The organism is Saccharothrix sp. ST-888 (assembly GCF_000955975.1).
GTDB lineage: Bacteria > Actinomycetota > Actinomycetes > Streptomycetales > Streptomycetaceae > Kitasatospora.
In genome coordinates this window covers 1-55,852 of record NZ_JYJF01000040.1, presented here as the reverse complement: position 1 = coordinate 55,852, position 55,852 = coordinate 1, and the positions used below count along the sequence as shown (strand labels likewise).

The following is a 55,852-nucleotide window of genomic DNA, read 5'->3' as shown; positions in this document are numbered from 1 at the left end:
CGATGGTACTGCAGGGGGGACCCTGTGGGAGAGTAGGACGCCGCCGAACAATCATTCAAGCCGTGGCCCCCAGCGTTTCGCTGGGGGCCACGGCTTTTTTGTTTTCTGGGGCCCGTTTTCAGAGAAACGCAGGCGGGCGAGGCCGGGTAGTCGAGAGGACCGGACGGGCGGCGGTTGACCGGCTCGTTGTCGCGGACGGTCGTGGAGTAGGTGAGGAACATGCGGTCGCCGTCGCGCAGGGAACAGACGATCTGCTCCACTTCTACGCCGACCGGCGCTGCCATGCCCCGCACCGAGTACCAGGGCTGGGTGTAACCCATGAGCTCGACGTAGGGAGCCACCTCGTCCCACCGGCCCGTCGTCAGGATGGCGAACGAGACGCCGCGGGCGTTGAGATAGACGGCGTCCTCCACGTGCCAGGCCGTGGTGGTGCAGCCCTCGCACTGCCCCTGGTGCGGCGGCGCGCCGCCGCATCACGTCGGGCTGACAGTTCACGGACGCGCTCTTCAGCGGTTGGCCGTGGTTTGGCCGTGGTGATGACCGTTGGGACCGCCCTGGCTAAGGCCGCTGTCGATATGGAACGCGTCGGGGCGGGCAGCAGCGCGTGGCGCCGGCGCCGGGCACCCGTACAAGGCACGGCTGCGGGAGGCGGCCGGGAGGTGGTTCAGAGCCGTCCGGCGGCCTTGAGCGCCAGGTAGGCGTCGGCGAGTGCCGGGGGCAGGGCGGCTGGTGGTGCGTCCAGGACGGTGACGCCGTGGCGGGTGAGGCGTTCTGCGGTGCGGCGGCGGTCGGCACGGGTCTGCTCGGCGGCGGCGGCGCCGTACACGTCCTGGACGGTGCCCCGGGCGGTGGCGAGCTCGTCCAGGCGCGGGTCGGCGACGGACGCCAGGACGACCTCGTGGCGCCGGGTCAGCAGGGGGAGCTGGGGGAGCAGGCCCTCCTCGACCGGGCGGGCGTCGAGGCCGGTGATCAGCACGATCAGCGAGCGGCGCGGGGCCATCCGCAGGGCGCATGCGGTGAGTGCGCGCATGTCGGTTTCGAGCAGTGCGGGTTCGAGGCTGGCCATCGCGTCGGTGAAGGCGGGCAGGATCTCGTTCGGCGAGCGGCCGATGACGCTGCCGCGCCGGTGCAGGTCGTGGGCGAGCAGGTCGACCCGGTCGCCGGCCCGGGTGGCGAGGGCGGTGAGCAGCAGCGCGGCGTCGAGGGCGGCGTCCAGGCGCGGGGCGTCGCCGACGCGTCCGGCGCTGGTGCGGCCGGTGTCGAGGACGACGAGGATGTGCCGGTCGCGTTCGGGTCGCCAGGTGCGGACGGCGACGGTGTTGCGGCGGGCGCTGGCCCGCCAGTCGATCGAGCGGACGTCGTCGCCGGGCAGGTACTCCCGCAGTGAGTCGAACTCGGTGCCCTGACCGCGTGCCAGCACCGAGGTGCGGCCGTCGAGTTCACGCAGGCGGGCGAGCCGGGAGGGCAGGTGCTTGCGGCTGGTGAAGGGGGGCAGGGCGCGCAGGGTCCAGGGGACGTGGTGGGAGCCCTGGCGTCCGGCCAGGCCGAGCGGACCGAGGGAGCGTACGGTCACCCGGTGGGCGTGGTGGTCGCCGCGCCGGGTGGGGGCGAGCAGGGTGGTGAGCCGGCGGCGTTCACCGGCGGGGACGGTGAGGGCGTGTCGGGAGCCCGCGAAGGCGGTGCCGGGGCGCCAGGCGGACGGCGGCCAGGCGTCGCGGAGTCGGGCCCGGAGCGGCCGTCCGGACGGGTTGGTGACGGTGAGTTCGACGGTGGCGGCCTCGCCGAGCCGGACGGTGGTGTCGCCGCTCCGCTCGAAGCGCAGGGTGCGGACCGGCGCGGCGAGCACCAGGTCGGCGAGGACGCCGAGGAGTACGGGCAGGGTGACCGTGCCGATTCCCGCCCAGGAGGGCAGCAGGAGGCCCACGACGAGCGCGCCGAGCGCGACGAGCAGGGCGGTGCGGCCGGTCAGGGCCATGGGGTGTACTCCCTTGGTGGTGCTGTGGGTTGAGCAGCTGTCAGCGCGGCGCGGGGGTCTGGGCGAGGACGGCCTGGATGACGGAGTCGGCGGTGACGCCCTCCATCTCGGCCTCGGCGCGAAGCTGGATGCGGTGCCGCAGGGTGGGCAGGGCGAGGGCCTTGACGTCGTCGGGGGTGACGTAGTCGCGGCCGGCCAGCCAGGCCCAGGCGCGGGAGGTGTTCAGCAGAGCGGTGGCTCCGCGCGGGGAGACGCCGATGGAGAGCGAGGGCGACTGCCGGGTGGCCCGGCAGATGTCCACGATGTAGGCGAGCACCTCGGGGGAGACGGTCAGCTTGGCGATCAGGGCCTGGGCGGCGGCGATGTCGGCGGGTCCGGCGACCGGGCGGACGCCTGCGGCGGCGAGGTCGCGCGGGTCGAAGCCGGCCGCGTGCCGGGTGAGGACCTGGAACTCCTGGTCGCGGTCGGGCAGCGGGAGGACCAGCTTGAGCAGGAAGCGGTCCAGCTGGGCCTCGGGCAGGGGGTAGGTGCCCTCGTACTCGACCGGGTTCTGGGTGGCGGCGACCAGGAAGGGGACGGGCAGTCGGCGGGGTTCGCCGTCGACGGTGACCTGGCGCTCCTCCATGGCCTCCAGCAGGGAGGACTGGGTCTTCGGCGGGGTGCGGTTGATCTCGTCCGCGAGCAGCAGGTTGGTGAAGACCGGTCCCGGCTGGAAGGAGAACTCGGCGGTGCGGGCGTCGTAGACGAGCGAGCCGGTGACGTCGCCGGGCATCAGGTCGGGGGTGAACTGGATCCGCTTGGTCTCCAGGCTGAGCGCTGTGGACAGGGTGCGGACCAGCAGCGTCTTGGCCACGCCCGGGACGCCTTCGAGCAGGACGTGGCCGCCGCAGAGCAGGGCGACGACCAACCCGGTGACGGCGGCGTCCTGGCCGACCACGGCCTTGGCGATCTCGGCGCGCAGGGCGGTGAGGGCGGCGCGCGGGTCGTCGGAGGCCGCCGGGGCCGTCGCGGGTGCCGGGGTGGAGACCTGTTCGGTCACGGCTGTCGTACCTGCCTTTCCAGGGCATCGAGGTCGTCGGTGAACCGCACCAGGGCGGCGTCGTCGGTGGGTGGGGTGCCGTACAGCAGCGCGTGGACCTCGGCGGCGGGCCGTCCGAGTCGGTCGGCGACGGCGGCGCAGAGCGCGGTGGGGTCCGGTTCGCCCGCGGTGAGCGCTACGCCCAGGGCGGGGGCGAGCCGGTGCCGGGCGGCCTGGCGGAGCGCGTCGGCGGCGCGGCCGCGGGCCTTGGCGCGCTGGTAGAGGCGGGCCCGGCCCTCGGTGGTCTCGGTGGCGCGGACCACGACGGGGAGGTTCTCGGTGACCACGGGCCCGAGGCGGCGGCCGCGCCAGAAGGCTGCGAGCAGCGCGGCGAGGACGAGTTGGAGGCCGGCCCAGGTCCAGCCCTCGGGGATGTAGTCGGTGAGGGTGCGCTGCGGCCCCGCGGCGCTGCCGTCGCCGGACCGGGCCGCGGCGGCGTAGTCGGGGAGGTACCAGATGAGCTGGTGGCGGGAGCCGAGCAGGCTCAGGCCGAGGGCGGCGTTGCCGTCCTTGGCGAGCCGCTCGTTGGTCAGCAGGCGGCCGGAGCCGAGGACGACCAGCTCGCGCGAGCCGGGGTCGGTGTGCCGGACCAGCGGGTAGGCGCCGAACCTCGGGTAGCACCCGGTGTCGTCGGCGCCGGGCCGGTAGAGCAGGCCGCCGAGTTCGGCGTGGCCGGCCAGGGTGGCCTCGGGGAGGGGGCAGTCCGCGGGGACGCCGGTGGAGCCGGCGCTCTTCGGTATGCCGTTGGCGGTGGTCGCCAGGGTGATGCCGGGGGTGAAGGCGGCGAGTGCGGCGGCCTCGGGCGAGATCAGTACCAGGCGGCTGTCGCTGCCCCGCCGGACCTGTGCCAGCCGCCGGAGTTGAGTGGTCGTCATCAGGTCGGGTTCGGGGAGGACCACGGTGCTGCCGGGTTCGGCGAGCGCGTCGGCCAGGGTGTCCTCGGTGTCGACCGTACGGGTCGTCAGGCCCTGCTTCTCCAACAGGTGGACCACCGCGCGGGCGCCGTCGCGGTCGGGGGAGCGCGGGTCCAGCGGTGGGTACTGCCCGTGGCTGCCGAGGCCGGCGACCAGCAGGCCGACGAGCAGCAGCAGGACCGCGAAGAGCAGGAACCAGCGGGAGCGCAGCCAGAGTTGACGGCCGGTCGGGGAGGTGCTGCCGGCCGTCCCGGTGCGGGTGGCGGTGAGCGTCATGCGGTGCCTCCGCCGGTCGGGACGGGGACCGGTGCGGTCGGTGCGGGCGTCCCGGTGAGCACGGGCGTGGCCCGCTGGAGGGCCCGGTCGAGGTCGAGCAGGGACTGGTAGGCGGTCCGGTCGGCGGTCCGGTCCCCGTAGGCGATGCCGTCGAAGGTGCGGGCGGCGTCGGCCAGCGCGGTGGTGTGCGCGGGCAGGGCGCGGCCGGCCTCGGCGGCGGCCTCGTCGGCGGTGCGCCCGGGGCGTACGTCGAGGACGGTGCGCTCCTCCAGGGCCCTGACCAGGGCGCGCATCTGCTCCCGGACGGCGGCGGACCACTCGCCCGCGGCGGCGTGCGCGGCTGCGGCGCTGCGGTGCTGGGCGGCGGTGCGCGGCCCTTCGGCGGCGAACAGGGCTGCGGCGCTCTGGACCCGGCGGCGGGGGGCGCCCAGGCGCCACCACAGGGCGGCGCCGATCAGCACCGCCACCACCAGGAAGAACAGCAGGCCGGTGACACCGCTGCTGCCCACGGAGCCGACCTGCGACAGCGCGTGGCCGAGCTGGTCCTGGATCCAGGTCATCAGCTGTTGCAGCAGGCTCGGGTCGTGCTGGTGGTAGACGGGGTTGAGGAGCTCCCGGCGGGCGTCGTCACGGGCCGGGTCGCGTGGGACGGTGACCGGGGCGCCGCTCGCGAGCAGCAGCGTCCCTTCCCCCCAGATGGCCATCTCTGTCAGATCCTCTGCGGTCCGCCCGGCACGGTCGGGCCCTGCGGGCCGGTGGGACCGGACCAGCCGGTGCCGCCGAACTCCGGCAGACCGGCGGCGCGGGCCAGTTCGATGTCGAGGGCCTCGCGGCGGATCCGCTGGTCGACGTAGAGCAGGACGTTCACGCCGGCCAGCACCGGAATGGTGATGGTGGCGACCAGGGTGCCGCCGATGGCGAGGCTGGCCAGCATCGCGGGCGGGGCGCCGGCCAACGCGCCGAACGGGCTGCCGGTCGTGCCGGCGTCGTCCGGGGCCAGCAGCATGCCGATCACGAGGAACGGCAGCGCGACGATCGAACCGACGATGCCGATCACGAGCCGGCTGATCAGGGTGACGCCGAAGACCCGCCACCACGAGCCCTTGACGAGCCGCCGGGAGCGCGCGAGCGCGGTCAGCACGCCCTGCCGCTCCAGCATCAGGGCGGGCGCGGCCAGGCTGAGCTGGATGCCGAGCCAGAGCGCGACCGGGACGGCCGCCAGGATCGGCAGGAACAGCAGCGCGATCAGCCCGGGGTCGGGGTGGCCGCCGATCAGCACGGCTATCAGCGGCACGGCGGCCAGCAGGATGACCCCGGCGATGATCAGGCTGGTCAGGAGGGTGACCCCGGCCAGCTTCAGCAGCTGCGGCCGGGCGTCCCGCCACACCTCACCCAGGGTGGTCGAGCGGCCCAGGATGGCCTTGCTGACCACCATGGTCAGCAGGCCGGCCGCGAGGATGCCCAGCACGAAGTTGACCGGGTAGGTGGCGAACAGCGCGACGGCCGGGCCGGCGGTGTGGGGCGACTCGTACGCCCACCACTGGGCGAGCGCGGAGAGCGTCTGCTCCAGGGCGGCCACGCCGAAGGACAGGCCGACGGCGGTCCGCCAGTGGCGGCGCACGGTGGACATGGCGCCGTCCAGGATCTCGCCGATCCCGAGCGGGCGCAGCGGGATGACGCCGGGCTTGGGGCTCGGCGGCGCACCCCAGCCGGGGTGGTAGCCGCCGGGGCCGGGCGGTGGGCCCCACCCGGGCTGTGCGCCCGGTGCGGCGCCGTAGCCGGCGTACGGACCGGGGGCGCTCCAGCCCTGCGGTGGTGCGGCCTGCGGCGGGATCTGCGGGGTGGCCGGCTGTGCGGCGTCCGGCTGTGGGGTGCCCTGCTCCGGTGCGGGGGTGGAAGGTGGTGCCGACGGCCCGGCGGCCTCATGCGGTGGCTCGGGCGAGCCGGGCGACGCCCAGCTCGGGGTGTCGGTCATCACTGCTCCTCGTAGCGGCTCTGCGGAAGATCACGGGTGCTCGTGCGACCACCGAGCGGTACCCTGTGGCGCCCATCGTGCCATGGTGGTGCCATCGGCCCCAGAGGTGTTCCCCTTGCTGATCGACAAGAGCCCGTGCGACCTGCACGGCCTGCGAACTTTGCGACGATATGACCGAGTTGGCGGGGTGCTCCGCGCCGAAATGGCACGGCTGTGCGGCACGTCACAATCCCGTAATGAGAGGATGGACGCATGAAGGGACGCGTCCTCGTCGTTGATGACGACACCGCACTGGCCGAGATGCTCGGCATCGTGCTGCGTGGTGAAGGTTTTGAACCGTTTTTCGTCGCGGATGGGGACAAGGCGCTAGCCGTGTTCCGGGAGACCAAGCCCGACCTGGTGCTCCTCGACCTGATGCTGCCCGGCCGGGACGGCATCGATGTCTGCCGGCAGATCCGCTCTGAGTCCGGCGTGCCGATCGTCATGCTCACGGCCAAGACCGACACGGTGGACATCGTGGTCGGCCTGGAGTCCGGTGCCGACGACTACGTCACCAAGCCGTTCAAGCCCAAGGAGCTGGTGGCCCGGGTACGTGCCCGGCTCCGCCGCGCCGAGGAGCCCACTCCGGAGCAGCTGACCATCGGCGACCTGGTCATCGACGTGGCCGGGCACTCGGTCAAGCGGGACGGCCGGGGCATTCCGCTGACCCCGCTGGAGTTCGACCTGCTGGTCGCGCTCGCCCGCAAGCCGTGGCAGGTGTTCACCCGCGAGGTGCTGCTGGAGCAGGTCTGGGGCTACCGGCACGCCGCCGACACCCGGCTGGTGAACGTCCATGTGCAGCGCCTCCGGTCCAAGATCGAGAAGGACCCCGAGCGGCCCGAGATCGTGGTGACCGTCCGCGGTGTCGGCTACAAGGCCGGGCCCAGCTGACGTGACGTACGACGCTGACGACACCCCGTCGGGCTCCGCCGCCGACGGGGAAGCCGCTGTGCCCGGGGCCGTGCTGAGCTCGACCGTCCAGGGCCGCGGGCCCCGGCGCGGTCCGGCCGCCCTGCTGGCCATGGTGGCGCGTCAGCTCCGGCGCCCGGTGCACCGGGTGCTCGCGCTGTACCGCCGTTCCATCCAGGTGCGGGTGGTCGCCGCGACCCTGCTGCTCTCGCTGGCCGTGGTGCTTGTGCTCGGCGTGGTGGTGGTCGCGCAGGTCCGCACCGGGCTGCTGGACGCGAAGAAGCACTCCGCGCAGGGCCAGGCCATCGGCGGCTTCCAGATCGAGCAGGAGAAGATCAACGAAGCCATCAACCTGCAGGCCAAGGCCGGGACCAGCGGCGGCGAGTCGACCGCCGACGAGCTCAGCACCTGGCTGATCAAGCAGGTCTCGGACCTCGCCAGCGGCGGCACGGGCGTCTACTCGGTGATCGCCCTGGTCCCGACCACCGACCAGGAGGAGGCCGCCCCCAGCGCCGGACTGCGCGGGGCCTGGTACTCCGGCAACATCCTGCCCAGCAGCATCCCGGCCCAGCTGCGCCGGGACGTGGCCGCCGACCCCTCGGTCGCGCACGAGAAGGTCACCGACATCCAGCGCGGCGACGGCGGCCCGTCCTACAGCGAGCCCGGCCTGGTCATCGGCAAGCAGTTCACCGGACCGGACAGCCGGCCGTACCAGCTCTACTACGTCTTCTCCTTCGGCCAGGAGACCAAGACCCTCGGCCTGGTCACCGGCACCCTGGCGACCGCCGGGGTCTTCGTGGTGATCCTGCTCGGCGGGATCGCCTGGCTGGTGGTCCGTCAGGTCGTCACCCCCGTACGGATGGCCGCCGGGATCTCCGAGCGGGTCGCCGCCGGGCACCTGGAGGAGCGGATGAAGGTGACCGGGACGGACGACATCGCCCGCCTCGGCGACTCCTTCAACCGGATGGCCAACGGTCTGCAGGCGCAGATCCGCCAGCTGGAGGAGCTCTCCCGGGTGCAGCGGCGCTTCGTCTCGGACGTCTCGCACGAGCTGCGCACCCCGCTCACCACCGTCCGGATGGCCGCCGACCTGATCTACGACAGCCGCGAGGACCTCGATCCGATGGCGGCCCGCTCCGCCGAGCTGCTCCAGGACCAGCTGGACCGCTTCGAGTCGCTGCTCGCCGACCTGCTGGAGATCAGCCGGTTCGACGCGGGCGCCGCGCTCCTGGACGCCGAGCCGGTGGACCTGCGCGACATCGTGACCCGGGTGGTGGAGGCCGCCGACCCGCTGGCCCAGGCCAAGGGCAGCGCGGTGGTCATCCGGGGTGCCGAGGACCCGGTGGTCGCCGAGGTGGACTCCCGGCGGATCGAGCGCATCCTGCGCAACCTGGTGGTCAACGCGCTGGAGCACGGCGAGGGCCGGGACGTGGTGGTCCGGCTCGGTTCGGCCGAGGGCGCGGTCGCGATCGGTGTCCGGGACTACGGCATCGGACTCAAGCCGGGCGAGGCGTCCCGGGTCTTCCACCGCTTCTGGCGCGCGGACCCGTCCCGGGTGCGGACCACCGGCGGCACCGGCCTGGGCCTGTCGATCGCGGTCGAGGACGCCCATCTGCACGGCGGCTGGCTCCAGGCCTGGGGCGAGCCGGGCGGCGGCTCGCACTTCCGGCTCACCCTGCCCCGCACCAGGGGCGGCGAGGTCGGCCGGGCGCCGTTCCGCCTCGAACCCGAGGACTCCCGGCACAACCTCGGCCTGGGCGCCCGGGGCACCCCGTACCGGCGGACCGCGCGTCCGTCGGGGGCGACCGCGCTGAGCGCCTCGGACGAGAGCACCGGCGCCGCTCCGGCGGTACCGGAGACGCCCGAGACCCCGGAGGGCGGCCTGAGCAGCTTCGGCAGCGGCCTGGGCGGGGTGCTGAGCATCGGCCCGGGGCTGGGCAAGCTGCCGTCGGCGCCGGTCTCGGACCCTTCCGACGTCCGTGCCGCCTCGGCGGGATACGGTGCCACCGGCGCCCACGTGGTGGTGGACCGGCCGCTGGTCCGTCCGGCGGCGCAGGAGCCCGAGGCGGACGACGAGGCTGCGAACGGCGCGGCCGTGGACGACGAAGCAGCGGACGACTCGGCTGCGGGTCGTGGCACTGCGGGTCGTGGCGCTGCGGAGAGCAGCGGTTCAGCTGGGCACGGTGCCGACAGGAACGGTGCTGCGGACGGCGATACGGAGGGGGCGCGGCATGCCAGGGACGGACGGCAGGACGACTGAGGCGCGCCTCGGTGCCACCGCTTCGCAGACCGACGCCGCCGGGCCGGGAGTCGGCACAGCAGCCGGACCGACCGGTGCACGAGGTCGGATACCCGGTCTCCCCGGCCCCCGGGCCGCCCGCAGGATCGGCTGGTCGGCGACGGCCGGGCTGGCCGCGCTGCTGGTCAGCGGCTGTGTCGCGATGCCCGCCGACGGCCCGTCCGAGCGGGTGGAGGTGCTGCAGGCGGCCGGAGCGGAGAACCTCCAGGTCCGGGTCTTCCCGGTGGCGCCGCACCCGGGCGAGGACCTGGCCGGTCTGCTGACCGGCTTCCTGGACGCCTCGAACGCGGACGAGCCCGACTACGCCACCGCGTCCAAGTACCTGACCGCGTCCGCGCGCAGCCAGCACCGCTGGCGGCCGGAGGCGGGCGTGACGGTGCTGGCCAAGAGCCCCAGCCGGACGATCAGCGCGCCCAAGCCAGAGGACGTGAGCATCGACATCCCGGTCACCGGGGTGAAGGTCGGGCAGATCGACGCGGCGCACACCTACCGGGTGGTGGCGAACGAGCCCTACCAGGAGAAGTTCACCTTCGTGAAGGAGAAGGAGGGGCCGGACAAGGGGGAGTGGCGGATCGATCAGCTGCCGGACGGGCTGATCGTCGACCAGACCAACTTCCGGAACGGCTACCGGGCCACCCACCGCTACTTCTACGCCGCCTCCGACCCGTCGGTGGCCGCCCAGCAGCAGCCGGTCCTGGTGCCTGACCCGATCTATCTGCGGCGTCGGACCGACCCGCTGACCGCCGCCGCCCGAGCGCTGGCCGACGGCCCCTCGGCCTGGCTGGGCAAGGCGGTGTACTCGGCCTTCGACGGTGCGAAGCTGGTCGGCGACGTCTCGGTGAGCGACAGCCGGGTGATCTCGGTCAAGGTGAACGTCCCCGACTTCGGCGCTCAGCCGAAGCTCTGCCAGCAGATGGCCGATCAGCTCTACTTCACCCTGCTCGACCAGCAGGGCAAGGGGCAGATCGAGCGGCTCGACCTGAACGGGGTCAAGGGCGGCTGCTCGCAGAACGCCTCGCAGGCCCAGGCCGTCGCCCCCGGCAGCCTGGCAGCCGGCGCGCAGGGCCTGCCGCAGGCGTACTACCTTTCGGACACCGGCAAGTTGATGCAGACCCAGGGCAGCGGCGAGGGCACGCCGGTGCTCGGCGACCTCGGGCAGCCGAAGGCCGGTCAGACACCGGTCGGTTCGGTCGCGGTGCGGCGGGACGGCAACATGGCGGCGGCCGTCAGCAGTGACCAGCGGCAGCTCTTCGTGGCCGGACTCGGCACGAACGAGCGGCTGGGCACTCCGGTCGCCACCAGCGCCGCCACCTCGCCGAACCAGGGCCTGACCTCGCTCAGTTGGGACGGCCGCCAGGACCTGTGGCTGGTCGACCGCGACCCGGCGGCCGCCAGGGTGCTGATGGTGCGCGGCCGTTCGGTGGTCCCCGTCGAGGTCGGCGAGCTCGGCGGACGTACCGTGCAGTCGCTCAAGGTCGCCTCGGACGGGGTGCGGGCGGCACTCGTCCTGGCGGACAGCTCCGGTGCGCGGACGCTGATGGTGGGGCTGGTGGTGCACTCGGGCACACCGGCCAAGCCGGAGGCGCAGATCACCGGTCTGCGGCCGGTGGCGCCGCTGCTCAGCGAGATCGCCTCGGTCTCCTGGGCGGACACCGACCAGCTGCTGGTGCTCGGCAAGGAGCCGGGCAAGCTTCAGCAGCTGCACTACGTGGGCACGGACGGTTCGCAGAACACCGACTCCCCGCTGCAGGGTGGCGAGTCGATGATCTCGGTCTCGGCCTCGGAAGCCCGCTCGGGCGACCAGGCGCTGCCGGTGCTGGCGGTCTCGAAGGACAACGAGATCTACCGGCTCCAGGGCAGCCAGTGGCGCGAGGCCGCGCCGCAGCACCACGGCACCTCCTTCACCTACCCGGGCTGAGTAGCCGCCCCTCGGCTGCCGGAGCCGGGGCCGCGCGGCCGGTCGAGCCGGGCGCAGCGCCCTGCGGAGCGCGCCGGACGGTGGCGGCCACGGTCGCGGCGGCCGACGGCGGGTGGCCGACCGCGCCCAGTGCGCGGGCGGCCTCGGCGAGACTCGCCCCGGTGGTGACCAGGTCGTCCACCAGGATCGGCCGACCGCCCGTCAGCCGGGCGGCCAGGTGCGCCGGCACCGTGAGCGCGCCGTGCAGGTTCCGCCGCCGCTCGACGGCGGTCAGCCCGGACTGGTCGGCGACGGCCCGCCCGTGCCGCAGGACGGGAGCGACCGCGGCCCGCAGACCGCCCCGGCGCAGCTCCCGGGCCGCCGCGCGGGCCAGCCGCAGGGTCGGGTCGTGCCCGCGGGCCCGGACGGCCCGCCGGGTGGAGGGCACCGGCACCAGTAGGACGGGCCCGGCGTCCGCCCCCGGGACGAGCTCCGCGGCGGCGTGGCCGAGCGCGGCGCGGACCGCGACCGCGAGTGCCCCGCCGAGCGGCCCGGCCAGGGAGAGCGCGCCGCGCTCCTTGTGGGCGAGCAGCAACTGCCGTACCGGGTCGGCGTAGGGCGCGGCGGCGTACAGCGGGGGCAGCCCGGCCGGTGGCGGCCGCGGGCCCGCGGGCTCGGCGTGGGCGGCTCGCAGCACGGCCCGGCAGGACGGGCAGAGGGGGCTGTGCCCGGTGCGGCAGCCCGCGCAGCGGGCCGGGAGCAGCAGGTCCAGCAGGTCGCGGAACAGGGAGCCGGACAGACCGCCGGACGGAGAGCCGACGGCGGAGGCGGCATCGGCGGCGGGCCAGGCGACCGGGATGCCGACTGGGACGCCGACTGGGACGGTTGCGGGAACGGCGGCGTGATGGGGAACGAGATCCGGCACGACTCCTCCCTAGGGCTTCCGGGAGCGGAGACTGGGCCTTACGGTGGACGCCCCCGGCGTCGTTGTCCAGCCGTTTACCGCCGTTTCACCCGCAAGAGGGTAAACAAGGTAAAACAGCCGGACCGGCGACATCACGCCGCTACCTTGTTCGACTGGGGAGGCGAAATCCCCTTCGCGGGTGTTCGATAAGGCTCCAAGGGGTTTCAAGCGTTCCTGGTGGGGAGGAAGTGAGGTGAGGGCCAGTCGCGATGGCCGCCCTCGGTGACGGGGGCACCTCCCGGCGAGAGCCGGCAGAGGAGGGGCGGCAGGCACGGGCTGGTCCGGCTGGGTCTCAGCCCGATCCGGTGAGCACTCCGGATCGGCGTCAGCACGAGGGATCGGAGTTCTGCGTGGACATCGTCGTCAAGGGCCGCAAGACCGAGGTGCCCAAGAGGTTCCGCGAGCACGTGGCCGAGAAGCTGGAGAAGGTCCAGAGGTTCGACGGCAAGGTGATCAGCCTCGACGTCGAGGTGTCCAAGGAGCACAACCCGCGTCAGGCCGACCGGTCCGAGCGGGTGGAGATCACCCTCCGTACCCGTGGCCCGGTGATCAGGGCCGAAGCCGCCGCTGGTGACCCGTACGCGGCGCTCGACCTGGCCTCGGCCAAACTGGACGCGCAGCTGCGCAAGTCCGCCGACCGCCGCCGGGTGCACAAGGGTGGCACCGGCGGCCGCACTCCGATCAGTGTCGCGGAGGCGACGGCCGCACTGGCGGCACTCCCCGAGACGGCACCGGCCGGCGGGGCGGCCAACGGCGCGGTCCGCAAGACCATGATGGGATCCCTGGAGGTGGAGGGCGACGGACCGCTCGTCGTCCGCGAGAAGACGCACCCCGCCGCGCCCATGTCGCTGGATCAGGCGCTGTACGAGATGGAGCTCGTCGGCCACGACTTCTACCTGTTCGTGGACAAGGACAGCGGGCTGCCGAGCGTGGTCTACCGCCGGCACGGCTACCACTACGGTGTCATCCACCTGGAGCCGAACGGCGCGGCCGTCGGAGAGATCGGCGGCGTCGGCGGGGCCGGCGGCGCGATCGGTGAACCGGACGAGGACTGACCCCGGCCGGTAGCGGCGACCACGGCCGACGACCACGGCACACACGCCGGCAGCGGCAGGCAGCCGCCGTCGGCACAACGGAACAGATCGACGGTCCGGGTGACCCCGGTGGCCACGGCCACCGGGGTCACCCGGCTGGGCGGTCCGACGTCGGAGGGTGACCGGGCGGTGGCTACGCCGTGGAATGATTGCCCGGACACTGACCGACGAGGGGGGAGGAGCGGATGGGGGATCACTTCAGGCCCGGTGCGGGGGGAGGCATCGGCGCCGGGCAGGGCCGGGAGCGGCTGGGGGAGTTCGCGGAACCGGAGTGCCCGGCGGAGCAGGCGGAGCCGATCCGGGTCCTGGTGGTCGACGACCACGCACTGTTCCGCCGCGGCCTGGAGATCGTGCTGGCCGAGGAGGAGGACATCACGGTCATCGGCGAGGCCGGGGACGGCGCCGAGGCCGTGCTCAAGGCTGCCGACCTGTTGCCCGACATCATCCTGATGGATGTCCGGATGCCGCGGCGCAGCGGTATCGAGGCCTGCACCGCGATCAAGGACGTGGTGCCCAGCGCCAAGATCATCATGCTGACGATAAGCGACGAGGAAGCCGACCTCTACGAGGCGATCAAGGCCGGAGCCACCGGCTACCTGCTCAAGGAGATCTCCACCGACGAGGTCGCCACCGCGATCCGAGCGGTGGCCGACGGCCAGTCGCAGATCAGCCCGTCGATGGCCTCCAAGCTGCTCACCGAGTTCAAGTCGATGATCCAACGGCGTTCCGACGACCGGGAGTTGGTCCCGGCGCCCCGGCTCACCGACCGGGAGCTGGAGGTGCTCAAGCTGGTGGCGACCGGGATGAACAACCGGGAGATCGCCAAGGCGCTGTTCATCAGCGAGAACACCGTGAAGAACCACGTCCGGAACATCCTGGAGAAGCTGCAGCTGCACTCCCGGATGGAGGCCGTGGTCTACGCGATGCGGGAGAAGATCCTCGAAATAGGCTGACCGTCGGCCCGGTTGCCGCCCTACTGCGCCAACAGCCGCTCCAGGGCGGGCCGCAGCCGCTCCTCGGCCAGGGTCTCGACCCGGACGGTGTCGCAGCCCACCCATTCGGCGGCCTCGCGCAGCGCCCCGGCCAGCGCCTCGACGTGCTTCGGCGCGTCCAGCGAGACCCGCCGTGCCACCAGCGTCCGCCCCACGCGGGCCGGGTCGACCCGGCCGACCAGGCGGCCGCCCGCCAGCAGTGGCATGGCGAAGTACCCGTGCACCCGCTTGTGCCGGGGGGTGTACGCCTCCAGCCGGTGCACCATGCCGAAGATCCGCTCGGTCCGGGCGCGGTCCCAGACCAGCGAGTCGAAGGGGGAGAGCAGCGTCGTACGGTGCCGCCCGCGCGGCTCGCTCGCCAGGGCCGCCGGGTCGGCCCAGGCGGGCGCGCCCCAGCCGGCCACCTCGACCGGTACCAGCGGGGAGTCCGCCAGTACCGAGTCGACCTGGTCGGCCCTGAGCCGGTGATAGTCCATCAAGTCCGCCCTGGTGGCCACCCCGAGGGCGGCGCCGGCCTGGGCGACCAGTCTGCGCAGGCACTCGGCGTCGGTCGGCTCCTGGCCGAACAGATCGGCCGGGATGGCCTGTTCGGCGAGCTCGTACACCCGCTTCCAGCTGCGCCGCTCGGTGCAGACCACGTCGCCGAAGGCCAGTGCCCGCTCGACCGCGATCTTGGTGTCGGACCAGTCCCACCACTCCGAGGTCTTCTTGGCCCCGCCCAACTCGGTGGAGGTGAGCGGGCCCTCGGCGCGCAGCTTGTCCAGCACGTGCCGGTACGTCTCCGGGGTCACCTGGTGGCCCCAGGGGTGGCCGCGGTCGCGGTAGCGGCGGCGCCGGAAGGCGAACAGCGGCCACTCCTCCACCGGCAGGATGCAGGCCGCGTGCGACCAGTACTCGAAGGTGCTCTCCGCGCCCCAGTAGGCCGACTCGACGGCGGTGCGGCCCACCGCGCCCAGGCGCGCGTACGGGACCAGTTCGTGCGAGCGGGCCAGCACGGAGATGGTGTCCAGCTGCACCGCGCCCAGATGCCGCAGCACCCCGCGCACCCCGGCCCGGCGATCCGGGGCGCCGAGCAGGCCCTGGGCCCATAGGGCGATCCGGCGGGCCTGGTCGGCGGAGAGCGTCGCGGCGGGGGTCGAGGTCATGCTCGCGAGCCTAGAACGGGGCACTGACACCGCCGGACCCGGCGGCGATACCCTGAGCCCACCGGACAGAGGGGGAGGTGGCACGTGGGCTGGCTGTGGGCACTGATCCCCGCCGTGGTCGTCGGCGGGGGCTGGGTCGAGCGGAACGTACGGGGTGCGCTGAGAACCAGGCACAAGCGGAAGTTGGAGCTGCTCCGGATCGCGGACCGGCAGCGGCTCGAGCTGGAGGCGGCGAAGCGGCCGCCGGAGCCGATCTGCGGCTGCACCCACCACCTCGCCAAGCACGACCGGACCGGCCGCTGCCACGAGCAGGTCGAGTGCCCGGTGGCGTGGGACGCGGACCGGAAGCCGGTACGGTATGAGCCGAGGCCGTGCAACTGCCAGCAGTACATCGGCCCGGAACCGCTGGGCACCGTCTTCGCGGCCGAGTTGATCGATCCTCGCTGAACTTCCTTCCGCGGTGCCCCTTTTGCCCCTGAGCGTGCCGCTAGGGGGCATTCCTCTCCCGGGTGACACGGGAATACCGTGCTGACGCACCTCCCAACGCGTTGGCCTCCTCGCATACGATGGCCCGTACGGTGGGGTGTCCCACCTCGCAGTAAGTCCAGAGCCGATCCAGGCAAGGAGCCCGCTCAAGTGTCCGTCTTCGACAAGATCCTGCGCGCCGGCGAAGGCAAGATCCTTCGCAAGCTGCAGCGGATTGCTGCCCAGGTCAACTCCATCGAAGAGGACTTCGTCAACCTCACGGACGACGAGCTGCGCGCACTGACCGACGAGTACAAGCAGCGCCTCGCCGACGGCGAGAGCCTGGACGACATCCTGCCCGAGGCGTTCGCGACGGTCCGCGAGGCGGCCAAGCGCGTCCTCGGTCAGCGGCACTACGACGTCCAGCTGATGGGCGGCGCGGCGCTGCACTTCGGCTACGTCGCCGAGATGCGCACCGGTGAGGGCAAGACCCTGGTCGGCACCCTGCCCGCCTACCTCAACGCGCTGACCGGCCAGGGCGTCCACCTGATCACCACCAACGACTACCTCGCCGAGCGCGACTCGGAGTGGATGGGCCGGGTGCACCGCTTCCTCGGCCTCGAGGTCGGCGTGATCCTCGGCAACATGTCGCCCGCCGAGCGCAAGCGCCAGTACGCCTGCGACATCACGTACGGCACCAACAACGAGTTCGGCTTCGACTACCTGCGCGACAACATGGCCTGGTCGCAGGACGAACTGGTCCAGCGCGGCCACAACTTCGCGGTGGTCGACGAGGTCGACTCGATCCTCATCGACGAGGCCCGTACCCCGCTGATCATCTCCGGCCCGGCCGACCAGGCGACCAAGTGGTACGCCGACTTCGCCAAGCTGGTGCTGCGCCTGAAGATCGACCGCGACTACGAAGTGGACGAGAAGAAGCGCACCGTCGGTGTGCTGGAGGAGGGTGTCGGCCGGGTCGAGGACTACCTCGGCATCGACAACCTCTACGAGTCGGTGAACACCCCGCTGGTCGGCTTCCTGAACAACGCCATCAAGGCCAAGGAGCTCTACAAGCGGGACAAGGACTACGTCGTCATGAACGGCGAAGTCATGATCGTCGACGAGCACACCGGCCGTATCCTGGCCGGCCGCCGCTACAACGAGGGCATGCACCAGGCGATCGAGGCGAAGGAGGGGGTGGAGGTCCAGAACGAGAACCAGACGCTGGCCACCATCACCCTGCAGAACTTCTTCCGTCTGTACGACAAGCTGTCCGGCATGACCGGTACCGCCACCACCGAGGCGGCCGAGTTCCACCAGATCTACAAGCTCGGCGTGGTCCCGATCCCGACCAACAAGAACCCGCTGCGCATCGACCAGCCCGACCTGATCTACAAGTCGGAGCCGGCCAAGTTCGCCGCCGTGGTCGAGGACATCGTCGAGAAGCACGAGAAGGGCCAGCCGGTGCTGGTCGGCACCGTGTCGGTCGAGAAGTCCGAGTACCTCTCCCAGGAGCTGCGCAAGCGCGGCGTCCCGCACGAGGTGCTGAACGCCAAGCACCACGAGCGCGAGGCGCTGATCATCGCGCAGGCCGGGCGCAAGGGCGCCGTCACCGTCGCCACCAACATGGCCGGCCGCGGTACCGACATCATGCTCGGCGGCAACGCCGAGCACCTCGCCGCGGCCGAGCTGGCCCAGCGCGGTATCACCCCGGAGGCGCCGGAGGAGTACGACGCCGCCTTCCCGGGCGCGCTGGAGAAGGCCAAGGCGGCCGTCAAGGCCGAGCAGATCGAGGTCCAGGAGCTCGGCGGCCTCTACGTGCTGGGCACCGAGCGGCACGAGTCCCGCCGGATCGACAACCAGCTGCGCGGCCGTTCCGGCCGTCAGGGCGACCCGGGCGAGTCCCGGTTCTACCTCTCGCTCGGCGACGACCTGATGCGGCTCTTCAAGGCCGGCATGGTCGAGCGCGTGCTCTCGATGGCCAACGTGCCCGAGGACGTGCCGATCGAGTCCAAGATGGTGACGCGCGCGATCGCCTCCGCGCAGACCCAGGTCGAGCAGCAGAACTTCGAGATCCGCAAGAACGTCCTCAAGTACGACGAGGTGCTCAACCGCCAGCGCGAGGTCATCTACGCCGAGCGCCGCCGCGTCCTGGAGGGCGAGGACCTGCAGGAGCAGGTCGGCCACTTCATGGACGACACCGTCGAGGCGTACGTCACCGCAGCGACCGGCGAGGGCTTCGAGGACGACTGGGACCTGGAGAAGCTCTGGGCCGCCCTCAAGCAGCTCTACCCGATCACCCTCGACCTGGAGGGGCTGGAGGAGGAGGCCGGCGGCCAGGCCGGGCTCACCCCCGAGTTCCTCACCCGGGTCCTGCAGGAGGACATCCAGGCCCAGTACGGCGCCCGCGAGGACCAGCTCGGCTCGGAGATCATGCGCGAGCTGGAGCGCCGGGTCGTCCTCTCGGTGCTCGACCGCCGCTGGCGCGAGCACCTCTACGAGATGGACTACCTGCAGGAGGGCATCGGCCTGCGGGCGATGGCGCAGCGCGACCCGCTGGTCGAGTACCAGCGCGAGGGCTTCGACATGTTCACCGCGATGATGGAGGGCATCAAGGAGGAGTCCGTCGGCTACCTGTTCAACCTGGAGGTCCAGGTCGAGCAGCAGGTCGAGGAGGTCCCGGTCGAGGACCAGGCGATCGAGGAGGCCAGCGTGCTGCTGGAGAAGCTCGCCAAGGACTCCGGCGTCGCCCGCCCCGAGATCAAGGCCAAGGGCCTGGAGGCCCCCAAGCCGCAGCGTCTGCACTACACCGCTCCCACGGTGGACGGCGACGAGACGGTCATCGAAGGCGACTTCGACGAGTCCGGTGCGGACGGTGACGGCGACGGCCTGACCCGGGCCGAGCGCCGCAAGGCCGCGAAGGCGGCCAAGGGGCGTCGCCGCAAGGTCTGACGCTTCGCCGAGTCCGGCTTTTCGGGGCGCCGCTTCCCGCGCGTGCGGGGGGTGGCGCCCTGTGGCGTCTGTGGGGGCGCGCGCCCGGGCGGGACGATCGACGGGGCCGCTCTTCGGGGCGGGGAGACCTGGTGGAACGGCTGGAGTGGGGGCCGGTCAGCGGGCTTCGACGGCGGCGCACTGCCACTGGTCGGTCCGGCGGTGCTGTTCGAGGCGGAAGGCGACCATGTGGTGGCGGTGCCCGAACTCGACCCGGACGCAGACCTCCAGCGCGCCGGGCCCCGGTGCGGAGTCGTAGACCCGCCCGAGCCGGTGGCCGACGACCCGGCCGCGCGGGCGCAGCGGGCCGCTCCTGACCAGGGCGGTGAGCTGCTGGTAACCGGGAACGGTGGTGTGCCGCTGGAGCTGCCCGGCCGGGCGGCGGCCGGTGAGGACCTCCACCAGCCGGTGCGCGAAGCGGGCGGCCAGCTCGCTGTGGCCGCCGCCGTGCGCCGGGGCGCAGGCGGCGCGCGGGTGGCGCGGCCGACGCGGCTCGCTCAGGGCGCGGGCCGGGGCGGGGACGGCATGTGCGGGGCCGCCCTGGACAGCGGGCGCGACGGCGGGAGCCGGTGCCGTGCAGGAGCGCGGGTGCGCGAGCGGGCGGCGGGCGTGCGGGTGTCCGGTGGCGTGGACCAGGGGGCGTACGCGCGGAGCGCGGAGCGTCGCGAGTTGCGGGACGGCTGCGGGCTCGACCATGGGCGGTACCTCCGGCGGATGGGTGTCGGTGGACGGCAGGGCCTGTCGAAGACCTTGGTACCCGGGCCGCCGGGGGTGGGGCAATCACCCCTCGGCGCGCGGAGCGGGCGCGCGCCGAGTCACCTATCCGGGTGATGTCCCTTGCGCCCCGTGGGGTCCGGGGCCGGTAGCACGGGCCGCGGGTTGACGTCGGCGGGTGGCCGGGGGCGCTCGAAGGGGGACGTACGCTGGTTGGCATTCGCGGCGCGAGCCGGGTGCCGTACCGGGTGTACCGGCCGGTAGCCAGGAGGATCGGGGAAAACGATCCGGAGACCGGAGAGGCGGCAGCGGAATGATGACTCAGCCATCGGCCGAGTCGGCAGGGGTGGCGGGGACGGCGGCGGGGCCGGTGAAGGCCCCCGGTGCGTCCTCGACGGCGGCTGCCACCGCACGGTCCGGCCCCGAGCGGACCGGGGGGGAGCGCGGTGCCGCGAAGGTCGACGGCAGCCCCGACGGCACCGGGGCCGACCGGGGGCGGCGCCCGGCGGGCGGGCTGGACCGGGTGCCGGTGAACGGCGCCCTGGTGGATGTCGTCGCGCGGAGCGGCACGGCGCCGACCGTCCCCGGCGCGGACGGCGTCCGGCGTGGCCTGGTGCTCGGCGGCGGCGGCATGCTGGGCGCGGCGTGGACCATCGGGGCGCTCTGCGCGATCGAGGAGAGCACCGGCTGGCAGCCCGGCCGTGCGGAGGTGATCCTCGGGACGTCCGCCGGCTCGATCCTGGGCACGATGCTGGCTGCCGGGGTGCGGGCCGAGGAACTGCGGGACCACCAGCGTGGCCTGCCGATCCGTACCGGTCCGCTGGCCGGCGTGGAGTTCGACTACGACACCGCCGTCGGTGGTGCGCTGCCGCCGCGCCCCCGCCCGGGGATCGGCTCTCCCGGCCTGCTGCGGGATGCGGTCCGGCACCCGCGCGAGTACCCGTTCCTGACCATGGTCTCGGCCGTGGTGCCGACCGGTCGCGGCTCGGTGGCGCCGGTGGGCGAGCTGGTGCGGGGACTTCTCGACGAGGACGGCTGGCCGCTCGGATCCGGCCTGCGGGTGGCCGCGGTGGACTACCGCACGGGCCGCCGGGTGGTCTTCGGCGACCCGGACGCGCCGGAGGCCGACGTGGCCCAGGCGGTGATGGCCTCCTGCGCGATCCCCGGCTGGTTCGCACCGGTGGACGTGGCCGGCAGCCCGTACGTGGACGGCGGCTGCTGGTCGGCCACCAACGCCGACCTGATGGCCGAACGCGAACTGGACGAGGTGTACGTGCTGGCGCCGATGGCGCTGCGGCCCGCGTGGGCGGGCCCCGCTCGGGTGGACGCGGGACGCGGCACGGTCGCCGCCCTGCGCGAGTGGCGGGACCGGGACCGCCCGAAGGGCGTGCTGGCCCAGCTGGTCAGCCGCTACCGCCGCGCCGTGACCCGGCAGATGCTCCGGGAGGCCCGCCGCCTGCGGGATTCGGGCGTCCGGGTGCGGCTGCTGGCGCCGACCCTGGAGGATCTGGCGGTGATGGGGCCCAACATGATGGATCCGGCCCGCCGCCCCGAGGTCCTGGAGACCGCGCTGCGGACCAGCCGGTCGGCGCTGACCGCCGTACGGTGACCCTCGGCCGGCGGGCGTCGAGCACACCGCCGCCCGCAGCCCCCCACCCTGGGCGCCCGCCCGGGGTGGGGGGCGGGGTGTGAGCCGTATTCTTGGTGCGCGGTGTGATCAGCCGTCCGTTGTGGCCCCGCTGTTGGAAGAACCCGAAGACCCGAAGAACCGGAGTGCCCCCGATGCGCGTGTACGTGCCCACCACGTTGAACGGTCTGGCGGCGGCGCACCCGGGCGGTGCACTCGACCAGTCGGCGGCCTACGCCGTCACTCCCGCACTGCGCGAGTGGTACGTCAGCGACGACCTGGAGGAGCTGGAGTACGCGGCGCTGAACCGGGCTGCCCAGGGCTCGCTGCGCCTGCTCGCCGCCGATCCGCAGGCCCCGCGCCGCCGTGTGGTGGTGGCGGTCGAGGTGGCGGACTCGGCGGTGCGCCCGTTCCCCGGCGACGAGTACCAGGACCAGGCCTCGCTCGGCCGGGTCGAGCTGGTGGGCCCGGTCCGGCTGGCCAAGGCCGCCGCCGTGCATGCCGATGTCGCCGACACCGAGGTGGTCGAGGACGTGACGGCCGCCGCCGAGGCGATCGCGGCCGCCGACAAGGGCGATGCGGACGCCCAGTTCACCGTGGACGGCGCGGAGGACCACGACCTGCTCTGGTTCGCCACCCAGGAGATCCCGTCCCTGCTCGCCTGAGAGTTTTCTGAGGGCGTTCTGAGGGCGCCCAGGCTGCCGCCCGGTGACCGCTCCCGGGTGGCAGCGGTACGGCGGTCCCGGGGTGGTCGGGGCGGCGGAAGACGGTCCACCGTGAGGTCTCGGGGTGCGGACGCTCCCGCCGTTCCCCGTCGGCTGTGATCTCTGCGCGGGCGGTGCGGCCCGCTGCGGACGGTTCTGTGATCTGCGTCTCGTGGTGTCAACCCGGTCGGGTTCCCAGGCGTAGACGGATCAGAAACCGATCTTGCAAGGAGCCGGCGTTGACCGAGGAGGAGTTCACCGAGTTCTACACCCACTCGGTCAGTCGGCTCACCGGACAGCTGTACGTGATGACCGGAGACCTGCACGAGGCGCAGGACGTGGTCCAGGAGGCCTTCGTCCGGGCCTGGGGCAAGCGTCGGCAGCTGGAGCGTGAGCGCGCCCCCGAGGCGTGGGTGCGCACGGTCGCGTGGCGGCTGGCGATCAGCCGGTGGCGGCGCGTGCGGGGCGGCCGGCAGGCCTGGATCCGGCGCGCGGACCCCGAGTCCGCGGCGGGACCCGATCCCGCCGCCGTGGACTTGGACACCGCCCTGCGCGCGCTTCCCGCGCGGCAGCGTCTGTGCGCCGCCCTGTTCTACGTGTGCGACCTGCCGGTGGAGCACATCTCCGCCGAGACGGGCATGGCCGTCGGCACCGTCAAGACCCACCTGTCCCGGGCCCGGGCCGCTCTCGCGGGCCACCTCGACCAGCCTGCACACACCGGGGAGAACCGTGACGCCTGACCGCAACGACCCGGTGACAGCCGCACTGCGCCGGGCCGCGAGCTCGGCCGAGCAGCTGGCGGCCCCCGCGAACGTGCGGGTGATCGCCGTGCGGGGACGGCGTCGCCGTCGCCGCCAGGCTCTTGCCATGGCGGGCGGACTCGCGGGCCTGTGCGGCACCGCCGTGGCGCTGGTCGCCCTCGCCGTCGGCCCGGCCCCGGCGCCGGGCCCGGCGACCGTTCCGGCGACCCGGCCGAGCGTCACCTCGGGCCCTTCGGCCACCGACACGTCACGCCCCTCACCGGCGAACTCCCGGCCGCAGCCGGGCAGTCCGCAGGCGAGCGTGACCCGACCGCCTGCGCCCGGCAGCTCATCGGTCCTTCCCCACCCGGGTGGCTCGGTCCCCGCCAGTCCCACACCCAGTCTCACCTCCAGTGCCACTCCCAGCGCCACTCCGAGCTGACCCGTCACCGCGAACCGCACTTCCTACCGAACCCGGGAAACCATGACGCCGTCGTCCCTCGCGCAGCACGCCCCGACCCCGACCGGCGCCGGGCGGCCGGAACCCACCGAGTACGATGCGCCGGCCCCGGCCGACCGCGTGCGGCCCCTCCACCCGCCGATATCCGGCCAGCCCGCCGGTGCGGGCCACACCTCCGGCTCCCGCCCGCCACTGCCGGACCGCCTGCGGCGGGCCGGGCACGCGGCCTGGCCGGCGCTGGTGGTCTACGCCACGACCGCGCTGCTGCACCTCGTACTCCTGGCGGCGATGAACCCGCCGGGCGGCCCCGGGATCCATAGGCGGCTGCTCGCCTGGGACGGCCTGCTGTACACGACGATCGCCGCACAGGGCTACCCCGACGGCTTCACCTACAGGCCCACGGGCGAGCTCACCGGCAACAACCTGGCATTCTTCCCGCTGTTCCCGCTGCTGGCCCGGGGCGTCCACGGCCTGACCGGTCTGGACCACGGCACGGCCGCGATCGTGACCGCCCACCTCGCCCTGGTCGCCGCGCTCATCACCGTCCACCTGCTGCTGACCCGGCTGTACGGACGGCGCACGGCCACCATCGCCATCGTCCTGCTGGCCGCCGCCCAGCCCATGTCCCTCGCCTTCCTCATGGCCTACAGCGAGTCACTGTTCGTCGCCCTGGCCGCAGGCACCCTGCTCGCCGCCCACCGAAAAGCCTGGCTCACCGCCGGCACCCTGGCGCTGCTCACCGGCCTCACCCGGCCGGCCGCCGCGGCGGTCGTGGCGGCGCTGGCCGTCGCCGCCGCCCTGCACCTCCTGCGGACCCGGCGCCTGGCCTGGCGCCCGATCGCCGCCGTCGCCCTCGCCTGTACCGGCACGCCCCTCTACCTGTGGTGGGTGGGGCAGCGCGTCGGCCGGCCGGACGCCTGGTTCACCATCCAGGAAGCCGGCTGGGGCACCCACTGGGACAACGGCAGCTCCTTCGTCCACTTCCTCGGCGAGACGCTGGCACGCGGCGACGGCTGGGTCCCCGTCAGCACCGCCGTCCTGCTCCTCGCCGTGATCGCCGCCACCGCCGTCGCCTGGCAGCGCACCACCTGGCCACCGCTGCTCGTCTACGGGACCGGCATCCTGGTGCTCACCCTCGGGCAGAGCAACTTCTACCACTCCAAGCTGCGCCTGCTGGTCCCCGCCCTGGTGTTCCTCGTCCCCGCCGCGCGCGCCCTCACCCGGGCACGCACCGGCACCGTCGCGATCGTGCTGACCGGCGGCGCGCTGTTCGGCTGCTGGTACGGCGCCTACATGCTCACCACCTGGCACTACGCGATCTGACCACCCGGTCCGCCCGCCGGCCCGGCCACGGCGGTTTTTCCTGCCGCTTGACAGTTCCGGCTACCGTTCCCGGGTGCGTACTCACATCGTCTGGGACTGGAACGGCACGCTCTTCCACGACATGGCGGCGGTGCTCGAAGCGAGCAACGCCGCCTTCGCCACCGTGGGGATCGCCCCGATGACCCTTCAGCAGTACCGGGACTCGTACGAGATCCCGATCCCGCGCTTCTACGAGCGCCTGCTCGGCCGGGCCCCGAGCCAGGCGGAGTGGGAGCAGCTGGACGGTGTCTTCCACGACCGGTACACCGAGCTGCGGGGCGGCTGCGGTCTCACCGAAGGTGCGTCGGCGCTGCTGCGCGACTGGCAGGCGGCGGGCAACAGCCAGTCGCTGCTGTCGATGTACGAGCACGAGCAGCTGGTGCCGGTGGTGGACGCCTTCAGGATCACTCCGCACTTCGTCCGGGTGGACGGGCGGGTCGGGGATGCGGGTGGGCGGAAGGCCGGTTTCCTGGCCCGGCACCTGGCGGCGCTGGCCCCTGCGGTCGAGCCGGGGCGCACCGTACTGATCGGGGACGCGGCGGACGACGCGCTGGCGGCGCTGGAGTCGGGCGCGCACGCGGTGCTGTACACGGGCGGTTCGCACAGCCGGGCCAAGCTGGAGCAGGTCGGCGTGCCGGTGGTGGACACCCTCACGGAGGCGGTGGAGCTGGCGGCGCGGATCGCGTCGTAGGGCACGGGGGCCCGGGCAGCCTCCGGCGGGCGCAGCGACCCCGCTCCTTGCGGCGTGTCATCGGCGGCCGGCGGGGCACCGGGTGGTCAGTCTGGGATCGCCCCCGGACGACGACCCCGGACCGATCGGAGCTCCCCATGCCCATCGACGCAGTGACCCAGGTACCGGTCCCGGCCAATGAGCCGGTGCACTCCTACGCTCCCGGGAGCCCCGAGCGGGACCGGCTGGAGGCGAGGCTGGACGAGCTGGCCGCCGAGCCGATCCCGCTGCCGATGACGATCGGCGGTGCGCAGCGGTTCGGCGGTGGTGAGCGGATCGACGTGGTCCAGCCGCACCACCACGCCGCCAAGCTGGGAGTGCTCGGCAACGCGACCCGGGAGGATGCCCGGCTGGCGGTGGACGCGGCGCTCGCGGCGGCGCCCGAGTGGCGTTCGCTCTCCTTCGACGACCGGGCGGCGGTCTTCCTGCGGGCGGCCGATCTGCTGGCCGGTCCGTGGCGGGAGACGGTCGCGGCGGCGACCATGCTCGGCCAGTCGAAGACGGTGCAGCAGGCCGAGATCGACGCTCCGTGCGAGCTGGTGGACTTCTGGCGCTTCAACGTGCAGTTCGCCCGGCAGGTCCTGGCCGACCAGCCACTCTCCTCGCCGGGGGTGTGGAACCGCACCGACCACCGTCCGCTGGAGGGTTTCGTCTACGCGGTGTCGCCGTTCAACTTCACCGCCATCGCCGGCAACCTGCCGACCGCGCCGGCGCTGATGGGCAACACCGTGGTCTGGAAGCCGTCACCGACCCAGACGCTCTCCGCGTACTACCTGATGCGGGTGCTGGAGGCGGCCGGGCTGCCGCCCGGGGTGATCAATCTGGTGACCGGGGACGGGCAGCAGCTGTCCCAGGTGGCGCTGGCCGACCCGGCGCTGGCCGGGCTGCACTTCACCGGTTCGACCAGGACGTTCCAGACGCTCTGGCAGACCATCGGCGCCAACATCGGCTCGTACCGGGCGTACCCCAGGATCGTCGGCGAGACCGGCGGCAAGGACTTCCTGCTCGCGCACCCTTCGGCGGACCCGGAGGTGCTGAGGACGGCGATGCTCCGGGGAGCGTTCGAGTACCAGGGGCAGAAGTGCTCGGCACTCTCCCGGGCGTATCTGCCGCGCGGGATCTGGCTGCGGATCAAGGACGAGTTCCTGGCCGAGGTGGACGCGCTGCCCGTCGGCGACGTCTGCGACCTGACCAACTTCATGGGCGCGCTGATCGACCGCCGGGCGTACGGCCGGGTCCGGGCGGCGATCGACCGGGCCCGGCAGGACCCGGCCGTGGAGCTGGTGGCGGGCGGCCAGTACGACGACGCGATCGGGTACTTCGTCAGGCCGACCGTGCTGGTCTCGGCCGACCACCGCAACGAGATCTTCCACACCGAGTACTTCGGCCCGATCCTGGCCGTCCACGTCTACGAGGACGCCCGCTGGGCAGAGGCGCTGGAGCGGGTGGACACCGGGGCGCCGTACGGCCTGACCGGGGCGGTGATCGCCCAGGACCGGTACGCGATCGCCCGGGCGGTGGAGCAACTCCGCTTCTCCGCAGGCAACTTCTACATCAACGACAAGCCGACCGGTGCGGTGGTCGGCCAGCAGCCGTTCGGCGGCGGACGGGCCTCGGGGACCAACGACAAGGCGGGGGCGATGCAGAACCTGCTGCGCTGGACCTCGGCGCGTTCGATCAAGGAGACCTTCGTGCCGCCGACCGACCACCGGTACCCCCACATGCGCTGACGGTGCCCGTCAGGGGGCGTGGAGCGGCTCCCGGGAGCCCGCCGAACCTGACAGAGCCTGACACGCCGCCAGGCCACTTTGGACAAGATGTCCAGGACGGATCGATCTTCCTACGGGTTTGTGCCTTCATGTCCCCTGACACCTTCGTTTGCTCCGGCTAGGCTGGCTGGCGTCGTCGGGTTGGCAATCCAGGCCAAAGGACCTCACGTACCCAGATGGAGGGCAAGTCATGCGTGACATGGCGGCCTTTCGTAACCACCCATTAGGGCGGAATCTGGATCATGAGGGAGGATTGCAGACAGACCCGGCGGTGCACACCCGACACCACCGAGTCACGCAACGGCGCGCGACAGGAGCCAGACAGCCATGCAGACCAAGCTGGACGCAGCCAAGGCCGAACTGCTCACCAGGGCAGCAGCAGCCGCTGAGAACAGCCAGGTGGGGGGAGCGGCGCAGGGCGAAGGGCTGAGCAACGGTGCTCTGACCGCATACCTGCACCACTACTACCTCCACACCGCGCCCGAGGACCTGATCGACCGGGATCCGGTCGACGTCTACGGTGCGGCCGCCTCCCACTACCGGCTGGGGCTCAAGCGGCCCCAGGGCACCGCCGAGGTCCGGGTGTACACCCCGACCGTCGAAGAGAACGGCTGGTCCTGCGGCCACACCGTGGTCGAGGTGGTCACCGACGACATGCCCTTCCTGGTCGACTCGGTCACCAACGAGCTGACCCGTGAGGACCGCGGCATCCACGTGGTCATCCACCCCCAGCTGGCCGTCCGCCGTGACATCACCGGCAAGCTGCTGGAGATCCTCGACATCGACGCCTGCTCGCGCAGCCAGGCCGCCGGCGCCGAGTGGCCGGCCGACGCCGTGGTCGAGTCCTGGATGCACATCGAGATCGACCGCGAGACGGACCGCGAGGACCTCCGCTCGATCGAGGCCAACCTGCGCCGCGTCCTGGGCGATGTCCGCGAGGTCGTCGAGGACTGGTCCAAGATGCGCGACTCCGCGCTGCGGCTCGCCGACGAGCTCGCCCAGGAGCCCCCGGCCCACCTGCCCGAGCAGGAGGTCGGCGAGGCCTGGGAGCTGATGCGCTGGCTGGCCGACGACCACTTCACCTTCCTCGGCTACCGCGAGTACGACCTGGCCGAGCACCAGGGCGAGGAGGTGCTGCGGGCCGTCCCCGGCACCGGTCTGGGCGTGCTGCGCTCCGACCCGCTCAGCCACGACACCGACCACCACCCGGTCAGCGAGGCCTTCGGCCGCCTGTCCGCCCCGGTCCGCGCCAAGGCGCACGAGAAGAAGCTCCTCGTGCTGACCAAGGCCAACAGCCGTGCGACCGTGCACCGTCCGGCCTACCTCGACTACGTCGGCGTGAAGAAGTTCGACGCCAACGGCGAGGTCGTCGGCGAGCGCCGCTTCCTCGGCCTGTTCTCCTCCGCCGCGTACACCGAGTCGGTCACCCGGATCCCGGTGGTCCGCCGCAAGGTGCAGGAGGTGCTGGCCGAGTCCGGCTTCAGCAGCGAGAGCCACGACGGCCGCGACCTGCTGCAGATCCTGGAGACCTTCCCCCGGGACGAGATCTTCCAGACCCCGGCCGAGGGCCTGCTCTCCATCGCGACCAGCGTGCTCTACCTGCAGGAGCGCCGCCGGCTGCGGCTGTTCCTGCGCCAGGACGAGTACGGGCGCTACTTCTCCGCGCTGATCTACCTGCCGCGCGACCGGTACAACACCCGGGTCCGCGAGCGGATCACCGGGATCCTCAAGGACGAGCTCAACGGCGACGCGATCGACTACACGATCTACTCGACCGAGTCCGTGCTCACCCGTCTCCACCTGGTGGTCCGGGTCGCCAAGGGCAGCTCGCTGCCGGAGCTCTCCGACGCCGACATCGAGCGGATCGAGGCCAAGCTGGCCGAGGCCGCCCGGTTCTGGATGGACGGCTTCCACGACCAGCTGCACATCGAGCTGGGCGAGGAGAAGGCCGCCGAGCTGGGCCGCAAGTACGCCAACGCCTTCCCCGACGGCTACCGCGCCGACTTCACCGCGCGGGCCGCCGTGGCCGACCTCAAGCACATCGAGTCGCTGAGCGGCGAGGGCGACTTCCGGCTCAACCTGTACCAGCCGGTCGGCGCGGCGCACGACGAGCGCCGCTTCAAGATCTACCGGGTCGGCGGCCCGATCTCGCTCACCGAGGTCCTGCCGGTGCTGTCCCGCCTGGGCGTCGAGGTGCTCGACGAGCACCCGTACGCGCTGACCCGCGCCGACGGCTCCACCGCGTGGGTGGTGGACTTCGGCCTGCGGCTGCGCGAGGGCATCAACCTCACCGACGAGGCCCGCGAGCGCTTCCAGGACACCTTCTCGGCCACCTGGACCGGCCAGGCCGAGAACGACCGCTTCAACGAGCTGGTCATGACCGCTGGGCTGACCTGGCGCCAGGCCGTCGTGCTGCGCGCCTACGCCAAGTACCTCCGCCAGGCCGGGAGCACCTTCTCCCAGGACTACATGGAGGACGCGCTCCGCAACAACACCCACACCACCCGGCTGCTGGTCAACCTCTTCGAGGCCCGCCTCAGCCCCGGCCACCAGCAGGGCTCCGGGGAGCTGACCGAAGGCATCCTGGAGGAGCTGGCGGGCGCCCTGGACGAGGTCGTCTCGCTGGACGAGGACCGCATCCTGCGCTCCTTCCTCAACCTGATCAAGGCCACCCTGCGGACCAACTTCTTCCAGCACGACTCCGAGGGCAGCCGGCACGGCTACCTCTCGATGAAGTTCGACCCGCAGGCCATCCCCGACCTGCCGGCGCCGCGCCCGGCCTTCGAGATCTGGGTCTACTCGCCCCGGGTCGAGGGCGTGCACCTGCGCTTCGGCAAGGTCGCCCGCGGCGGCCTGCGCTGGTCCGACCGGCGCGAGGACTTCCGTACCGAGATCCTCGGCCTGGTCAAGGCCCAGATGGTCAAGAACACCGTGATCGTCCCGGTCGGCGCCAAGGGCGGCTTCGTCGCCAAGCAGCTGCCGGACCCGACGGTGGACCGCGACGCCTGGCTGGCCGAGGGCATCGCCTCGTACAAGACCTTCATCTCGGCGCTGCTCGACATCACCGACAACCTGAAGGCCGGCAAGGTCGTCCACCCCGCCGACGTGGTCCGCCACGACGAGGACGACACCTACCTGGTCGTCGCCGCGGACAAGGGCACCGCGACCTTCTCCGACATCGCCAACGGTGTCGCCGAGTCGTACGGCTTCTGGCTGGGCGACGCCTTCGCCTCCGGCGGCTCGGCCGGTTACGACCACAAGGGCATGGGCATCACGGCGCGCGGCGCCTGGGAGTCCGTCAAGCGCAACTTCCGCCAGCTGGGCGTGGACACCCAGTCGCAGGAGTTCACCGTGGTCGGCATCGGCGACATGTCCGGTGACGTCTTCGGCAACGGCATGCTGCTCAGCGAGCACATCCGGCTGGTCGCCGCCTTCGACCACCGGCACATCTTCCTCGACCCGAACCCGGTCGCCGCGACCGCCTACGCGGAGCGCCGCCGGCTCTTCGACCTGCCGCGCAGCTCCTGGGACGACTACGACAAGTCGCTGATCTCCACCGGCGGCGGGGTCTTCCCGCGCAGTGCCAAGTCGATCCAGCTGACCCCGCAGGTCCGCGCGGCGCTCGGGATCGAGGAGACCCGCCTCACCCCGGCCGAGCTGATGAAGGCCATCCTGCAGGCGCCCGTCGACCTGTTCTGGAACGGCGGCATCGGCACCTACATCAAGGCCGTCACGGAGACCAACGCCGAGGTCGGCGACAAGGCCAACGACGCCATCCGGGTCAACGGCGCCCAGGTCCGCGCCCGCGTGGTCGGCGAGGGCGGCAACCTCGGCTGCACCCAGCTCGGCCGGGTGGAGTACGCGGCGACCGGCGGCCCCGAGGGCACCGGCGGCTGGATCAACACCGACGCCATCGACAACTCGGCCGGTGTGGACACCTCGGACCACGAGGTGAACATCAAGATCCTGCTCAACCAGGTCGTCGCCGACGGCGACATGACCATCAAGCAGCGCAACGCCCTGCTCGCCGAGATGACCGACGAGGTCGGCCACCTGGTCCTGCGCAACAACTACGCGCAGAACGTGGTGCTGGCCAACGCGGTCAAGCAGGCGCACAGCCTGGTCAACGTGCACTCGCGCATGATCAACCGGTTCGAGGCGGACGGTCAGCTCGACCGGGCCCTGGAGTTCCTGCCGACCGAGCGCCAGATCCGGGACCGCCAGGCGGCCGGCCGCGGGCTCTCCCAGCCCGAGCTGTCGGTGCTGCTCGCGTACACCAAGATCGTGCTGGCCGAGGAGCTGCTCGCCACCGACCTGCCGGACGACCCGTACTTCCGCAGCACGCTGCACGAGTACTTCCCGACCGCGCTGCGCACCCGCTTCGCGGACGCGATCGACCGGCACCCGCTGCGCCGCGAGATCATCACCACGCTGATCGTCAACGACACGATCAACCGCGGTGGCTGCACCTTCGCCTTCCGCCTCCGCGAGGAGACCGGGGCGACCATGGCCGAGATCGCCCGCTCGCACACCGCGGCGCGCGCCGTCTTCGGTCTGGAGGACATCTGGGACGAGGTCGAGGGCCTGGACAACCAGGTGTCGGCCCGGATCCAGACCAAGATGCGGCTGCACTCCCGCCGACTGGTCGAGCGCGCCACCCGCTGGATGCTCAACAACCGGCGCCAGCCGCTCGACATCGCCGCCACCATCGAGTTCTTCCGCGAGGGCGTCGAGGAGGTCTGGAGCAGCCTGCCCAAGCCGCTCCACGGCGAGGACCTGACCTGGTTCGAGTCGGTCTACCAGGAGCTGGCCGAGTCCGGTGTCCCGGGGGGCCTGGCCACCCGGATCGCGGGTCTGTCCTCGACCTTCCCGGCCCTGGACATGGTCGGGGTCGCGGACAGCACGGGTGCCGAGGTGGCCGAGGTCGCCGAGCTCTACTACGACCTCGCCGACCGCCTGCAGATCACCCACCTGCTGGACCGGATCATCGACCTGCCCCGCACCGACCGCTGGTCCTCGATGGCCCGCGCGGCCATCCGCGAGGACCTGTTCGCGGCCCACTCGGCACTGACCGCCGACATCCTCGCCTGCGGCCCCGAGGGCGCCACGCCCGAGGAGCGGTACGAGGCCTGGGCCGAGATCAACAGCACGCTGCTGAGCCGGGCGAACACCACGCTGGACGACATAAGGGGTTCGGACAACTACGAGCTGTCCAGCCTCTCGGTCGCGATGCGGGTGATCCGCACGCTGCTGCGCACGGGCTCGATGCGCTGAGCCTGCCGAGGGCCTGACGAGGGCGGTACCGGATCATTCCGGTACCGCCCTCGCGGCGTTCCGGCCTCCGGAGGGGGTGGCGCCTCGGGCCGGTTGGGGGTGGTGTGATCGGCCTGTTGCGGTCGCGGGTGGTTGTTCGCGCAGTTCCCCGCGCCCCTGGAGGGAGGGGGAACCGTCAGGGGCGTAGGGGCAGCGTGAGCAGTCGCTACGGCTGTGGGCGGTTGCTGGCGTAGTTCCCCGGGCCCCTGGAGGGCTTGTGCCCTAGGGGGTGGTGGCGGCGCGTTGCAGGGCGCTGGCGAGCAGGGCCAGGTCGGTGGGGCCGTTGCCCAGTTCGCGGACCGGGCGGCGGGTCGGCGGGGCACCGAGCTGGGCGGGGTCGATGGCGACGACGGTCGGCCGGAGGGTCGCGGTGCGCGGGATGCGTCCGCTGACCCGGGCGGCCTGGAAGGCCGTGACGCCGCCGTCCGGGCGTCGCAGGTAACCCCGGCCCGGAGTGTCCTCGGCGAGCGCGGCGGCATCGCCGAGGTGGATCAGCAGGTCGGAGTCGGCGGGGTCGGCCGTCCGCAGCGCGATCCGCAGCTGTGCGACCTCGTCCACCTCGGTACCGGCGGTGTCCTCGGGGGAGCCGGTGCTGACCGCCAGGTGCACCCCGAGGCGTCCGCCGCGCTGGGCGACGGCCGCCAGGGCGCGGGCCAGCGGCCGTCCGGCGGGGGAGGTGGGGGCGAGCAGCGCGTCGTAGTCGTCCACCACCACGACCAGTCGGGCGGGTGCGGCGGGCCGGACGTCCGCCCCGGTGCGCGGCCCGGCCGTCCGGGTGACGGCGCCGGCCGGGCCGGCACTGCCCGCCGTGACCAGTGCGGCGGCGCCGGGCGTACCGCCGAGGGCGCGGGTGGTGTGCCAGGAGGTGAAGTCGAGGTCGCCGAGGACGGCCTCGCGCCGGTCCAGCTCGTCCAGCAGCGACTCGGCGGTGAGCAGGGCCTGCCGGGGGTCGGCGGCGGCGTCCAGATGGTCGGTCACATGCGGCAGGTCGGTACAGCTGCGCAGGCTGGACGGGTCGTCGGGACCGGCCGAACCCCGCCCCTCGACGACCGTGATCCGCAGCCGCTCGGGCCGTTCCGAGACGGCGAGCGAGGCGATCAGCGTCCGCAGCAGCTCGGTCTTGCCCGAGCCCCTCGCCCCGCCGACGATCAGGTGCGGGCCCACCGGCTCGGCACCCGCGAAGGACGGCGGACCGGCCAGGTCGGGGTCGGCCAGGTCGATGGTGCAGTGATCGTCGCGGGTGGTGCCGAGCAGGGCGGTGGCGGTGCCCGGACTGGAGGGCAGGGCGGCCCACCGGGCCGACAGCTTGGCGGGGGTGACGGTGTCCAGCCGCAGCAGGTCGAGCAGGCGCAGTGCGTCCGGCAGCGGGCCCCGACTGGCGGGGGAGGTCTCGGTGAGCGGGGCGAGCACGCGGGCGAGCCGTTCGGCCCAGGCGGCGGAGACGGCGTCCAGCGACACGTCCGTGACCGTCTCCCGGCCGCCCTGGGCGGGGCGGCTGACGGTGAGCTGGGTGGCGACCTCGCCGGTGATGTGGGCGGTGGCGCCCAGCCCGGGCGGCAGGTCGTCGGGCCGCTCGGCGAGGCAGATCGGGAACACCTTCCCCCAGCCGGGCGGCTGGGAGGTGCCCCCACCCCAGCCCCCCGCGTCGGAGGTGCCCCCACCTGCCCGGCGGCGGGCGAGCAGCAGCTCCAGGGCGTGGCGGGCGGCCGGGCTGCCCGGGTCGCCGTCCACCAGCAGGACGGTGGCGGGCGGCGCGGCGGCGGAGTCGAAGCCGGTACGGGCGGTGAGCTCGGTGAGCCTGGCCTCGGTCTGCTCGGGGCCGAAGCCGACCAGCAGCCGGCAGTCCTGCCCGTGCGCGGGGCGCAGGTGCGGCAGCCACAGGGCCCAGGACCAGTCGGCGGCCGACGCCTCGTCGGCGCTGACCAGGACCAGGTTCAGGACGCTCGGCGGGTGCAGCGCGGCGAGCTGGGCGACGGCGGCGCGGGCCAGCCCGAGGAGCCGGGCGCGCGGCCCGGTCAGGCCCAGGCTTCCGGCGCTGCGCAGGTCGACGGTGACGGGTACGGCGGGCAGTACGGCCCCCGGGGCGGTCCCGGGGCCGCCGGGCCGGTCGGCGGTGCCGAGCCGGAGGGCGAGTGCGTCGGGGTGGGCCGGGCCGCGCTCCCACAGCCGGGGCCCGGTGCCGAGCGCGGTGAGCAGCAGACCGGCCGGGTCGGGCCAGCGCTCGCGCTGGGCGGCGGTCTGGCGGAGCCGGGCGGCGGTGTGCTGCTGGGCGGCGCTGGGCTGCGGTTCGGGGGCGGCGGAGTGGCCGAGGGCGCGGGAGAGCAGGGCCCGGGCGCGCCCGCCGGGGGAGGGCGGCTCGGCGGCGGCGGGTACCGGCGGCTCGGCGGGGTGCGGCTTGGCGGGCGGGGCGGGGGCGAGCTGGAGGCGGCCCTGCCCGTCCGCTACGGGCTGCCGGGGCGACCCTGAGATATCCCCGAGATCGGGGTGCGCCGTGCCGTCGGGCCTGGCGACCTGGAGGGTGGACTCGCCGAGGCGGACCAGTCCGCCGTCGGGCAGGTCGGCGGCGGCGCCGCGCAGGAACCGCCCGTCCACCGTGGTGCCGTTGGTGGAGCCGAGGTCACGGACCGTCACCCGGCCGTCGGGGGACAGGTGCAGGGAGAGGTGGAGCCGGGAGACGTCGGGGTCGTCGAGGGGGACGTCGGCCTGGCTGGAGCGGCCGACCCGGATCTCCTCGCCGTGCAGCCGGTGCACCCCGCCCGCGTCGGGGCCGCCGACGATCCGCAGCTCGGGGGCGGTGCCGCCGACGGGCTCGTCGGCGTCCGGGTCGGGTTCGTTGAGGGCGAGGACGGCGCCGTCGAGCAGCGGGGGGTGGCCGAGCAGGGCCTGGTCGTCGAGCCGCTGGTCGCCCGCGTACAGGTGCACGTGGGTGGCGGAGCGCGGGCCGCGCACGCCCACCGCGCCGGCCAGGGCGCCCGCGACGGTGCCGAGCGCCGTGCCGACGGGGGCGGTGACCAGGACGTCGGTGGCGGATCCGGCGGCGGCCGAGCCGCTGCGGGGTCGGAGGACGGTCAGCCGGATCTGCATCTCGCCCGGTCCCTTCTGCTCGTCTAGGCCCTGCCGGTCGATCTCGGGCACGTGATCAGCCGTGCTCCCCGGCCCGGGCCGGGAAGTGCCTCGCTCCCGGAGCCCCGTGCCTCGGGGAGGTGCCGGGTCGCCGTCCGAGGACCGGCCGGCCGGTCCTGAGCGACGCCGTACCCTCGCCTGCCGTCACACGTGTGGCGCATGCCATCCTGCCACTCGGGGCCGACAGCGCGCGCCCGGTACCGGATTTGACGATCTTGCGATGATCGCCATGGTGGAGCCGACGGGCAGTCAGGTCAACCTGCCCGCTGGTCCGCCCCCTAGGGGAGACCCCCGAGGTCTGCCGCGCACTGTCGGCGGCGCGGCCCGGCGACTGCCTCGGAAAGCCGCGCGGTCACCGTTAGAGTTGCCGAAAACACGGGCCCGCAGCCCGTCGCGAACGGGCCCCTCCTCGGCCGATGGAGGGCGCGGAGAGAGAGTCACAGGTGCGGCCAGTCGGCAGCAAGTATCTGCTTGAGGAAACCCTCGGGCGCGGGGCCACCGGCACCGTGTGGCGCGCCCAGGTGCGGGAGGACGCCGCCGTTCCCGGCATCGAACCCGGGCGGCCGGTCGCGATCAAGATACTGCGCGAGGAGCTCGCGGCCGATCCGGACGTGGTGATGCGCTTCCTGCGCGAGCGCTCGGTCCTGCTGCGGCTCACCCACCCGAACATCGTCAGGGTCCGCGACCTGGTGGTCGAGGGCGAGCTGCTGGCGCTGGTGATGGACCTGGGCGAGGGCCCCGACCTGTACCGCTACCTGCGCACCAACGGGCCGTTCAGCCCGGTCGCGGGCGCGCTGCTGATGGCCCAGATCGCCGACGCGCTGGCCGCGAGCCACACCGACGGCATCGTCCACCGGGACCTCAAGCCGGCAAACGTCCTGCTCGCCACCGTCTCCGTGGACGGCGCCGAGCAGATGCACCCGATGCTCACCGACTTCGGTATCGCCCGGCTCGCCGACTCCCCGGGCATCACCCGTACCCACGAGTTCGTCGGCACCCCCGCGTACGTCGCCCCGGAGTCCGCCGACGGCCGTCCGCAGACCGCCGCCGTGGACGTCTACGGCGCCGGGATCATGCTGTACGAGCTGGTCACCGGCCGTCCGCCGTTCGAGGGCGACAGCCCGGTGGCGATCCTGGCCGCGCACCTGCGGGAGGAGCCGCAGCGCCCGCGCACCATGCCCGAGCCGCTCTGGACGGTGATCGAGCGCTGCCTGCGCAAGAACCCGGCCGAGCGCCCCAGCGCGGTCTCGCTGGCGCACGCCCTGCGGGTGGTCGCCGCCGGGATCGGGGTGCACTCCTCCCCGGCGGCCGTGGACGCGGCGATCGAGGTCGGGGCCCTGCTGCTGCCTGACCCCCGACTGAGCTCCGCGTCCGCCGCCGAGGTGCAGTCCGGTGACGCCCTCGCCGACGCCTTCGGCGAGGCCGCGCCGACCCAGGTGCTGCCCTCCAACGCGGGCAGCTACGACCCGGCGGCCGCCACCCAGGTCTTCGGCGCCGCGCCCGGGGTCCAGCAGTTCGGCGCGCAGGACCGCACCCAGGTGATGGGCACCCCGCCCGGCGGTGCCGCGGACCGGACCGCGGTGATGCCGCCGATGCCCCCGGGCGGGCCCGCCGGGCCGCCGCAGGCCGAGACGCCGCACCCGTGGCAGACCCAGCTGCGCGCCGCCCGCGACCGCAACCAGCAGACCGAGATCGGCTACCTCGACCCGGAGGAGCTGGCCGCCCCCCAGGTGGCCCCGCGCCCGTACCAGGCGCCCCGGCCCGGTCAGCAGCCCCCGCCCGCCCAGCCGCCGTACGGCCGCCCGCCGCAGGGGCAGCAGCGTCCCGGCTACGCCGACCGCCCGCCGGTCGCGCCGCCGCCGTACCGGGCCGACCAGGGCGGTCCGGCCCGGCAGCAGCCGTACGGCGGTCGTCAGCCGTACCAGCAGCCGCAGGGGTACCCGCCGCCCCAGCCGTACCAGCAGCAGCCCGCTCAGGGTTACCCGCAGGCGTACCCGCCGCCCGTTCCCCAGCCCGCGCCGGCCCCCGCGCCGCAGCCGGCCCGCCGGGCCGAGCCCGCGCCGCCGCGCCGGGCCGAGCCGCCGGCCCCGAGGCCGCGCGACCCCGAGCCGAGGGAGCGCGAACCGCGGCGTGAGGCGCCGCCCGCGCGAGAGCCGCGCCGCCGCAGCCCGAACCGGATGTACATCCCGGGTCTGGGCTGTCTCAAGGGCTGTCTGATGGTGCTGCTGATCCTCGCGGTGGCGGCGGTGGCGCTGTGGAACTTCACGCCGCTTCCGCACTACTGGGACACCGTGCACGGCTGGTACACCAGCGTGAGCGACTGGTTCGGCAAGTACACCAACTAGCTGACGGTCCGGCAGTTCGCGACTTTGCCGCTATGTCGACAATTCGAGATATTTCTCGTCAATTGGCGTCCCCCGGAGCCCTCCCGGCGTCTCTCGGAGGGCTCCGGGGCGCGTAGGTTGGTCGCTGAGCACCGACCTACCGAGCCCACGGAGCAGCATTGGCACGCAAGATCGGCAGCCGGTACACCGTCCACCAGGTGATCGGCCGGGGTTCCGCAGGAACCGTGTGGCTCGGTGAGGGGCCGGACGGACCGGTCGCGGTAAAGCTGCTGCGCGAGGACCTGGCGTCCGACCAGGTACTCGTCGGCCGCTTCGTCCAGGAGCGGACCGCCCTCACCAGCCTGGACCACCCCCGGGTGGTCGGCGTGCACGACATGGTGGTCGACGGCAGCGACCTCGCCCTGGTGATGGAACTGGTGCAGGGCACCGACCTGCGCACCCGGTTGGAGCGGGACGGCGTCCTCACCCCGCGGCACGCCGTCTCGGTGATCGCCGACGTCGCCGACGGCCTCGCCGCCGCCCACGCGGCGGGGATCGTCCACCGCGACGTCAAGCCGGAGAACGTCCTGCTCGACCTCGCGGCTCCGCCGGGCCCGGGCGGCGCCCCGCGCGCCAAGCTCACCGACTTCGGCATCGCCCGCCTGGTCGACGCCCCGCGCCGGACCCGGGCCACCCGGATCATCGGCACCCCCGACTACCTCGCCCCGGAGATCATCGAGGGCCTGGAGCCGCGGGCCGCCGTCGACATCTACGCCCTGGCCACCGTGCTGTACGAGGTCCTGGCGGGCTTCACCCCGTTCGGCGGCGGGCACACCGGGGCCGTACTGCGCCGCCATGTCACCGAGTCCGTCCCGCCCGTCCCCGGACTGCCGGACGGCCTGTGGCGGATCATCGCCGAGTGCCTGGCCAAGGCCCCGGCGTCCCGGCTGCGCGCCGCCGAGCTGGCCGAGCGCCTGCGCGAGCAGCTCCCCGGGCTGGACGAGCTGCCCGCGCTGGCCGTCCCGGCGCAGGGCAAGTTGCTCGCCGAGGAGGCGCTCACCCCCGGCGAGGCGGTCTACGCCGAGGCCGAGACGGGCCCCGGCACCCACCGGCGCCGCCGGGGTCCCGCCGTGCCGCTGGTTCCGGGGCCGTCCCCGGACTCCACCCGGGACACCCACACCAGCCTGCGCCGCCCCTCCCCGCACGAGCTGGCCTCCTACGCGGCCGAGTCGGACGCGCAGCGCAGCAACGCCGTCCCGGCCGCCCACCGCAAGGGCCGCCGGGCCCTGGTCAGGCGCCGCCGGACGATCGCGGTGCTGATCGCGGTGGTGCTGCTGCTGGCGGGTGCGGCGGCGGCGTTCGCGGCCTTCGCCGGTGGCGGCGGCGGGGGTGGCCGCGGTGGCGGCCGGGAGGGCGGCCGAGTGGGCGCGGCGAGCCTTGCGGGGAGCGTCCTGGCGGCCCCGAGCCCCCGGTCCGCTCCCTTGATCCCCCGGTTGTAGCCGAGCTCCTCCGCGGAACCATTAGTCTTGGTTACGTGGCAGCCGTCGATCCTTCCGAAGAGCTCAAGTCCCTCGAAACGACCATGGGGTCGATCGAGGCCGTCCTCGACCTGGACAAGATCCGGGCCGACATCGCACGTTTGGAGGAGGAGGCAGCCGCCCCCGCCCTGTGGGACGACGTCGTGAACGCGCAGAAGGTCACCAGCCGGCTCTCCTTCCTGCAGGGGGAGCTGCGCAAGGTGCAGACCCTGCGGGGCCGGGTCGAGGACCTGGGCGTCCTGTTCGAGCTGGCCGAGGACGAGGGCGACGCGGACGCCCGCGCCGAGGCCGAGTCCGAGCTGGTCTCGGTCAAGAAGGCCGTCGAGGAGCTGGAGGTCCGTACCCTCCTCTCCGGCGAGTACGACGCCCGTGAGGCCCTGGTCAACATCCGGGCCGAGGCCGGTGGCGTGGACGCCGCCGACTTCGCCGAGCAGCTGCTGCGCATGTACCTGCGCTGGGCCGAGCGGCACGGCTACTCGACCGAGGTCTACGACACCTCGTACGCGGAGGAGGCCGGCATCAAGTCCGCGACCTTCACCGTGAAGTCCCCCTACGCCTACGGCACCCTCTCGGTCGAGCAGGGCACCCACCGCCTGGTGCGCATCTCGCCGTTCGACAACCAGGGCCGCCGCCAGACGTCCTTCGCGGGCGTCGAGGTCCTCCCGGTCGTGGAGCAGAGCGACCACGTCGACATCGACGAGTCCGAGCTGCGCATCGACGTCTACCGCGCCTCCGGCCCCGGCGGCCAGGGCGTCAACACCACCGACTCGGCGGTCCGGATCACCCACCTGCCGACCGGCGTCGTGGTCTCCTGCCAGAACGAGCGCTCGCAGATCCAGAACAAGGCCTCGGCGATGAACGTCCTCCAGGCCAAGCTGCTGGAGCGGCGCCGCCAGGAGGAGCGCGCCCTGATGGACTCGCTCAAGGGCGAGGGCAGCTCCTGGGGCAACCAGATGCGCTCGTACGTCCTGCACCCGTACCAGATGGTCAAGGACCTGCGCACCGAGTACGAGGTCGGCAACCCGCAGTCCGTGCTGGACGGCGACATCGACGGCTTCATCGAGGCCGGCATCCGCTGGCGCAAGCAGAGCGAGACCGCCGACAACTGACAAGCCTGATACGTGAAAGGGCCCCCGGGTGACCGGGGGCCCTTTCACGTATCGGCGTCCGCGTTCGTCGTCCGGTGCCTAGGCCAGCGCCTGCTTGGCGATCAGCGCCACCGCGAGCAGGCCGAGCAGCAGGGCGATCAGCATGGCGGGGGTCAGCGCGGCGAAGGGGCCCTGCTCCTGCTGGAGCCGGGCGCGATTGGCGCGACAGACCGGGCAGCGGCCCTCGCTCACGCGGCCGTTGCAGTTGGCGCACACCAGATGGTCGCAGGTCATGCGATCTCCTCCTTGCTGCTAAGCCAACGCACCGGACGCGGCTTTGGTTCCGCTTCTCTCCACTGTGCCAGGTTCTGGACAGTACGGCCCGTGGGCTGTGAAATCGCTCGCATTATTCGGGGCAAATCAGGGCACTTCTCCCAAGCTCGCGGGCGGAGCCTGCGAGTCCTCACGCGGGTCGCGTATGGTCCCAGGCTGGAGGAGAGGCACAGGGCCCCTCCTGCCGACCGAGGAACGGCACCGCGGGGCCGCGCCCTCCGGCCTTGAGTTTAACGATCGGGTCACGGAGGTTTGGCCGAGCCGGTCGCCATTCCACCTAGGATGGCCCCCGTGATGCAGCCGTGATCAGATTCGACAACGTCTCCAAGACCTATCCCAAGCAGAACCGTCCCGCCCTGTCGGACGTCTCGCTAGAGATCGAGAAGGGCGAGTTCGTCTTCCTGGTCGGCTCCTCGGGGTCGGGCAAGTCCACCTTCCTGCGCCTGTGCCTGCGCGAGGAGCGCCCGAGCACCGGCGCGGTGCACGTGCTGGGCAAGGACCTCGGCAAGCTGTCCAACTGGAAGGTGCCGCACATGCGCCGCCAACTGGGCACCGTCTTCCAGGACTTCCGCCTGCTGCCGAACAAGACGGTGGCGCAGAACGTCGCCTTCGCCCTCGAGGTGATCGGCAAGCCCAAGAGCGCCATCAACAAGGTGGTGCCCGAGGTGCTCGACCTGGTCGGCCTCGGCGGCAAGGAGGACCGGATGCCCGGTGAGCTCTCCGGTGGTGAGCAGCAGCGCGTGGCGATCGCCCGGGCCTTCGTCAACCGCCCGATGCTGCTGATCGCGGACGAGCCCACCGGTAACCTCGACCCGCAGAACTCGGTCGGCATCATGAAGCTGCTGGACCGGATCAACCGCACCGGGACGACGGTCCTGATGGCCACTCACGACCAGGCCATCGTCGACCAGATGCGCAAGCGAGTGATCGAGCTCGACAAGGGGCTGCTGGTCCGCGACCAGGCCCGCGGCGTCTACGGCTACCAGCACTGAGACGCCCCGCCCGCCAAGTCGCCCCACCCGCATTGACCCTGGAGTGAGATAAGCATGCGCGCCCAGTTCGTCCTGTCGGAGATCGGTGTCGGTCTCCGCCGCAACCTGACGATGACCATCGCGGTCGTCGTCAGTGTCGCGCTGTCGCTCGCCCTCGCCGGTGCCAGCCTCCTGGTCAGGGACCAGGTCAACTCGATGAAGGGTTACTGGTACGACAAGGTCGAGGTGAGCATCTACTTCTGCACCAAGTCGGACGCCAAGACCTCCGCCCAGTGCTCGGCCGGTGCCGCCACCGACCAGCAGGTCCAGGACGTCAAGGCGCAGCTGGACAAGATGACCCAGCTGGTGCAGTCGTCCACCTTCGAGAGCTCGGCGGAGGCGTACAAGCGCTGGAAGGACACCAACCCGGACAACCCGCTGCTCGCCGCCGTCGGTGCGGACGCGATGCCGCAGTCCTGGCGGGTGAAGCTGAACGACCCGGAGAAGTACGACGTCGTGCAGAGCGCCTTCGCGGGCAAGCCCGGCGTCAAGTCGGTCGAGGACCAGCGCAAGATCCTGGAGAACCTGTTCGGTCTGCTGAACGGCCTGCAGACCGCGGCCTTCGTGATCATGGTGTTGATGCTCTTCGTGGCGCTGCTGCTGATCGTCAACACCGTCCGGGTGTCGGCCTTCAGCCGACGGCGCGAGACCGGCATCATGCGCCTGGTCGGCGCTTCGAACTTCTACGTCCAGATGCCGTTCATCGCCGAGGCGGCGTTCGCCGCGCTGCTGGGTGCGGTGATGGCCTCCGGACTGCTGCTGGCCGGGCACTTCTTCGTGCAGAACTTCCTGGCCCAGCGGGTGCAGTTCATCCACTTCATCGGGCTCTCCTCGGTGCTGACGGTGATCCCGCTGCTGGTCGTGCTCGGTATGGGCATGGCCGGTATCGCGGCCTTCATCACCCTGCGGAAGTACCTGAAGGTCTGATCCGGCGTCAGGCACGGCCCCGGAACGGCAGCGCGCCGTTCCGGGGCCGTGCCGCTTTCGGCCACCGCCGCGATCTGCGGGCGCCTAGACTCCGGTGCCATGGCACGAACACCGAGCGGGGTACGGCAGGGCGCCACACTCACCCTGGTGTTCGGCACCGTGCTGCTGGTGGGCGCGGCCACCGGCGCCTGGGGCGAACCGGCCGCGGCGCCCCGACCGCCCTCGGCCGACGCCGCCCACCGGCTCGCCGATCCCGCGGGCGCCGACCTGACCCCGCAGCAGGCCGAGCGGCTGGTCGAGACCGGCGGTGACCCCTGGGCCGCGTACTACAGCCCCGAGGCGTACCGGGACTTCACCCAGGGGCGGTACCTCGGGGTGGGCCTCTCGGTGGGGCGGGCACAGGACGGGAGCTTCGCCGTCTCCCAGGTGCAGCCCGACGGACCGGCCGAGCAGGCCGGGATCACGGCGGGCGACCGGCTGCTGCGCATCGACGGCGTCCAGGCCGACCCGCTGCCGGTCACCGAGCTGGTGGCCCGGCTGCGCGGCCGGCCCGAGGACGGCGCGGGCTCGACCGTGGCGCTCGGGGTGCAGCGCCAAGGCGGTCCGGTGCGCGAGCTGGTGCTCCGGCGGCAGCTGCTGGCGGCGCGGGAGGTGACGGTGGAGCACCCGCGCCCCGGCGTGGTCAAGGTCGCCGTACGGGGCTTCACCGACGGTGTGGCCGAGCAGGTGCGGGCCGCCGTCCGGGGTGCCCGCGGTGTGGTGCTCGACCTGCGCGGCAACTCCGGCGGCCTGGTCGGCGAGGCCGTCGAGACCGCCTCGCTCTTCCTCGACGGCGGCCCGGTGGCCTGGTACGAGTCGCGCGGCGAGCGGCGTGACCTGACCGCGGCGCCGGGCGGCGACACCGCCACCCCGCTGGTGGTCCTGGTCGACGGCGGCACCATGAGCGCCGCCGAACTGCTCGCGGGCGCGTTACAGGACCGCTGCCGCGCGGTGCTGGTCGGCGTCCGCACCTTCGGCAAGGGCACGGTGCAGCAGCCCAGCCGGCTCGCCGACGGTTCGGTGCTGGAACTCACCGTCGGCCGCTACCACACCCCCGGCGGCCGCACCCCGGACGGCACCGGCCTGACCCCCGACGTCCCGCTGCCCGCCGGGGCCACCCCGCAGGACGCGCTGGCGCTGGCCGGCACCGTGCTCTCGGGCCTCGGCCGCGGCTGACGGCCCCTCGGGACGCACCCCGACGGTAAAGGGGCTGCCGGAGGGCGCTCCGAGGTGCGAGAATGATCGGCGCTATGGCAAAGGAAAAGGGACAGAAGCTGATCGCCCAGAACAAGCGGGCGCGGCACGAGTACACGATTCTCGACACATACGAGTGCGGCCTGGTGCTCACCGGCACCGAGGTGAAGTCGCTGCGTGAGGGTCGTGCCAATCTGGTGGACGGCTACGCCTACATCCAGGGGCACGAGGCATGGATCGACAACGTCTTCATCCCTGAGTACACCCAGGGCACGTGGACGAACCACGCCGCTCGGCGCAAGCGCAAGCTGCTGCTGCACCGGATGGAGATCCGGAAGATCGAGTCCAAGGTGAAGGAGACCGGCCACACCCTGGTGCCGCTCTCCCTCTACTTCAAGGACGGCCGGGTCAAGCTGGAGCTGGCGCTGGCCGTCGGCAAGAAGCTGTACGACAAGCGGCAGACGCTGCGCGAGAAGCAGGACCGCCGCGAGTCGGACCGCGCGGTGGCCGCCGCCCGCCGCCGTCAGCAGCACTGACGGCTCGGGCGACTGTCGCAGTTTCGTCCCAAGACCACCTGGCCGCCGGAGCCGCACCGGATCATCAGTACGATCACCCGGTGAATGTCTCTCTGCTTCAAGGCTGGCTCCCGGCCACGATGAAGATCGTGGCCGTACTGGCGCTGCTGGCGGCAGTCGGCTGGCGCGACTCCGGCTGGCGGCTGCGCCGGCTGCCGGTGGCACTCGGCTCGGCCGTCCTGCTCACGGTGCTCGCCGCGCTCGGCGTGCGCTACCTGTCCGGGGTCACCGACCCGCTGCCGGTCAGCCTCTGGGTCTGGCTCGGCGTCGCGATCCTGGCGCTGGCCGTCCTGGTGGCCGGCTGGCGCGGCGGACGCTGGTGGCAGCGTGCGGCGGTGCCGGTGACGGTGTTGCTCGCGGTCGCCACCGGCGCGAACGTGATCAACCAGGAGACCGGCTACTACCCGACCGTCGGCGACGCCGTCGGGGAGCTGACCAACCAGGCGCTGCCGAGCCAGATCACGGTGGACGAGGCGAAGAGCATCACCGGCAAGACCAGCACCGGCCGGATCGTGTCGGTGACCATTCCCGCCACCGCGAGCAACTTCGCCCACCGGCAGGAACTGGTCTACCTGCCGCCGGCCTGGTTCCGCAGCAAGGTCCGCCCCAAGCTGCCCGTGGTCGAGATGATCGGCGGCGAGTTCTCCGCCCCCGACAACTGGCTGCGGATCGGCAATGCGGCGCAGACCGCCGACGCGTACGCCAAGAAGCACAAGGGCTTCGCGCCCGTCATGGTCTTCGTGGACCCCAGCGGCGGCTTCAAGGTCGACACCGAATGCGCCAACGGTCCGGCCGGGAACGCCCAGGACCACCTGGTCAAGGACGTGCCGCCGTTCGTCGCGAGCACCTTCGAGACCGCCACCGACCCCCGCAAGTGGGGGGTGGCCGGCTGGTCCATGGGCGGCACCTGCGCCCTCACTCTGGCGGTGACCCACCCGGACGTCTTCGGGCACTTCCTCGACATATCCGGCGACCTCGGCCCGAACACCGGCAACAAGGACCAGACCATCGCCAAGCTGTACGGCGGTGACGCGGCCGCCTGGGCCGCCAACGACCCGATGACCGTGCTCGGCCACCACGCGAAGTACCCCAAGGGCGTGACCGCGATGCTGATGGCGGGCGACCAGGAGACCCGGCAGATCGGTCAGATGAAGCAGCAGCTGGAACCCGCGCTGCACAAGGCCGGATACCTGGTCCACACCACCGTCCTGCCCGGCAAGCACGTCTGGCAGTTCGCCGCCACCGGCTTCCAGCACGACTTCGCACTGCTCGCCCAGCAGGTCGGTACCCCGGGCTCCCGCCCGGCCACCGCGAAGCCGGAGGTCGCGCCCCTGCCCTGAGGCCGTGCCCCCGCCTTAATGAGCTGGACCCCTGCCGGTGACTGCGAGTACCATGGCGACAGCAACACCACAGGGGTCCGCCCCTGTGGAGCTGTTTCTCAAAAAAACATGGGGATGATCGGTTTCGACAGGGGAAGTCGAAACAGGGGAAGCGAGCCGAGGAACGCGGCAATGATCTCGTTAACCATCTGTCGCAAAAATATAATCGCCAACTCTAAGCGCGATTCCCAGCAGTTCGCTCTCGCAGCCTGATCTGCGAAAGTGAATGGGTGTCAGCCCGGGGCGTTCCCGACCCGGATCCTGGCATAATCTAGGGAACTCAACCCTCCTCTCGGGCTGCGAGGGAGGCGGGGAAATCAAACAGCAGCTGGGCCTGTTGGCGGCTTGTCCGCGTGACTGCCAGGGCCGAGAAAATCACAGCGGACTGCGCTCGGAGAAGCCCTGAATCCACTCCACTGGACCCGGGTTCAATTCCCGGCATCTCCACCATCCCATGTGCACATGAGCCGTCCTCCGTTCCGGAGGGCGGCTCTCGTGTTTTCCGGTACCGCTGTCCCCGTGTCCCGTACCTCTGTCCGCATGAGCCGCTGTCCCGCTCACACCGTCGCGGTGGCGGGGGTGAGTGGACGGTTCCGCAGGCGTCACCGCGCACAACGGACCGGAAACCCCGGACTCCTACCGTCGGTCGCACACAGCACCGGCAGGCAAGGGGAGACCGATGAGAGCAGGCCCGCAGTCCGGCCCTGGCACCCGCTGGATCCAGGACTGGCACCCCGAGGACGCCGCGTTCTGGGCGCGCACCGGACGCCGGACCGCCCACCGCAACCTGGCGTTCTCCATCCTCTCCGAGCACATCGGCTTCTCGGTCTGGAGCCTCTGGTCGGTGATGGTGCTCTTCATGGGGCGGGAGTACCACGTCGACCCGGCCGGAAAGTTCTTCCTGGTGGCCGTACCGACCCTGGTCGGCGCCCTGGTCCGGATCCCGTACACCTTCGCGGTGGCCCGCTTCGGCGGCCGGAACTGGACCGTCTGCTCCGCCGCCCTCCTGCTGCTGCCCCTCCTCGCGGCCGGGTACGTGATGCACCCGGGCACCTCGTACCGGACCTTCCTGCTGGTCGCGGCGCTCACCGGGGTGGGCGGCGGCAACTTCGCGTCGTCGATGACCAACATCAACGCCTTCTTCCCGCAGCACCGCAAGGGCTGGGCCCTGGGGCTCAACGCGGGCGGCGGCAACCTCGGCGTACCGGTGATCCAGCTGGTCGCGCTCGCCGTGATCGGCTGGGCGGGCGCCGGACACCCCCGGCTGGTGCTCGGGCTCTACCTGCCGCTGATCGTCCTCGCGGCGCTCGGCGCGGCCCTGTTCATGGACAACCTCGCACCGCTGCGCAACGACGGCGGCGCGCTGCGGGACACCCTGAAGGAACGGCACACCTGGCTGATGTCGGTGCTCTACGTCGGTACCTTCGGCTCGTTCATCGGCTTCTCCTTCGCCTTCGGCCTGGTGCTGCAGAGCCAGTTCGGACGGACCCCGCTGCAGGCCGCCCAGCTCACCTTCCTCGGACCGCTGATCGGCTCGCTGGTCCGGCCGGTCGGCGGCCGGCTGGCCGACCGCCTCGGCGGGGCCCGGATCACCTTCTGGAACTTCGTCGCCATGGCCGCTGCCGCCGCGCTGGTGACCGGTGCCTCCTCGGCCGCCTCGCTGCCGCTCTTCCTGACCGGGTTCACCGCGCTGTTCGTCCTCGCCGGGATCGGCAACGGCTCCACGTACAAGATGATCCCCGGCATCTTCGAGGCCGGGGCCAGGAACCGGATCGCGGCCGGAGCCGACGCCGAACAGGCAGCCGCCTGGTCCCGGCGGATGTCCGGTGCGGCGATCGGCGTGATCGGCGCGGTGGGCGCGCTCGGCGGGCTGCTGATCAATCTGGCCTTCCGGCAGTCCTTCCAGGCCACCGGCACCGGTACGCCCGCCTTCCTCGCCTTCCTGGCCGGGTACGCGGTCTGCTCCGCCCTCACCTGGGCGGCCTACCTCCGCCGTCCGGTCACCGCCGCGCCGACCGCGGTCGAGACCCCGGCCCCGGCCCGGGTCTGACCCCGGCCTCCGCCGGGCGCGACCCGGCCCCGGCGGTGGTGAGGGACCCGGCCGGACCGGCGCAACACGACGGAAATCGGAGCGACCCGGGGGCGTCACCACCGCACGGCAGGATGATCGTCCCACCCGACAACCCCCGGACCGGGCCGTCCGCAGGCCGGGGGAGCCCCACCGAAGGACCCTCGACCATGGACGCCTCCCACCTCGGTCCACCCAACGCCCCCACCGTGCCCCCGCTGGCCGGTTTCACCATCGGCATCACCGCCGCCCGCCGCGCCGACGAGCTCGCCGCCCTGCTCCAGCGCCGGGGCGCCGCCGTACTGCGCGCCCCCGCACTGCGGATCGTGCCGCTCGCCGACGACGCCGACCTGCTCGCCGCCACCCGGGACCTGCTGGCCGCGCCACCGGACCTCGCGGTCGCCACCACCGGGATCGGCTTCCGGGGCTGGATCGAAGCCGCCGAGGGCTGGGGCCTGGCCGGCGAACTGACCGCCTGCCTCGGCAAGGCCGTCCTGCTGGCGCGCGGTCCCAAGGCCAAGGGCGCGATCCGGGCCGCCGGACTGCGCGAGGAGTGGTCGCCCGAGTCGGAGTCCTCCGTGGAGGTGCTGGAACGGCTGCTCGACCAGGGCGTGGACGGCCGCCGGATCGCCGTCCAGCTGCACGGTGCGCCGCTGCGCGGCTTCATCGACTCGCTCCGGGCCGCCGGCGCGGAGGTGGTCGAGGTCCCCGTCTACCGCTGGCTGCCACCGGCCGACAGCGCCCCACTGGACCGGCTCCTCGACGCGATCTGCAGCGGTTCCCTCGACGCCGTCACCTTCACCAGTGCCCCCGCCGCCCTCGGCCTGCTCGACCGCGCCGCCGAACGCCGCCGGACCGCCGAACTGCTGCACGCCCTGCGCCGCGACGTCCTCCCGGTCTGCGTCGGTCCGGTCACCGCCGCACCGCTGGAGGAGCTGGACGTGGCCACCGTCCGGCCCGAGCGGATGCGGCTCGGCGCCATGGTGCAGACCCTCACCGCCGAACTGCCGCAGCGGGCCCGCCGCCTCGCCGTCGCCGGGCACGGCCTCGAACTGCGCGGCCGGGCCGTCCTGGTGGACGGCGAGCTCCGGCCGGTACCGCCCGCCGGAATGGCCCTGCTGCGGGCACTCGCCAGACGGCCCGGATGGGTCGTCCCGCGGGCCGAACTGCTGCGGGCGCTGCCCGGCAGCGGCGGCGACGAGCACGCCGTGGAGACCGCGATGGCCCGCCTGCGAGCCGCCCTCCGCGCACCCGAACTGGTCGCCACCGTGGTCAAGCGCGGCTACCGCCTGGCCCTCGACCCCCACGCGGACTTCGGCACCCCGTCCCGCTGAGGTCCTGCACCCCGGGGCAATCCGGGCACCTCCCGGGGACACGTGGAGCCGCGCGGGCGGGGGAGGAGCCCGCCCGGGGAGGCCGCCGCCTGAGCGGTCTTCTGCCGGTTCGCGCAGTTCGCCGTGGTTTCAGGACCATCCGGTGCTGCCGCCGACGGGGTGCGCTGGCGTAGGATCATCCGTCCGCCTTCTCTCCGGGAGGCGGCGATCCATCAGCCGCAGGACGCACCTCAGGGGGCTCTTTGGGCGCGCACGGCTCAGCCCAGCAGTTCACCGCCGCAACCACCGAGGCCATGCACAGCACCGCCATGCACAGCACCAGCACTGCCGCAATCGCCGGCGCAACCATCGTCGACGTCATCGACAACGACGGCGACACCGTCCGCGATCGCGAGATCGCCGAGGAGCAACGCCACCTCGACACCGTCTACCACCGTCTTGAGGAGAAGCTGGCCGAGGCCGAGTACATCCTCGAGGACGCCGCGAAGCGGGTCCAGGTCGGTACGCCCGGCGCGCTCGCCGAGCGCGATGCCCAGGTCTACCGGGCCGGGGCCCACCTGCACCGGCTCAACAGCGAGTTCGAGGACTTCCTGTTCGGCCGGATCGACCTCCAGCAGGCCGACGCGCCCGAGGAGCACGGCATCCCCTCGCAGACCCCGATGGATCCGGCCGACCCGGCCGTCGCGGAGACCCTGCACATCGGCCGCCTCGGCGTGCTGGACGCCGAGTTCGGCCCGTTGGTGATCGACTGGCGGGCCCCCGCCGCCGCACCGTTCTACCGTGCCACCCCGGTGGAGCCCGGCCGGGTGGTCCGCCGTCGGGTGATCCGTTCCAAGGGCCGCAAGGTGATCGGAGTCGAGGACGACCTGCTCCGCCCCGACCTCACGCCCACCCTGCACGGCCGCGAGCTGGCCGTGGTCGGCGACGGTGCGCTGATGGCCTCGCTCGGCCGCGCCCGCAGCCACTCGATGCGCGACATCGTCTCCTCCATCCAGAAGGAGCAGGACGAGGTCATCCGCGCCGCCGCGGCCGGGGCGACCCTGGTCACCGGCGGTCCGGGCACCGGCAAGACCGCCGTCGCCCTGCACCGGGCCGCCTTCCTGCTCTACCAGGACCGCCGCCGCTACGCCGGGGGCATCCTGGTGGTCAGCCCGACCCCGCTGCTGGTCTCCTACACCGAGGGCGTCCTGCCCTCCCTCGGCGAGGAGGGCCAGGTGGCGATCCGCGCGGTCGGCAGCCTGGTGGACGGCATCGAGGCGGAGCGGTACGACACTCCCGAGACCGCCCACGTCAAGGGCTCGAGCCGGATGGTGCAGCTGCTGCGCCGGGCGGCCCGGGCCGCGCTGGAGCTGGACGCACCGACCGAGCTGAAGGTCTTCGCCCGGGGCGAGGCGCTGCGCCTGGACGCCGGCCGCCTCAAGGCGGTGCGCGGCAACGTGATCGGCGGGGGCGGCACGCCGCTGAACCTGCTGCGCCCGCGTGCCCGCCGCCTGCTGCTCGACGCGCTCTGGCTGGAGGCGGTCAGGCACCTGCCCAAGCCGACCGACCACTACGGCCGGGAGCAGCGCCAGGAGGAGAAGGAGTCCTTCGACGAGTACGTCTCGGACGAGGCGTCCTTCCTGGACTTCCTGGACGCCTGGTGGCCGGCCCTGACCCCGCGCCGGGTGCTGGCGACGCTCAGGAACAGCCGGCACACCAACCGGATCGCCCGGCGCGCCGTCACCCCGGAGGAGGCCAGGCTGCTGGCCGCGTCCTGGCGGCACCTCGGCGACCGCGGCGCGGGCGCGCTGTCCGCCCACGACGTGGCACTGGTCGACGAGCTGCAGCTGCTGCTCGGTGAGCCGGCCCGCCCGAAGGTGCGCGAGGTGGACGCGGTCGACATGCTGACCGGCCTGGACGAGGTCACCACCTACGCCGACCGCAGCGCCCGCCAGCGCGAGCAGGTGCCGGTGGAGCGCCGCGAGTACGCGCACGTGATCGTGGACGAGGCGCAGGACCTCACCCCGATGCAGTGGCGCATGATCGGCCGCCGCTCCCGGATGGCGACCTGGACCATCGTCGGCGACCCGGCGCAGTCCTCCTGGCCGTACCCGAAGGAGGCGCAGGCCGCGCTGGACGAGGTGCTGTCCGGCAAGCCGCGCCGCCGCCACACCCTGACGGTCAACTACCGCAACCCGGCCGAGATCGCCGAGGTCGCGGCCAAGGTGCTGGCCCTGGCCGCGCCGGGTACGCCGTCGCCGAGTGCGGTCCGCTCGACCGGGATCACACCGCGGTTCGCCGCCGTCCACGACCCGGCGCCCGAGGCGTTCGCCGAGGCCGCCCGGGTCGAGCTGACCCGGCTGCTGGCCGAGGTGGACGGCACGGTCGCGGTGGTGGTCCCGATGGACCGCAGGGCCGAGGCCGCCGCCTGGGCCGAGGGCCTGGGCGAGCGGGTGGTGGCACTGGGCAGCCTGGAGGCCAAGGGCCTGGAGTACGACGCCACGGTGGTGGCCGACCCGACCGGGATCGCCGGTGAGTCGGAGGCCGGCCTGCGGGTGCTGTACGTGGCGCTGACCCGGGCCACCCAGCGCCTCACGGTGCTGTCGGGGCCGGACGACCTCCCGGATGCCGACGGCGTCCCGGCGCTGCTGCACGGCTAGACCGGCAGGGGCGCGGTTCCCCGCGCCCCTGCCGAGCTCCCCGGCCGTCGGGGGCGAAACCAACGGCGAAGGCCCCCACCAAGTGGTGGGGGCCTTCGCCGTTCACGTTGATGACACCGACCCGCCATGCTCGCCTCGCGGCAAGTGGTCGCTCGAAGCGACGAAGGTTGGGCCCGGGGGCTTGGATCGAGCCGGTGTCTCGTCCAATGTAACGCATTGCCGCGAGAAGGCCAGTGGCCCACGGCAGATTTTCCGCGTCCGGGTGTGGCGGCCGGAGGGTCTGTTGTGGGGCCCGTGCAATTAATGACCAATATTTCTGACTACCCGCTGGTAGGTGCGACGATCGAGGTCTAACATGCGCTGGGCTGGCTTCAACAGAGTGTTGAATCCTGGCCCCTGCTGCCAACCCTCTCAGTGGATGGAAGAAGGACGTCGATGGCGACGGTGCCAAGTGTCTCGAACTCGATCACGGTGCGTCTGGAGGTCCCGGCCACCGGCAACGCCGTGAGCTCGATCACGACCGCCGTCGAGTCCTCCGGCGGCTCGGTGACCGGTCTGGACGTGACCGCTTCGGGCCTGGAGGCCCTGCGGATCGATGTGACCGTGGCGGCCTCCTCGGTCGCGCACGGCGAGGAGATCGTCGAGAAGCTCCGGGCGATCGACGGGGTGGCGATCGGCAAGGTCTCGGACCGTACCTTCCTGATGCACCTCGGCGGCAAGATCGAGATGTCGTCCAAGCTGCCGATCCGCAACCGTGACGACCTCTCGATGATCTACACCCCGGGTGTCGCCCGGGTCTGCATGGCGATCGCCGAGAACCCCGAGGACGCCCGCCGCCTGACCATCAAGCGCAACAGCGTCGCCGTGGTCACCGACGGCTCCGCCGTGCTGGGCCTGGGCAACATCGGCCCGCAGGCCGCGCTGCCGGTGATGGAGGGCAAGGCGGCCCTGTTCAAGCGCTTCGCGGGCATCGACGCCTGGCCGATCTGCCTGGACACCCAGGACGCGGACGAGATCGTGGCCATCGTCAAGGCCATCGCCCCGGGCTTCGCCGGCATCAACCTGGAGGACATCTCCGCCCCGCGCTGCTTCGAGATCGAGGCCCGGCTGCGCGAGGCGCTGGACATCCCGGTCTTCCACGACGACCAGCACGGCACCGCGATCGTGGTGCTGGCCGCGCTGACCAACGCGCTGCGCGTGGTCGGCAAGGAGATCTCCGACATCCGCGTGGTGATGTCGGGGGCCGGCGCCGCCGGTACCGCGATCCTCAAGCTGCTGCTGGCCGCCGGCGTCGAGCACGCCACCGTGGCGGACGTCCGCGGCGTGGTGCACAGCGGCCGTGACGACCTCAACGACAGCTTGCGCTGGATCGCCGAGCACACCAACCGCTCGGGCCGTACCGGCACCCTGAAGGAGGCCGTGGCGGACGCGGACGTCTTCATCGGCGTCTCGGCCCCGAACGTGCTGAACGGCGACGACATCGCCACCATGGCGGACAAGGCGATCGTCTTCGCGCTGGCCAACCCGGACCCGGAGGTCGACCCGGCCGTCGCCCGGCAGACCGCCGCCGTGGTCGCCACCGGCCGCAGCGACTTCCCGAACCAGATCAACAACGTGCTGGTCTTCCCGGGCGTCTTCCGCGGCCTGCTGGACGCGCAGAGCAAGACCGTCAACACCGGCATGATGATCGCCGCCGCCCGCGCGCTGGCCACCACCGTCGGTGACGACCAGCTCAACGCGAACTACATCATCCCCAGCGTGTTCCACCCGGATGTGGCGAAGACCGTCGCGGCCGCCGTGCGGGAGGCCGCGCTGGCCGCCCGCGAGGGCGATCCGGCCCCGGCGAAGCCCACCCCCGGCATCGTCGGGACGCTCGACACGACCTCGTTCCCGGCCATCCGGATCTGACCGGAGCGCCGCCCGCGGCGCGCCGGTCGATCGCTCAAATGTGCGATTAGCCACCATACCCGTCCTTACACGCCCCGAACCCTTGCGACACAAGGGGAAGGGGCGTGTTTGGGCTTGTCGGTGCCAGGGCGTACGGTAGCCCTGCACGGGGCGGCGTGTCCGACAAGTACGGAACGTCCCCTCCGGCATCCCGGCGTGTCGTCCCGACCGCTGCCCGCTCCGGTCCGCCGGAGCCGACGGAGTGTCACAACTCCGTCCGGCGGGCGCTGTTCGGGTCAACCTCGCCGGAGCCCGATTGGCTTTCTCAGTGCCGGTCGGGGCAGGATTCGTACCCAGGCAGTGCGGTTTGAGGCGCTTCGGGGTGCAAGCCCGACCCCTGACCAACCCTCGCCTGAACGAGCACAGTGTGCGGACCAGCGGCCCGCCGGGTGCCCCCGGAGGGTGACCGATGGGGCCCCCGCACACGCAACGCGAACAGACCACAGGAGTACACATGAACCGCAGTGAGCTGGTGGCCGCTCTGGCCGACCGCGCCGAGGTGACCCGCAAGGACGCCGACGCCGTGCTGGCCGCCTTCGCCGAGGTCGTCGGTGAGGTTGTTGCCAAGGGTGACGAGAAGGTCACCATCCCCGGCTTCCTGACCTTCGAGCGCACCCACCGTGCCGCCCGCACCGCCCGTAACCCGCAGACCGGTGACCCGATCCAGATCCCGGCCGGTTACAGCGCCAAGGTCAGCGCCGGTTCGAAGCTGAAGGAAGCCGCCAAGGGCAAGTGACGTCGGGCTCCTCGGAGCCGCGTCCGGCACAGACGGCGATGGCCGGTCTCCCCCTCGGGGAGACCGGCCATCGGTCGTTCGGGAGCCGCTGCAGGGCCGGCCCGGTGGTGATCCGGTCCGGCCCGGCGGGGCCTGCGGTCAGACCGCGGCGAGCTTCTCGGACGGCAGCTCGACGTGGGCGCCGAGCTCGCGCAGCTTGGACATGAAGTTCTCGTAGCCGCGGTTGATCAGGTCGATGCCGTGCACGGTCGAGGTGCCCTCGGCCGCCAGCGCCGCGATCAGGTACGAGAAGCCGCCGCGCAGGTCCGGGATGACCAGCTCGGAGCCGATCAGCTTGGACGGTCCGGAGACCACCGCGGAGTGCTGGAAGTTCCGGGCGCCGAAGCGGCACGGGGTGCCGCCCAGGCACTCGCGGTAGAGCTGGATGTGCGCGCCCATCTGGTTCAGCGCGCCGGTGAAGCCGAGCCGCGACTCGTACACCGTCTCGTGCACGATGGAGAGCCCGGTCGCCTGGGTCAGCGCGACCACCAGCGGCTGCTGCCAGTCGGTCTGGAAGCCGGGGTGCACATCGGTCTCCAGGGCGATCGCCTTGAGCTCGCCGCCCGGGTGCCAGAACCGGATGCCCTCGTCGTCCACCTCGAAGGCGCCACCGACCTTGCGGAAGGTGTTGAGGAAGGTCATCATCTCCAGCTGGCGGGCGCCCCGGACGTAGATGTCGCCCTTGGTGGCCAGCGCGGCGCAGGCCCAGGAGGCCGCCTCGAGGCGGTCGGGCAGCGCGCGGTGGGTGTAGCCGCCCAGTTCGTCCACGCCGGTGATCAGGATGGTGCGGTCGGTGCCCATCGAGATGATCGCGCCCATCTTCTGCAGCACGCAGATCAGGTCGACGATCTCCGGCTCGACGGCGGCGTTGCGCAGCTCGGTGACGCCCTCGGCGAGCACCGCCGTCAGCAGCACCTGCTCGGTCGCGCCGACCGACGGGTAGGGCAGCTCGATCTTGGTGCCGTGCAGCCGCTGCGGGGCGACCAGGTAGGTGCCCTGCGGGTGCTTCTCGATGGTGGCGCCGAACTGGCGGAGCACCTCGAAGTGGAAGTCCACCGGACGGCCGCCGATGTCGCAGCCGCCGAGGCCGGGGATGAAGGCGTGGC

Annotated in this window: 38 protein-coding genes, 1 other RNA gene and 1 pseudogene; 28 read left to right on the top strand and 12 right to left on the bottom strand. The window is 72.6% G+C overall.

What is annotated here, in order from left to right; translation table 11 throughout:
• From UK12_RS45040 to UK12_RS15285, 6 genes and pseudogenes are all read right to left on the bottom strand, one after another.
• Window positions 1-458: pseudogene (locus tag UK12_RS45040) on the bottom strand (DUF899 family protein); the annotation flags it as partial.
• Between the two features lie 206 nt (window positions 459-664).
• On the bottom strand, window positions 665-1,975 hold the full coding sequence (locus UK12_RS15305) for a DUF58 domain-containing protein (RefSeq protein ID WP_045303507.1): 1,311 nt from the start codon (window positions 1,973-1,975) through the stop codon (window positions 665-667).
• A gap of 40 nt (window positions 1,976-2,015) precedes the next feature.
• Window positions 2,016-3,014, bottom strand: a complete 999-nt coding sequence (locus tag UK12_RS15300) for an AAA family ATPase (protein WP_045303506.1) — start codon at window positions 3,012-3,014, stop codon at window positions 2,016-2,018.
• The gene (locus tag UK12_RS15295) at window positions 3,011-4,243 is read right to left on the bottom strand and encodes a DUF4350 domain-containing protein (protein ID WP_045303505.1); all 1,233 of its coding nucleotides are present in this window, start codon (window positions 4,241-4,243) and stop codon (window positions 3,011-3,013) included. The genes UK12_RS15300 and UK12_RS15295 overlap by 4 nt, the downstream gene beginning before the upstream one ends.
• Window positions 4,240-4,947, bottom strand: a complete 708-nt coding sequence (locus UK12_RS15290; protein ID WP_045303504.1) for a DUF4129 domain-containing protein — start codon at window positions 4,945-4,947, stop codon at window positions 4,240-4,242. Before UK12_RS15290 ends, UK12_RS15295 begins: the two co-directional genes overlap by 4 nt.
• A 5-nt stretch (window positions 4,948-4,952) precedes the next feature.
• Window positions 4,953-6,218, bottom strand: a complete 1,266-nt coding sequence (locus tag UK12_RS15285; RefSeq protein WP_045303503.1) for a hypothetical protein — start codon at window positions 6,216-6,218, stop codon at window positions 4,953-4,955.
• Window positions 6,219-6,470: 252 nt separating this feature from the next.
• Here UK12_RS15285 and mtrA point away from each other — a divergent pair, with 252 nt between their 5' ends.
• Genes mtrA through UK12_RS15270 form a run of 3 tightly spaced genes read left to right on the top strand, consistent with a single transcriptional unit; the run spans window position 6,471 to window position 11,383 of the window.
• Entirely contained in the window at window positions 6,471-7,148 is a 678-nt protein-coding gene (gene mtrA, locus UK12_RS15280) for an MtrAB system response regulator MtrA (protein ID WP_045303502.1), read from the top strand.
• Between the two features lies 1 nt (window position 7,149).
• A complete protein-coding gene (gene mtrB / locus UK12_RS15275) occupies window positions 7,150-9,426 on the top strand; it encodes an MtrAB system histidine kinase MtrB (protein ID WP_197084881.1) in 2,277 nt (758 codons plus the stop codon).
• Window positions 9,398-11,383: an LpqB family beta-propeller domain-containing protein gene (locus UK12_RS15270; protein ID WP_045303501.1), complete on the top strand. Its 1,986-nt coding sequence runs from the start codon at window positions 9,398-9,400 to the stop codon at window positions 11,381-11,383. Before mtrB ends, UK12_RS15270 begins: the two co-directional genes overlap by 29 nt.
• Here UK12_RS15270 and UK12_RS15265 read toward each other — a convergent pair.
• On the bottom strand, window positions 11,367-12,287 hold the full coding sequence (locus tag UK12_RS15265; RefSeq protein ID WP_197084880.1) for a ComF family protein: 921 nt from the start codon (window positions 12,285-12,287) through the stop codon (window positions 11,367-11,369). The two genes, UK12_RS15270 and UK12_RS15265, sit on opposite strands and share 17 nt — an antisense overlap.
• A gap of 389 nt (window positions 12,288-12,676) precedes the next feature.
• Here UK12_RS15265 and hpf point away from each other — a divergent pair, with 389 nt between their 5' ends.
• Together hpf and UK12_RS15255 are read left to right on the top strand one after the other, a co-directional pair.
• Window positions 12,677-13,381, top strand: coding sequence for a ribosome hibernation-promoting factor, HPF/YfiA family (hpf, locus tag UK12_RS15260; RefSeq protein ID WP_045303500.1), 705 nt, complete (start codon window positions 12,677-12,679; stop codon window positions 13,379-13,381).
• Between the two features lie 224 nt (window positions 13,382-13,605).
• Window positions 13,606-14,373: a response regulator gene (locus tag UK12_RS15255; RefSeq protein WP_045303499.1), complete on the top strand. Its 768-nt coding sequence runs from the start codon at window positions 13,606-13,608 to the stop codon at window positions 14,371-14,373.
• 20 nt (window positions 14,374-14,393) lie between these two features.
• On the opposite strand, the gene UK12_RS15250 is transcribed toward UK12_RS15255, so the two are convergent.
• A complete protein-coding gene (locus tag UK12_RS15250; RefSeq protein WP_045303498.1) occupies window positions 14,394-15,557 on the bottom strand; it encodes a winged helix-turn-helix domain-containing protein in 1,164 nt (387 codons plus the stop codon).
• 84 nt (window positions 15,558-15,641) lie between these two features.
• Between UK12_RS15250 and UK12_RS15245 the strand changes: the two genes are divergently transcribed.
• Both UK12_RS15245 and secA read left to right on the top strand, forming a co-directional pair.
• Entirely contained in the window at window positions 15,642-16,004 is a 363-nt protein-coding gene (locus UK12_RS15245) for a hypothetical protein (RefSeq protein ID WP_045303497.1), read from the top strand.
• Between the two features lie 189 nt (window positions 16,005-16,193).
• The gene (secA, locus tag UK12_RS15240) at window positions 16,194-18,974 is read left to right on the top strand and encodes a preprotein translocase subunit SecA (RefSeq protein ID WP_045303496.1); all 2,781 of its coding nucleotides are present in this window, start codon (window positions 16,194-16,196) and stop codon (window positions 18,972-18,974) included.
• A gap of 156 nt (window positions 18,975-19,130) precedes the next feature.
• Here secA and UK12_RS36595 read toward each other — a convergent pair whose 3' ends face one another.
• Window positions 19,131-19,709: an Rv3235 family protein gene (locus tag UK12_RS36595; RefSeq protein WP_052681898.1), complete on the bottom strand. Its 579-nt coding sequence runs from the start codon at window positions 19,707-19,709 to the stop codon at window positions 19,131-19,133.
• Between the two features lie 334 nt (window positions 19,710-20,043).
• Between UK12_RS36595 and UK12_RS15230 the strand changes: the two genes are divergently transcribed.
• From UK12_RS15230 to UK12_RS15200, 7 genes are all read left to right on the top strand, one after another.
• Complete coding sequence (locus UK12_RS15230) at window positions 20,044-21,336, top strand: patatin-like phospholipase family protein (protein ID WP_197084879.1); 1,293 nt, start codon at window positions 20,044-20,046, stop codon at window positions 21,334-21,336.
• A gap of 173 nt (window positions 21,337-21,509) precedes the next feature.
• Window positions 21,510-22,019 carry a DUF6912 family protein gene (locus tag UK12_RS15225; RefSeq protein WP_045303495.1) on the top strand — a complete coding sequence of 170 codons (510 nt, stop codon included), beginning with the start codon at window positions 21,510-21,512 and terminating at the stop codon, window positions 22,017-22,019.
• Between the two features lie 278 nt (window positions 22,020-22,297).
• Window positions 22,298-22,798, top strand: coding sequence for a SigE family RNA polymerase sigma factor (locus UK12_RS15220; protein ID WP_045303494.1), 501 nt, complete (start codon window positions 22,298-22,300; stop codon window positions 22,796-22,798).
• Between the two features lie 484 nt (window positions 22,799-23,282).
• Window positions 23,283-24,581, top strand: a complete 1,299-nt coding sequence (locus UK12_RS15215; RefSeq protein ID WP_197084878.1) for a hypothetical protein — start codon at window positions 23,283-23,285, stop codon at window positions 24,579-24,581.
• Window positions 24,582-24,654: 73 nt separating this feature from the next.
• Window positions 24,655-25,311 carry an HAD family hydrolase gene (locus UK12_RS15210; protein ID WP_156178745.1) on the top strand — a complete coding sequence of 219 codons (657 nt, stop codon included), beginning with the start codon at window positions 24,655-24,657 and terminating at the stop codon, window positions 25,309-25,311.
• 143 nt (window positions 25,312-25,454) lie between these two features.
• Window positions 25,455-27,080: an L-glutamate gamma-semialdehyde dehydrogenase gene (gene pruA, locus UK12_RS15205; RefSeq protein WP_045303510.1), complete on the top strand. Its 1,626-nt coding sequence runs from the start codon at window positions 25,455-25,457 to the stop codon at window positions 27,078-27,080.
• Between the two features lie 366 nt (window positions 27,081-27,446).
• Window positions 27,447-32,393: an NAD-glutamate dehydrogenase gene (locus UK12_RS15200; protein WP_045303493.1), complete on the top strand. Its 4,947-nt coding sequence runs from the start codon at window positions 27,447-27,449 to the stop codon at window positions 32,391-32,393.
• A 261-nt stretch (window positions 32,394-32,654) separates the two neighbouring features.
• Here UK12_RS15200 and UK12_RS15195 read toward each other — a convergent pair whose 3' ends face one another.
• A complete protein-coding gene (locus tag UK12_RS15195; protein ID WP_197084877.1) occupies window positions 32,655-35,567 on the bottom strand; it encodes an FHA domain-containing protein in 2,913 nt (970 codons plus the stop codon).
• 431 nt (window positions 35,568-35,998) lie between these two features.
• Here UK12_RS15195 and UK12_RS15190 point away from each other — a divergent pair, with 431 nt between their 5' ends.
• The 3 genes from UK12_RS15190 to prfB all read left to right on the top strand — a co-directional run bounded on the left by UK12_RS15190 (window position 35,999) and on the right by prfB (window position 40,526).
• Window positions 35,999-37,900 carry a serine/threonine-protein kinase gene (locus UK12_RS15190; RefSeq protein WP_045303492.1) on the top strand — a complete coding sequence of 634 codons (1,902 nt, stop codon included), beginning with the start codon at window positions 35,999-36,001 and terminating at the stop codon, window positions 37,898-37,900.
• Between the two features lie 158 nt (window positions 37,901-38,058).
• Complete coding sequence (locus UK12_RS15185) at window positions 38,059-39,378, top strand: serine/threonine-protein kinase (RefSeq protein WP_082119635.1); 1,320 nt, start codon at window positions 38,059-38,061, stop codon at window positions 39,376-39,378.
• Between the two features lie 35 nt (window positions 39,379-39,413).
• A complete protein-coding gene (gene prfB / locus UK12_RS15180) occupies window positions 39,414-40,526 on the top strand; it encodes a peptide chain release factor 2 (protein ID WP_045303491.1) in 1,113 nt (370 codons plus the stop codon).
• A gap of 78 nt (window positions 40,527-40,604) precedes the next feature.
• On the opposite strand, the gene UK12_RS15175 is transcribed toward prfB, so the two are convergent.
• Entirely contained in the window at window positions 40,605-40,799 is a 195-nt protein-coding gene (locus UK12_RS15175; protein ID WP_045303490.1) for a hypothetical protein, read from the bottom strand.
• 341 nt (window positions 40,800-41,140) lie between these two features.
• Between UK12_RS15175 and ftsE the strand changes: the two genes are divergently transcribed.
• The 11 genes from ftsE (at window position 41,141) to UK12_RS15125 (ending at window position 54,707) form a co-directional block, all read left to right on the top strand.
• Complete coding sequence (gene ftsE, locus UK12_RS15170; protein WP_045303489.1) at window positions 41,141-41,830, top strand: cell division ATP-binding protein FtsE; 690 nt, start codon at window positions 41,141-41,143, stop codon at window positions 41,828-41,830.
• 54 nt (window positions 41,831-41,884) lie between these two features.
• On the top strand, window positions 41,885-42,796 hold the full coding sequence (ftsX, locus tag UK12_RS15165; RefSeq protein WP_045303488.1) for a permease-like cell division protein FtsX: 912 nt from the start codon (window positions 41,885-41,887) through the stop codon (window positions 42,794-42,796).
• Window positions 42,797-42,895: 99 nt separating this feature from the next.
• Window positions 42,896-44,011 (top strand): S41 family peptidase, encoded by a 1,116-nt coding sequence (locus UK12_RS15160; protein WP_045303487.1) that lies wholly within the window; start codon window positions 42,896-42,898, stop codon window positions 44,009-44,011.
• Window positions 44,012-44,085: 74 nt separating this feature from the next.
• Entirely contained in the window at window positions 44,086-44,565 is a 480-nt protein-coding gene (gene smpB / locus UK12_RS15155; RefSeq protein ID WP_045303486.1) for an SsrA-binding protein SmpB, read from the top strand.
• A gap of 80 nt (window positions 44,566-44,645) precedes the next feature.
• A complete protein-coding gene (locus tag UK12_RS15150; protein ID WP_156178743.1) occupies window positions 44,646-45,944 on the top strand; it encodes an alpha/beta hydrolase in 1,299 nt (432 codons plus the stop codon).
• Window positions 45,945-46,054: 110 nt separating this feature from the next.
• Window positions 46,055-46,433, top strand: a transfer-messenger RNA (tmRNA) gene (gene ssrA / locus UK12_RS37310).
• Window positions 46,434-46,662: 229 nt separating this feature from the next.
• A complete protein-coding gene (locus tag UK12_RS15145; protein ID WP_045303484.1) occupies window positions 46,663-48,033 on the top strand; it encodes a nitrate/nitrite transporter in 1,371 nt (456 codons plus the stop codon).
• A 188-nt stretch (window positions 48,034-48,221) separates the two neighbouring features.
• Window positions 48,222-49,385 carry a uroporphyrinogen-III synthase gene (locus UK12_RS15140; protein ID WP_045303483.1) on the top strand — a complete coding sequence of 388 codons (1,164 nt, stop codon included), beginning with the start codon at window positions 48,222-48,224 and terminating at the stop codon, window positions 49,383-49,385.
• Window positions 49,386-49,678: 293 nt separating this feature from the next.
• Window positions 49,679-52,024, top strand: coding sequence for a HelD family protein (locus tag UK12_RS15135; protein WP_082119638.1), 2,346 nt, complete (start codon window positions 49,679-49,681; stop codon window positions 52,022-52,024).
• A gap of 435 nt (window positions 52,025-52,459) precedes the next feature.
• Entirely contained in the window at window positions 52,460-53,932 is a 1,473-nt protein-coding gene (locus UK12_RS15130; protein WP_045303481.1) for an NAD-dependent malic enzyme, read from the top strand.
• Between the two features lie 493 nt (window positions 53,933-54,425).
• Complete coding sequence (locus tag UK12_RS15125) at window positions 54,426-54,707, top strand: HU family DNA-binding protein (RefSeq protein ID WP_045303480.1); 282 nt, start codon at window positions 54,426-54,428, stop codon at window positions 54,705-54,707.
• A gap of 138 nt (window positions 54,708-54,845) precedes the next feature.
• On the opposite strand, the gene UK12_RS15120 is transcribed toward UK12_RS15125, so the two are convergent.
• A partial coding sequence (locus UK12_RS15120; RefSeq protein WP_045303479.1) for a UDP-N-acetylglucosamine 1-carboxyvinyltransferase occupies window positions 54,846-55,852 on the bottom strand: 1,007 nt, incomplete at its 5' end.

What these genes read in the sequence shown, in the direction of transcription:
- UK12_RS15135 (WP_082119638.1), top strand. Translation starts at nt 49,679, where the DNA reads ATGCACAGCACCGCCATGCACAGCACCAGCACTGCCGCAATCGCCGGC.
- UK12_RS15295 (WP_045303505.1), bottom strand. Translation starts at nt 4,243, where the DNA reads ATGACGCTCACCGCCACCCGCACCGGGACGGCCGGCAGCACCTCCCCG.
- UK12_RS15175 (WP_045303490.1), bottom strand. Translation starts at nt 40,799, where the DNA reads ATGACCTGCGACCATCTGGTGTGCGCCAACTGCAACGGCCGCGTGAGC.
- UK12_RS15125 (WP_045303480.1), top strand. Translation starts at nt 54,426, where the DNA reads ATGAACCGCAGTGAGCTGGTGGCCGCTCTGGCCGACCGCGCCGAGGTG.
- mtrA (WP_045303502.1), top strand. Translation starts at nt 6,471, where the DNA reads ATGAAGGGACGCGTCCTCGTCGTTGATGACGACACCGCACTGGCCGAG.
- UK12_RS15290 (WP_045303504.1), bottom strand. Translation starts at nt 4,947, where the DNA reads ATGGCCATCTGGGGGGAAGGGACGCTGCTGCTCGCGAGCGGCGCCCCG.
- UK12_RS15130 (WP_045303481.1), top strand. Translation starts at nt 52,460, where the DNA reads ATGGCGACGGTGCCAAGTGTCTCGAACTCGATCACGGTGCGTCTGGAG.
- smpB (WP_045303486.1), top strand. Translation starts at nt 44,086, where the DNA reads ATGGCAAAGGAAAAGGGACAGAAGCTGATCGCCCAGAACAAGCGGGCG.
- UK12_RS15215 (WP_197084878.1), top strand. Translation starts at nt 23,283, where the DNA reads ATGACGCCGTCGTCCCTCGCGCAGCACGCCCCGACCCCGACCGGCGCC.
- UK12_RS15145 (WP_045303484.1), top strand. Translation starts at nt 46,663, where the DNA reads ATGAGAGCAGGCCCGCAGTCCGGCCCTGGCACCCGCTGGATCCAGGAC.
- UK12_RS15305 (WP_045303507.1), bottom strand. Translation starts at nt 1,975, where the DNA reads ATGGCCCTGACCGGCCGCACCGCCCTGCTCGTCGCGCTCGGCGCGCTC.
- UK12_RS15140 (WP_045303483.1), top strand. Translation starts at nt 48,222, where the DNA reads ATGGACGCCTCCCACCTCGGTCCACCCAACGCCCCCACCGTGCCCCCG.
- UK12_RS15200 (WP_045303493.1), top strand. Translation starts at nt 27,447, where the DNA reads ATGCAGACCAAGCTGGACGCAGCCAAGGCCGAACTGCTCACCAGGGCA.
- UK12_RS15285 (WP_045303503.1), bottom strand. Translation starts at nt 6,218, where the DNA reads ATGACCGACACCCCGAGCTGGGCGTCGCCCGGCTCGCCCGAGCCACCG.
- UK12_RS15230 (WP_197084879.1), top strand. Translation starts at nt 20,044, where the DNA reads ATGACTCAGCCATCGGCCGAGTCGGCAGGGGTGGCGGGGACGGCGGCG.
- UK12_RS36595 (WP_052681898.1), bottom strand. Translation starts at nt 19,709, where the DNA reads ATGGTCGAGCCCGCAGCCGTCCCGCAACTCGCGACGCTCCGCGCTCCG.
- UK12_RS15270 (WP_045303501.1), top strand. Translation starts at nt 9,398, where the DNA reads ATGCCAGGGACGGACGGCAGGACGACTGAGGCGCGCCTCGGTGCCACC.
- UK12_RS15160 (WP_045303487.1), top strand. Translation starts at nt 42,896, where the DNA reads ATGGCACGAACACCGAGCGGGGTACGGCAGGGCGCCACACTCACCCTG.
- UK12_RS15225 (WP_045303495.1), top strand. Translation starts at nt 21,510, where the DNA reads ATGCGCGTGTACGTGCCCACCACGTTGAACGGTCTGGCGGCGGCGCAC.
- UK12_RS15255 (WP_045303499.1), top strand. Translation starts at nt 13,606, where the DNA reads ATGGGGGATCACTTCAGGCCCGGTGCGGGGGGAGGCATCGGCGCCGGG.
- ftsX (WP_045303488.1), top strand. Translation starts at nt 41,885, where the DNA reads ATGCGCGCCCAGTTCGTCCTGTCGGAGATCGGTGTCGGTCTCCGCCGC.
- UK12_RS15250 (WP_045303498.1), bottom strand. Translation starts at nt 15,557, where the DNA reads ATGACCTCGACCCCCGCCGCGACGCTCTCCGCCGACCAGGCCCGCCGG.